The sequence below is a fragment of the Saccharopolyspora sp. NPDC049357 genome (assembly GCF_040677225.1).
In the GTDB taxonomy this organism is placed as follows: Bacteria; Actinomycetota; Actinomycetes; order Mycobacteriales; family Pseudonocardiaceae; genus Saccharopolyspora.
Map to the genome: position 1 here is coordinate 1 of NZ_JBFAQJ010000025.1, position 55,469 is coordinate 55,469.

Annotated in this window: 57 protein-coding genes and 1 pseudogene (1 of these 58 running past the window's edge); 39 read left to right on the top strand and 19 right to left on the bottom strand. The window is 70.7% G+C overall.

Translation table 11 applies throughout. The features are described 5' to 3' along the window. The first annotated feature begins 330 nt into the window (after positions 1-330). The 7 genes from AB0J91_RS20540 to AB0J91_RS20570 all read left to right on the top strand — a co-directional run bounded on the left by AB0J91_RS20540 (position 331) and on the right by AB0J91_RS20570 (position 7,979). Positions 331-1,413 (top strand): histidine kinase, encoded by a 1,083-nt coding sequence (locus AB0J91_RS20540; protein ID WP_363871163.1) that lies wholly within the window; start codon positions 331-333, stop codon positions 1,411-1,413. Then, positions 1,410-2,189 (top strand): LytTR family DNA-binding domain-containing protein, encoded by a 780-nt coding sequence (locus AB0J91_RS20545; protein ID WP_363788146.1) that lies wholly within the window; start codon positions 1,410-1,412, stop codon positions 2,187-2,189. Before AB0J91_RS20540 ends, AB0J91_RS20545 begins: the two co-directional genes overlap by 4 nt. Then, positions 2,186-2,536: a hypothetical protein gene (locus AB0J91_RS20550; RefSeq protein WP_363788147.1), complete on the top strand. Its 351-nt coding sequence runs from the start codon at positions 2,186-2,188 to the stop codon at positions 2,534-2,536. Before AB0J91_RS20545 ends, AB0J91_RS20550 begins: the two co-directional genes overlap by 4 nt. Before the next feature lie 3 nt (positions 2,537-2,539). Further along, entirely contained in the window at positions 2,540-4,213 is a 1,674-nt protein-coding gene (locus tag AB0J91_RS20555) for a cation acetate symporter (RefSeq protein ID WP_363788148.1), read from the top strand. A 171-nt stretch (positions 4,214-4,384) separates the two neighbouring features. Next, entirely contained in the window at positions 4,385-4,726 is a 342-nt protein-coding gene (locus tag AB0J91_RS20560; RefSeq protein ID WP_363788149.1) for a DUF485 domain-containing protein, read from the top strand. 20 nt (positions 4,727-4,746) lie between these two features. Next, the gene (locus AB0J91_RS20565; RefSeq protein WP_363788150.1) at positions 4,747-6,354 is read left to right on the top strand and encodes a cation acetate symporter; all 1,608 of its coding nucleotides are present in this window, start codon (positions 4,747-4,749) and stop codon (positions 6,352-6,354) included. Positions 6,355-6,854: 500 nt separating this feature from the next. Further along, complete coding sequence (locus AB0J91_RS20570) at positions 6,855-7,979, top strand: S1 family peptidase (protein WP_363871166.1); 1,125 nt, start codon at positions 6,855-6,857, stop codon at positions 7,977-7,979. A gap of 73 nt (positions 7,980-8,052) precedes the next feature. On the opposite strand, the gene AB0J91_RS20575 is transcribed toward AB0J91_RS20570, so the two are convergent. Both AB0J91_RS20575 and AB0J91_RS20580 read right to left on the bottom strand, forming a co-directional pair. Further along, the gene (locus tag AB0J91_RS20575) at positions 8,053-8,931 is read right to left on the bottom strand and encodes a diacylglycerol kinase (RefSeq protein ID WP_363871168.1); all 879 of its coding nucleotides are present in this window, start codon (positions 8,929-8,931) and stop codon (positions 8,053-8,055) included. Next, the gene (locus tag AB0J91_RS20580; protein WP_363871171.1) at positions 8,928-10,529 is read right to left on the bottom strand and encodes an FAD-binding oxidoreductase; all 1,602 of its coding nucleotides are present in this window, start codon (positions 10,527-10,529) and stop codon (positions 8,928-8,930) included. The genes AB0J91_RS20575 and AB0J91_RS20580 overlap by 4 nt, the downstream gene beginning before the upstream one ends. A gap of 17 nt (positions 10,530-10,546) precedes the next feature. On the opposite strand from AB0J91_RS20580, the gene AB0J91_RS20585 reads away from it, so the two are divergent. Beyond that, positions 10,547-11,113 (top strand): TetR/AcrR family transcriptional regulator, encoded by a 567-nt coding sequence (locus AB0J91_RS20585; RefSeq protein WP_363871173.1) that lies wholly within the window; start codon positions 10,547-10,549, stop codon positions 11,111-11,113. Positions 11,114-11,117: 4 nt separating this feature from the next. Continuing rightward, entirely contained in the window at positions 11,118-12,623 is a 1,506-nt protein-coding gene (locus tag AB0J91_RS20590) for a glycerol-3-phosphate dehydrogenase/oxidase (protein ID WP_363871176.1), read from the top strand. Positions 12,624-12,680: 57 nt separating this feature from the next. Here AB0J91_RS20590 and AB0J91_RS20595 read toward each other — a convergent pair whose 3' ends face one another. Together AB0J91_RS20595 and AB0J91_RS20600 are read right to left on the bottom strand one after the other, a co-directional pair. Further along, on the bottom strand, positions 12,681-13,694 hold the full coding sequence (locus AB0J91_RS20595; RefSeq protein ID WP_363871178.1) for a Gfo/Idh/MocA family oxidoreductase: 1,014 nt from the start codon (positions 13,692-13,694) through the stop codon (positions 12,681-12,683). Further along, complete coding sequence (locus tag AB0J91_RS20600) at positions 13,691-14,518, bottom strand: sugar phosphate isomerase/epimerase family protein (protein WP_363871181.1); 828 nt, start codon at positions 14,516-14,518, stop codon at positions 13,691-13,693. The genes AB0J91_RS20595 and AB0J91_RS20600 overlap by 4 nt, the downstream gene beginning before the upstream one ends. 212 nt (positions 14,519-14,730) lie before the next feature. On the opposite strand from AB0J91_RS20600, the gene AB0J91_RS20605 reads away from it, so the two are divergent. The 6 genes from AB0J91_RS20605 (at position 14,731) to AB0J91_RS20630 (ending at position 22,548) form a co-directional block, all read left to right on the top strand. Next, positions 14,731-15,903, top strand: a complete 1,173-nt coding sequence (locus AB0J91_RS20605) for a Gfo/Idh/MocA family oxidoreductase (protein ID WP_363871184.1) — start codon at positions 14,731-14,733, stop codon at positions 15,901-15,903. 251 nt (positions 15,904-16,154) lie between these two features. Further along, on the top strand, positions 16,155-17,510 hold the full coding sequence (locus AB0J91_RS20610) for an MFS transporter (RefSeq protein WP_363871187.1): 1,356 nt from the start codon (positions 16,155-16,157) through the stop codon (positions 17,508-17,510). Between the two features lie 37 nt (positions 17,511-17,547). Continuing rightward, the gene (locus tag AB0J91_RS20615) at positions 17,548-18,405 is read left to right on the top strand and encodes a sugar phosphate isomerase/epimerase (protein ID WP_363871190.1); all 858 of its coding nucleotides are present in this window, start codon (positions 17,548-17,550) and stop codon (positions 18,403-18,405) included. A 322-nt stretch (positions 18,406-18,727) separates the two neighbouring features. After that, positions 18,728-19,504, top strand: a complete 777-nt coding sequence (locus AB0J91_RS20620) for an SDR family oxidoreductase (RefSeq protein ID WP_363871193.1) — start codon at positions 18,728-18,730, stop codon at positions 19,502-19,504. 29 nt (positions 19,505-19,533) lie between these two features. Further along, positions 19,534-20,991, top strand: coding sequence for an FAD-binding oxidoreductase (locus AB0J91_RS20625; protein WP_363871197.1), 1,458 nt, complete (start codon positions 19,534-19,536; stop codon positions 20,989-20,991). Between the two features lie 129 nt (positions 20,992-21,120). Continuing rightward, positions 21,121-22,548, top strand: a complete 1,428-nt coding sequence (locus tag AB0J91_RS20630) for an FGGY family carbohydrate kinase (protein ID WP_363871200.1) — start codon at positions 21,121-21,123, stop codon at positions 22,546-22,548. 1 nt (position 22,549) lies between these two features. Here the strand turns inward: AB0J91_RS20630 and AB0J91_RS20635 are convergent, their stop codons facing one another. Next, positions 22,550-23,104: a glycerol-3-phosphate responsive antiterminator gene (locus AB0J91_RS20635; protein WP_363871203.1), complete on the bottom strand. Its 555-nt coding sequence runs from the start codon at positions 23,102-23,104 to the stop codon at positions 22,550-22,552. An 84-nt stretch (positions 23,105-23,188) separates the two neighbouring features. Next, complete coding sequence (locus AB0J91_RS20640) at positions 23,189-23,833, bottom strand: TetR/AcrR family transcriptional regulator (protein ID WP_363871206.1); 645 nt, start codon at positions 23,831-23,833, stop codon at positions 23,189-23,191. Between the two features lie 192 nt (positions 23,834-24,025). Between AB0J91_RS20640 and AB0J91_RS20645 the strand changes: the two genes are divergently transcribed. After that, positions 24,026-24,307 (top strand): DUF6343 family protein, encoded by a 282-nt coding sequence (locus AB0J91_RS20645; protein WP_363871209.1) that lies wholly within the window; start codon positions 24,026-24,028, stop codon positions 24,305-24,307. Positions 24,308-24,543: 236 nt separating this feature from the next. Here the strand turns inward: AB0J91_RS20645 and AB0J91_RS20650 are convergent, their stop codons facing one another. The 4 genes and pseudogenes from AB0J91_RS20650 to AB0J91_RS20665 form a co-directional block, all read right to left on the bottom strand. After that, a complete protein-coding gene (locus AB0J91_RS20650; protein ID WP_363871212.1) occupies positions 24,544-24,696 on the bottom strand; it encodes a hypothetical protein in 153 nt (50 codons plus the stop codon). A 230-nt stretch (positions 24,697-24,926) separates the two neighbouring features. Beyond that, entirely contained in the window at positions 24,927-25,253 is a 327-nt protein-coding gene (locus AB0J91_RS20655; protein ID WP_363871415.1) for a hypothetical protein, read from the bottom strand. Positions 25,254-25,280: 27 nt separating this feature from the next. Then, positions 25,281-25,726: pseudogene (locus AB0J91_RS20660) on the bottom strand (adenylyltransferase/cytidyltransferase family protein); the annotation flags it as partial. Positions 25,727-25,888: 162 nt separating this feature from the next. Further along, complete coding sequence (locus tag AB0J91_RS20665; protein WP_363871215.1) at positions 25,889-26,626, bottom strand: DUF1990 family protein; 738 nt, start codon at positions 26,624-26,626, stop codon at positions 25,889-25,891. Positions 26,627-26,717: 91 nt separating this feature from the next. Here AB0J91_RS20665 and AB0J91_RS20670 point away from each other — a divergent pair, with 91 nt between their 5' ends. The 11 genes from AB0J91_RS20670 to AB0J91_RS20720 all read left to right on the top strand — a co-directional run bounded on the left by AB0J91_RS20670 (position 26,718) and on the right by AB0J91_RS20720 (position 35,821). Continuing rightward, positions 26,718-26,930 (top strand): hypothetical protein, encoded by a 213-nt coding sequence (locus tag AB0J91_RS20670; RefSeq protein ID WP_363871218.1) that lies wholly within the window; start codon positions 26,718-26,720, stop codon positions 26,928-26,930. Positions 26,931-27,001: 71 nt separating this feature from the next. Then, positions 27,002-27,673, top strand: a complete 672-nt coding sequence (locus AB0J91_RS20675) for a DUF1990 family protein (protein ID WP_363871220.1) — start codon at positions 27,002-27,004, stop codon at positions 27,671-27,673. Between the two features lie 114 nt (positions 27,674-27,787). After that, positions 27,788-28,675: a universal stress protein gene (locus tag AB0J91_RS20680; protein ID WP_363871223.1), complete on the top strand. Its 888-nt coding sequence runs from the start codon at positions 27,788-27,790 to the stop codon at positions 28,673-28,675. An 87-nt stretch (positions 28,676-28,762) separates the two neighbouring features. Further along, a complete protein-coding gene (locus tag AB0J91_RS20685; protein ID WP_363871225.1) occupies positions 28,763-28,939 on the top strand; it encodes a hypothetical protein in 177 nt (58 codons plus the stop codon). Between the two features lie 624 nt (positions 28,940-29,563). Then, positions 29,564-30,763 (top strand): MFS transporter, encoded by a 1,200-nt coding sequence (locus tag AB0J91_RS20690; protein WP_363871410.1) that lies wholly within the window; start codon positions 29,564-29,566, stop codon positions 30,761-30,763. Between the two features lie 500 nt (positions 30,764-31,263). Further along, on the top strand, positions 31,264-31,566 hold the full coding sequence (locus AB0J91_RS20695; RefSeq protein ID WP_363871228.1) for an urease subunit gamma: 303 nt from the start codon (positions 31,264-31,266) through the stop codon (positions 31,564-31,566). Next, entirely contained in the window at positions 31,563-31,940 is a 378-nt protein-coding gene (locus AB0J91_RS20700; protein ID WP_363871231.1) for an urease subunit beta, read from the top strand. The genes AB0J91_RS20695 and AB0J91_RS20700 overlap by 4 nt, the downstream gene beginning before the upstream one ends. Next, positions 31,937-33,646, top strand: a complete 1,710-nt coding sequence (locus AB0J91_RS20705) for an urease subunit alpha (RefSeq protein ID WP_363871234.1) — start codon at positions 31,937-31,939, stop codon at positions 33,644-33,646. Before AB0J91_RS20700 ends, AB0J91_RS20705 begins: the two co-directional genes overlap by 4 nt. 10 nt (positions 33,647-33,656) lie before the next feature. Then, positions 33,657-34,325, top strand: a complete 669-nt coding sequence (locus AB0J91_RS20710; protein WP_363871236.1) for an urease accessory UreF family protein — start codon at positions 33,657-33,659, stop codon at positions 34,323-34,325. Further along, positions 34,318-35,016: an urease accessory protein UreG gene (ureG, locus tag AB0J91_RS20715; RefSeq protein ID WP_363871239.1), complete on the top strand. Its 699-nt coding sequence runs from the start codon at positions 34,318-34,320 to the stop codon at positions 35,014-35,016. The genes AB0J91_RS20710 and ureG overlap by 8 nt, the downstream gene beginning before the upstream one ends. Positions 35,017-35,023: 7 nt before the next feature. Further along, the gene (locus tag AB0J91_RS20720; RefSeq protein ID WP_363871242.1) at positions 35,024-35,821 is read left to right on the top strand and encodes an urease accessory protein UreD; all 798 of its coding nucleotides are present in this window, start codon (positions 35,024-35,026) and stop codon (positions 35,819-35,821) included. Positions 35,822-35,886: 65 nt separating this feature from the next. Here AB0J91_RS20720 and AB0J91_RS20725 read toward each other — a convergent pair whose 3' ends face one another. Together AB0J91_RS20725 and AB0J91_RS20730 are read right to left on the bottom strand one after the other, a co-directional pair. Beyond that, positions 35,887-36,630, bottom strand: coding sequence for an IclR family transcriptional regulator (locus AB0J91_RS20725; RefSeq protein ID WP_363871245.1), 744 nt, complete (start codon positions 36,628-36,630; stop codon positions 35,887-35,889). 56 nt (positions 36,631-36,686) lie between these two features. Then, complete coding sequence (locus tag AB0J91_RS20730; RefSeq protein WP_363871248.1) at positions 36,687-38,033, bottom strand: MFS transporter; 1,347 nt, start codon at positions 38,031-38,033, stop codon at positions 36,687-36,689. Positions 38,034-38,252: 219 nt separating this feature from the next. Between AB0J91_RS20730 and AB0J91_RS20735 the strand changes: the two genes are divergently transcribed. Together AB0J91_RS20735 and AB0J91_RS20740 are read left to right on the top strand one after the other, a co-directional pair. Next, the gene (locus tag AB0J91_RS20735; protein ID WP_363871250.1) at positions 38,253-39,419 is read left to right on the top strand and encodes an acyl-CoA dehydrogenase family protein; all 1,167 of its coding nucleotides are present in this window, start codon (positions 38,253-38,255) and stop codon (positions 39,417-39,419) included. Positions 39,420-39,497: 78 nt separating this feature from the next. Continuing rightward, a complete protein-coding gene (locus AB0J91_RS20740) occupies positions 39,498-40,700 on the top strand; it encodes a CaiB/BaiF CoA-transferase family protein (RefSeq protein WP_363871253.1) in 1,203 nt (400 codons plus the stop codon). A gap of 6 nt (positions 40,701-40,706) precedes the next feature. Here AB0J91_RS20740 and AB0J91_RS20745 read toward each other — a convergent pair whose 3' ends face one another. Continuing rightward, positions 40,707-41,486: an IclR family transcriptional regulator gene (locus AB0J91_RS20745; protein WP_363871256.1), complete on the bottom strand. Its 780-nt coding sequence runs from the start codon at positions 41,484-41,486 to the stop codon at positions 40,707-40,709. Positions 41,487-41,642: 156 nt separating this feature from the next. On the opposite strand from AB0J91_RS20745, the gene AB0J91_RS20750 reads away from it, so the two are divergent. The 8 genes from AB0J91_RS20750 (at position 41,643) to AB0J91_RS20785 (ending at position 48,131) form a co-directional block, all read left to right on the top strand. Continuing rightward, positions 41,643-42,356: a CoA transferase subunit A gene (locus AB0J91_RS20750; RefSeq protein WP_363871259.1), complete on the top strand. Its 714-nt coding sequence runs from the start codon at positions 41,643-41,645 to the stop codon at positions 42,354-42,356. Between the two features lie 9 nt (positions 42,357-42,365). After that, positions 42,366-43,013, top strand: coding sequence for a CoA transferase subunit B (locus AB0J91_RS20755; protein ID WP_363871262.1), 648 nt, complete (start codon positions 42,366-42,368; stop codon positions 43,011-43,013). 159 nt (positions 43,014-43,172) lie between these two features. Beyond that, positions 43,173-44,141, top strand: coding sequence for a phytoene/squalene synthase family protein (locus tag AB0J91_RS20760; protein WP_363871265.1), 969 nt, complete (start codon positions 43,173-43,175; stop codon positions 44,139-44,141). Further along, the gene (locus tag AB0J91_RS20765) at positions 44,138-44,485 is read left to right on the top strand and encodes a lycopene cyclase domain-containing protein (RefSeq protein ID WP_363871268.1); all 348 of its coding nucleotides are present in this window, start codon (positions 44,138-44,140) and stop codon (positions 44,483-44,485) included. The genes AB0J91_RS20760 and AB0J91_RS20765 overlap by 4 nt, the downstream gene beginning before the upstream one ends. Further along, the gene (locus AB0J91_RS20770) at positions 44,482-44,814 is read left to right on the top strand and encodes a lycopene cyclase domain-containing protein (protein ID WP_363871271.1); all 333 of its coding nucleotides are present in this window, start codon (positions 44,482-44,484) and stop codon (positions 44,812-44,814) included. The genes AB0J91_RS20765 and AB0J91_RS20770 overlap by 4 nt, the downstream gene beginning before the upstream one ends. Next, a complete protein-coding gene (locus AB0J91_RS20775; RefSeq protein WP_363871273.1) occupies positions 44,811-45,554 on the top strand; it encodes a class I SAM-dependent methyltransferase in 744 nt (247 codons plus the stop codon). The genes AB0J91_RS20770 and AB0J91_RS20775 overlap by 4 nt, the downstream gene beginning before the upstream one ends. After that, positions 45,547-47,112: an FAD-dependent oxidoreductase gene (locus AB0J91_RS20780; RefSeq protein ID WP_363871276.1), complete on the top strand. Its 1,566-nt coding sequence runs from the start codon at positions 45,547-45,549 to the stop codon at positions 47,110-47,112. The genes AB0J91_RS20775 and AB0J91_RS20780 overlap by 8 nt, the downstream gene beginning before the upstream one ends. Before the next feature lie 2 nt (positions 47,113-47,114). After that, on the top strand, positions 47,115-48,131 hold the full coding sequence (locus AB0J91_RS20785) for a DUF5914 domain-containing protein (RefSeq protein WP_363871413.1): 1,017 nt from the start codon (positions 47,115-47,117) through the stop codon (positions 48,129-48,131). A 16-nt stretch (positions 48,132-48,147) separates the two neighbouring features. On the opposite strand, the gene AB0J91_RS20790 is transcribed toward AB0J91_RS20785, so the two are convergent. Together AB0J91_RS20790 and AB0J91_RS20795 are read right to left on the bottom strand one after the other, a co-directional pair. Further along, positions 48,148-48,792, bottom strand: coding sequence for a PhoU domain-containing protein (locus tag AB0J91_RS20790; RefSeq protein WP_363871279.1), 645 nt, complete (start codon positions 48,790-48,792; stop codon positions 48,148-48,150). 100 nt (positions 48,793-48,892) lie between these two features. After that, on the bottom strand, positions 48,893-50,251 hold the full coding sequence (locus AB0J91_RS20795; RefSeq protein ID WP_363871282.1) for a deoxyribodipyrimidine photo-lyase: 1,359 nt from the start codon (positions 50,249-50,251) through the stop codon (positions 48,893-48,895). A gap of 134 nt (positions 50,252-50,385) precedes the next feature. On the opposite strand from AB0J91_RS20795, the gene AB0J91_RS20800 reads away from it, so the two are divergent. Next, positions 50,386-51,861, top strand: a complete 1,476-nt coding sequence (locus AB0J91_RS20800; RefSeq protein WP_363871284.1) for an SDR family oxidoreductase — start codon at positions 50,386-50,388, stop codon at positions 51,859-51,861. Between the two features lie 18 nt (positions 51,862-51,879). Here the strand turns inward: AB0J91_RS20800 and AB0J91_RS20805 are convergent, their stop codons facing one another. Continuing rightward, positions 51,880-52,350 (bottom strand): DUF3040 domain-containing protein, encoded by a 471-nt coding sequence (locus AB0J91_RS20805; protein WP_363871287.1) that lies wholly within the window; start codon positions 52,348-52,350, stop codon positions 51,880-51,882. Here AB0J91_RS20805 and AB0J91_RS20810 point away from each other — a divergent pair. Then, on the top strand, positions 52,349-53,296 hold the full coding sequence (locus AB0J91_RS20810) for an aldo/keto reductase (RefSeq protein WP_363871290.1): 948 nt from the start codon (positions 52,349-52,351) through the stop codon (positions 53,294-53,296). The genes AB0J91_RS20805 and AB0J91_RS20810 overlap by 2 nt on opposite strands. 26 nt (positions 53,297-53,322) lie before the next feature. Here AB0J91_RS20810 and AB0J91_RS20815 read toward each other — a convergent pair whose 3' ends face one another. The 3 genes from AB0J91_RS20815 to catA form a co-directional block, all read right to left on the bottom strand. Beyond that, complete coding sequence (locus AB0J91_RS20815) at positions 53,323-54,582, bottom strand: benzoate/H(+) symporter BenE family transporter (protein ID WP_363871293.1); 1,260 nt, start codon at positions 54,580-54,582, stop codon at positions 53,323-53,325. 173 nt (positions 54,583-54,755) lie between these two features. Then, positions 54,756-55,037 (bottom strand): muconolactone Delta-isomerase, encoded by a 282-nt coding sequence (gene catC, locus AB0J91_RS20820; protein WP_363871296.1) that lies wholly within the window; start codon positions 55,035-55,037, stop codon positions 54,756-54,758. Positions 55,038-55,059: 22 nt separating this feature from the next. Next, positions 55,060-55,469 carry the final stretch of a catechol 1,2-dioxygenase gene (gene catA / locus AB0J91_RS20825; protein ID WP_363871299.1) on the bottom strand. Its footprint extends 436 nt past the window's final position, so only the last 410 of its 846 coding nucleotides appear in the window; its start codon lies off the right edge, out of view; its stop codon occupies positions 55,060-55,062.

The following is a 55,469-nucleotide window of genomic DNA, read 5'->3' on the forward strand; positions in this document are numbered from 1 at the left end:
GATGCCTGCTCGGCCCAGAACGCCTCGCGGTCCGCATCGGCCTGGCCGTAGAGCGCCGACGTGGCGTTGGCCTGCGCCGCGAAATCCTCGGACGGTGCGAATCGGTCGTGGGCTTCGTTGCTCACGGACACTCCCTGATGCTCGGTGCGGGGTACTGGGCCCGCAACGTAAGCAACTCCCGTGATCTGTGGCACCACCTGCGCGACCGATCGTCGTGCTGACGCGTCCGAACGCCCCCGCTGCGCGACGAGCGGCGGATGAGCGGTCTCGCTCACGTCAGCCGAACGGATTAGCATCCCAGCATCCATCAATGGCGATTTGGGGTTTTCGATGCCGGCACCGACCAACCGCACGCCCTCGGGCGCGTGGTCGCTGCGGCGCCCGGCATCCGAATCGGTGCTGCGCACCGCGCGCCGCCTGGCCGTGAACCTGCGCGCCGGTCCCGCCGGTCCCGGCGTGCCCAGCGCGCTGCGCGACCTCCGCCGGCTCCTCGACGTCGACGCGGTCGGGATCAGCGACCTGTCCGGGTCGCTGCAGTGGTCCGGCCGGTCGAAGGCCGAGCCGGACGCGGTGACCTCGGTGGCCGACGTGCTGCACACCGAAACCCGCAGCGGCCGCCCGCCGCTGGTGGCGATGCCACTGCTGGTGCAGGACGAGCTCGCCGGGGTGCTGGTCATCGACGGCGAGGTCCGGATGTCGGCGGTGCGCGAAGCCACCGCCTGGGTCGAGGACGCGCTGGAGCACGGCAGGCTGGAGCACTCGGCGGAGCTGGCCGCGCAATCGGAGCTGCGCGCGCTGCGGGCCGAGATCTCCCCGCACTTCATGTACAACGCGATGACCGTGATCGGCTCGCTGGTGCGCTCAGACCCGGAGCGCTCCCACGAGCTGATGCTCGACTTCGCCGAGTTCATCCGCTACGGGCTGGCCCGGCACCGCGACTACACCACCGTCTCCGACGAGTTCCACGCCATCGAGACCTACCTCGCCCTGCAGCGCGCGGTGCTGGGGGAGCGGCTGCGGGTGCAGATCCGCGTCGCGCCCGAGGTGCTGGCCGTGGCGATCCCGTACCTGGTGCTGCAGCCGCTGGTGGAGAACGCCGTGCGGCACGGCATGGAACCCAGGTTCACCCCGGATTCGGAAGGTGTCGGCACCGTGCAGGTGCGCGGCGAAGCCGAGGGGAACGATCTGGTCATCAGCGTCGAGGACGACGGGGTCGGCATGGATCCCGCCCACGCCGAGGCGATCCTCGCCGGGCACGGGCCGGCGGACTCGGTCGGGCTGGCCAACGTCGACCGGCGGCTGCGCAGCGTCTACGGGGCCTGGTACGGGCTGGTCGTGGAAACCGCCGAGGGAGCGGGTACCCGAGTGGTGGTCCGCGTCCCGCGATTCCATCCGGGAGTGGTGCCGAGTTGAGCGAAGGACTGCGCGCGCTGGCCGTGGACGACCTCCCGCCCGCGCTCGACGAGCTGTGCAGGCTGCTGCGGGAAGCCCCCGAGGTCGCCGAGGTCGTGTCGGCCTCGGACTCGCTCAGCGCGCTGCGCACGCTGCAGAGCGACCGGTTCGACGTGGTGTTCCTGGACATCTCCATGCCAGGGCTGGACGGCATGGAGCTGGCGTCGCTGCTGGCGAAGATGAGCGAACCGCCGGTGATCGTGTTCGTCACCGCCTACGAGCAGCACGCCGTGCAGGCCTACGACATCGGAGCCGTTGACTACCTGCTCAAACCCGTTCGGGCGGAACGGCTCTCGGCTGCGCTGGACCGGGTGGCGCGGCTGCTGGCCACCGAGGACGTCGCGGAACCCGTTCCGGCGCAGCCGGACGCGATGGTGGCGCTGCCGGTCGAGACGGCGGGGCGGACCCGCTACGTGCGGCGCAGCGAGGTGCTGTTCGTCGAGGCGCACGGCGACTACGTGCGGCTGAACACCCGCAGCGGCGTGCACGTGGTGCGCATGCCCCTCTCCCGGCTCGAGGAGTACTGGGAGGGAGCCGGTTTCGTGCGGGTGCACCGCAGCTTCCTGCTGTCGCTGGGTGCTGTGCGGGAGCTGCGCAGCGACTCCGCCGGGGCGCTCAACGCCCACACCGACGCCGGGGACGTCCCGGTCAGCCGCAGGCACGCCCGCGATCTGCGGGAGCGGTTGCTGGACAACGCCCGGCAGGCCGAGATCGCCGACCCGCGGGGGCGGGGATGAGCGGTGGTCCGAAGCGGGTGGCGGTGACCAGCCCGCAGACCCGGGTGGCGCACGCTCGCCGCGTGATGCGGCGGCGCTGGCGGGCGCCGCGCCTCGAACCCGGGGAGGCGTTGCGGGCCAGGTCCCTGCACCGCGCGCAGCGCAGGCTCGGCGCGGTGACGCTGCTCCTGCTGTTCGCGCTGGTCTTCGGGTTGCCGCTGGTGTTCGCCGCGGTTCCGGCGCTCGACGAGGTGCGCGTCCTCGGCGTCCCCGTCTCCTGGGGTTTGCTGGTGCTGCTGCCGTTCCCGGCGATGGCGGTGCTGGCGCGCTGGCAGCTGCGCGCGGCCGAGCGCGTCGAGGAGCGCTGAGCCGTGTTCGCCCTGCTGACCGTGGCGGTCATCGTGCTCCTCACGCTGCTGATCGGGCTGCGCGGGGTGGCGGCGATGCGCACCACCTCGGACTTCCTGGTCGCGTCCCGGCAGGTGTCGCCGCTGGTCAACGCGGCGGCGGTGTCGGGGGAGTACCTCTCGGCGGCGTCCTTCCTCGGCGTGGCCGGGCTGATGCTGTCCAACGGCGTGGGAGCGCTGTGGTACCCGGTGGGGTTCACCGCCGGGTACGTGGCGATGCTGGTGCTGGTCGCCGCCCCGATGCGCCGGTCCGGAGCCCTCACGGTTCCCGACTTCGCCGAGGCCCGCTTCGCCTCGCCGGAGCTGCGGCGGCTGGCCGCGGTGGTGGTGCTGATCATCGGCGGGTTGTACCTGGTCCCGCAGTTCCGCACCGCGGGCCTGGTGCTCAGCGTCGTCAGCGGGACGCCGTACTGGGTGGGCGTGGTCATCGCCGGAACCGCGGTGTCGGTGACCCTCGCGCTGGGCGGCATGCGGGCGGCGACCTACGTGCAGGCCTTCCAGTTCTGCCTGAAACTGCTGCTGTTCGTGATCCCCGCGGTGTGGCTGGTGCTGCAGGTCGGCCCTGCGGTGCGGCACGACGCGCTGCACCCGGTGCAGTTCACCCACTTCGCCGAGGACACCCCCGTGACGTTCCGCGTCGCCGTGGACCTCGACATCACCGAACCGGTGACCGCGCGCGACGCCGAGGGACGGCCGGTGCCGCTGCCGCCGGGTGCTCACGAGATCGAAGCGGGGCGGACGCTGACGTTCCCCGCCGGTGCGGCGGTCCCCGAGATCGACGGCGTGGACGTGCCGGGCGGGCCGGACTGGCGGCGGCCGCTGCTGGACCTGGAGAACGCCGGCCACCCGCTGCTGGGGACCTGGGCGGTGCTGGTGGCCACCATGTTCGGCACGATGGGGTTGCCGCACGTCATCGTGCGGTTCCACACCAGCCCCGACGGGCGCGCGGCACGCCGGGCCGCCGCGATCACCGTGCTGCTGCTGGGCAGCTTCTACCTGTTCCCGGGCATCTACGGCGCGCTCGGCCGGGTGCTCGTGCCGCAGCTGTACCTCTCCGGCGTCACCGACTCGGTGGTGGTCGGGTTGCCCGCGCAGGTCGACACCGGCTGGGTCGGGACGGTGTTCACCTCGCTGCTCACGGGCGGGGCGTTCGCGGCGTTCCTCGCGACCTCGCTGGGCCTGCTGCTGGTGGTCTCCGGCGCGATCTCCCACGACCTCACCCCGGGCGGTCTGGGTCAGCTGCGCTGGACCGTGCTGGGTGCGGCGGCGGTGGTCGTCCTGCTCGCGCTGCAGGCCGCCCACCTGTCCGCCGGCGTGCTCGTGACCTGGGGGTTCACCGTTGCCGCCGCCACGTTCTGCCCGCTGCTGGTGCTGGGCATCTGGTGGCCGCGGCTGACCAGGACCGGAGCGCTGTGGGGCGTGCTGGTCGGGCTGACCGCCACGTCGGGAGCCATCGGCGCGACCCTGTTCGGCCCGCAGCTCGACGGCGTGCCCGCGATCCTGCTCGCCCAGCCCGCTCCCTGGGCGGTTCCGCTGTCCTTCGCCACCATGATCGCGATCTCGTTGCGCGGGAAGACCCCGACGTGGGCCGAGACCGCCATGCTGCGCCTGCACCTGGACGAACCGTCGCGCACCTGAACGCGATGTTCACGCGCAGGTAACGAGCAGGAGAAGGGCGCGACCGCTCGTCCCGGTCGGCGGGCCGTTCGTCGACCGTTCGTCTCGTGCGGCCGTCATCGGTCTCGGACGGCTCCCGCTGCGGCTCGGAGCTTCCTTAACGTGGCGCTCCTCACACGTTAGGGAGGATCCGTGAGCACCACCGACTCGGCCAATCCGCCGCCCACCGGAGATGTGTGGCACGAGGCCCACGCCAGCGAGGACTTCGCCACGCTGCGCCGGCGGCTGCGGGCGTTCGTCTTCCCGGTCTCCGCGCTGTTCCTCGTCTGGTACCTGGTCTACGTGCTGCTGGCCGACTACGCCCACGCATTCATGTCGATCAAGCTCGTCGGCAACATCAACGTCGGGCTGGTGCTGGGCCTGCTGCAGTTCGTGTCCACCTTCGTCATCACCACGCTCTACGTGCGCTACGCCAACCGGAGCCTGGACCCGGTGGCCGAACGCATCCGCGTCAAGGTCGAAGACACAGCCTGAAACCCCAAGGAGTAGCAGGGATGTACCACCTCGCGCAGGGGTTGCAAGGAAGCAACCCGCTGCTCAACATCGGAATCTTCGCGGCCTTCGTCGTGGTGACGCTGGTCGTCGTGCTGCGCGCCAGCCGGAACACCAGCACCGCCGCGGACTACTACGCGGGCGGTCGCGCGTTCTCCGGGCCGCAGAACGGGATCGCGATCGCCGGTGACTACCTGTCGGCGGCGTCTTTCCTCGGCATCGTCGGCGCGATCGCGCTCTACGGCTACGACGGATTCCTGTACTCGATCGGCTTCCTGGTCGCATGGCTGGTGGCGTTGCTGCTGGTGGCTGAACTGCTGCGCAACACCGGCAAGTACACGATGGGCGACGTGCTGGCGTTCCGCATGCGCCAGCGCCCGGTGCGCGCCGCGGCGGCGACCTCGACGTTGATGGTCAGCTTCTTCTACCTGCTGGCGCAGATGGCGGGCGCGGGCGTGCTCGTCTCGCTGCTGCTGGGCGTGTCCAGCGGGAGCGGGCAGGCGCTGGTGATCGCGATCGTCGGCGTCATCATGATCGTCTACGTGCTGGTCGGCGGCATGAAGGGCACCACCTGGGTGCAGATCATCAAGGCGGTGCTGCTCATCAGCGGCGCGGCCGTGATGACGGTGTGGACGCTGGCGCTGCACGGCTTCGACTTCTCCGGCCTGCTGCAGGCGGCGGTCGACCGGGCGTCCTCGGGTGAGAAGCTGCTCAACCCCGGTGCCAAGTACGGGAAGTCGGACACCAGCAAGCTGGACTTCCTGTCGCTGGGCATCGCCCTGGTGCTCGGCACCGCGGGTCTGCCGCACGTGCTGATGCGCTTCTACACGGTGCCGACCGCCAAGGAAGCGCGGCGCTCGGTGGTGTGGGCGATCTGGCTGATCGGTCTGTTCTACCTGTTCTCGCTGGTGCTGGGCTACGGCGCGGCGGCCATCGTGGGCCCGGAGGCGATCAAGAACGCGCCGGGTTCGTCGAACGCCGCGGCACCGCTGCTCGCTCAGGCGCTGGGCGGCCCGCTGCTGCTCGGGTTCATCGCCGCGGTCGCCTTCGCCACGATCCTGGCCGTGGTGGCGGGCCTGACCATCACCGCGTCGGCGTCGTTCGCACACGACATCTACGCCAACGTGATCAAGCGCGGGAAGGTCGAGGACAAGGACGCCGAGGTCCGCGTCGCGCGGATCACCGCGGTGGTCATCGGCGCGGTCGCCATCGTCGGCGGCATCCTGGCCCGCAACCAGAACGTCGCGTTCCTGGTGGCGCTGGCCTTCGCCGTGGCCGCCTCGGCGAACCTGCCGACGATCCTGTACTCGCTGTTCTGGAAGCGTTTCAACACCTCCGGGGCGCTGTGGAGCATCTACGGCGGTCTGGTCACCACCGTGGTGCTGATCGTGTTCTCCCCAGCGGTGTCCGGGACCGAGGAGTCGATGCTGCCGAACGTGGACTTCCACTGGTTCCCGCTGCAGAACCCGGGTCTGGTCTCGATCCCGGCGGCGTTCTTCTTCGGGTGGTTGGGCACGGTCCTGTCCAAGGAGCACCTGGAGGACAAGTACGCCGAGATGGAGGTTCGCTCGTTGACCGGCGCGGGCGCTGAGAAGGCGTCCGCACACTGATCGTCGTGCTTCACGGCGGTCCCCGGTGGGCCGGGGCGCGATCCCCTCTCGCGCCCCGGCCCACCGCGCGTTCCGGGTGCTCGCCGAATTGCGCCGGTCGCGAGATGCGAAATGGCGAAGCGGATCATTTTATTCCGATTATCTGGGAGTTGATCCCCTCCTCTCGCGCCGAGATCGAATCGGGGTCGCCCATCCGACTCTCCCGCGCGGGCGCCGTTCGCGGCTCGCGGTTGCTGCGAACGGCTCCACGGCGCCTGCTTTGGGCGAATTTCGGCGAGATCCGCAAGGTTTTGGCGAGAACTGCTCGTTCCCGCGACGAATAGTTGATTGCGGATGAAACCGGGTTAATCTTCTTTCGTCCGATGATTTTTCTGGCCTCACTGGCATTTTTATCGGCTCACTCCTTGATCGGTGATCTGACCGATCGCCTTGATCGACTCCATTGCAGCGGATCCCGCGCGCCCAGATCGGGCCGGTGATCCCTGAGCGAAAGGCGTCCGATGAAACCCAGAACCGCAGCACGAATCACCGGAGCGGCGCTCGTCGCCGCTGGAACGGTCGCAGCGCTGACCGCACCCGCGACCATCGCCGAACCCTCCGACGCGCCGGTGTCGCCGGAGCTGGTCTCCGCCATGCAACGCGATCTCGGCCTCACCGCTGACCAGGCCAGGGTGCGGCTGGACCAGGAAACCGTCGCGGCACGAGCCGACAGCGCGCTGCGCGGCGCGCTCGCGGGCAGTTACGGCGGCTCCTACTTCGACGCGAACCTGGGCAAGCTCGTCGTCGGGACCACCGACGCGGCCCGGTCCGACGAGGTGCGCGCGGCCGGTGCCGAACCCCGGCAGGTCGCCGCGAGCGAGCGGCAGCTCGACGAGATCGTCGAAGCCCTCGACCGCCGCGGCGCGCAGGCACCCGCGGCGGTGACCGGCTGGTACGCCGACGTGCGGGAGAACGCGGTGGTGGTGACCACCCAGCCCGGAGCCTCGGAGCAGGCAACCGGTTTCGTGCGCGACGCGCAGGTGTCGCAGGAGACGGTGCGGGTGCTGGAGTCCCCCGCGCAGCCGGAGACCTACGCCGATGTCGTCGGCGGCTACGCCTACTACACCGCCGCAGGTGCGCGGTGCTCGATGGGCTTCGCCGTCCAAGGTGGATTCGTCACCGCGGGCCACTGCGGGGCGCCGGGTGAGGGCACCACCCAGCCGACCGGCTACTTCGCGGGGTCGTCCTTCCCCGGCAACGACTACGCCTTCGTCAACACCGGCACCGACGACACCGGACATCCCCTCGTCTACGACTACAGCGGCGGGTACGTCCGGGTCTCCGGGTCCGCGGAAGCACCGCTGGGTTCGTCGATCTGCCGTTCCGGGTCCACCACGGGCTGGCACTGCGGCACCGTGCTGGCCAAGAACCAGTCGGTGCGCTACCAGGAAGGCACCGTCAGCGGGCTCACCCGGACCAACGTCTGCGCCGAACCCGGCGACTCCGGCGGCTCGTTCATCTCCGGCAACCAGGCCCAGGGGATGACCTCCGGAGGCTGGGGCGACTGCCGCACCGGCGGCGAGACCTACTACCAGCCGGTCCGAGAAGTCCTCTCCGCCTACGGTCTGACCCTGCTGACCCAGTAGGCGACGACGCGGTTGCTGCGACCCGGCCGAGTCCCGGGTCGCAGCAACGCGTTCCGCCGAGGGATCCCCTCGTCTAGGACGGCACGAGGGCTTTGGCGGCGAGCGGGACGCATTCGCACGTCACTGGCAGCTCCGCGAACCGCTCGCCGTCGGCATAACCGGTGATTCCCGGGGCCGACAGGTGCACTCGGCGGGCCCGGTAGGTGGTCACCTGCGGGTGCTGGACGTGCGTTCCGGGGTAGATCGTGGGAAGCAGGCGCACGATCTGGCCGCGCCGTGCCGGTCCGATGACGGTGATGTCGAACAGGCCGTCGTCGGGCACCGCGTCGGGGCAGATCCGCATGCCGCCGCCGTAGGTTTGGCCGTTGCCGACCGCGACCAGGATCGCCTGCGTCGTCAGCTTCCGGCCGTCGAGTTCCAGGACGTAGTCCAGCGGACGCAGTGCGACCAGCTCGATGAGCGTCGCGAGGTTGTAGCGCAGCTTGCCGCGCGGCCACGTGAGCCGGTTGGTGCGCTCGGTGACCAGGGCGTCGAAGCCGCCGGCGAACGCCGTGCCGAACCAGCGGTCGCCGACGCGTCCGAGGTCGATCGGGCGCACGGCGCCGTCGAGCACCACTTGCGCGGCGGCGACCGGGTCGTGGCGCGGGATCCCCAGCATCCGGGCGTGGTCGTTGCCCGTTCCGGCCGGGATGACGCCGAAGGGCGTGTCCGTCCCGGCGACCGCTTGCAGCGCGGTGTTGACGACTCCGTCGCCGCCGCAGGCGACCAGCGCCCCCGTTCCCGCCGCGACGGCTCGGCGAGCGAGCGCGAGCGAATCCGCCTCGTCCCGGCCCACCAGGACCGTCGCCGACGCGCCGGAGGCCCGCAGGTGCCGCAGCGCGCGCAGCGCGGCGGCAGCGGTGCGGCCCTGCCCGGAGCGCGGGTTGACCAGCAGGGCGATGTCGGTGATCACGGGATCAGCTTGCCCGGGTTGAGCACGCCGAACGGGTCCACAGTGGACTTGACGGCGCGCAGCACCTGCACGCCGAGCTCGCCGATCTCGTCCGTCAGCCACTCCAGGTGGTCCATGCCCACGGCGTGGTGGTGGGTGATGGTGGCTCCGGACCGGCTGATGGCGTCGCCCGCCGCGCGCTTGGCCCGTCGCCACTGCGCCACGGGGTCCTCGCCGCGCCCGCAGGCCACCGTGAAGTACAGCGACGCGCCGGTCGGGTAGAGGTGCGAGATGTGGCACATGACCAGGGGAGGGGTGCCCTGCGCCTGCAGCGATTCGGTGAGCGCCCCGCGCACGGCGTCGCAGGTCGCGGTCAGCTGGGACCAGGTGCACGCGGTTTCCAGGGTTTCCACCACGGTGTTGACGTCGAGCAGCGCGTCGCGCAGGTACGGGCCGTGGTAGCGGCCGTGGTCCCACTGCTCGGCGGGATCGGCGCCCAGCGAGGAGCCGCCCGCTTCGGTCAGCAGTTCCGCCACCCGCTCGCGGGCGGCGATCCGGGAGCCTTCGTAGCGCGTGATCATCAGGCATCCGCCGGCCTGCTCCCCGCTGCCGACGTCGTGCGCGGTGGCGAGGTTGATCATCGTCTCGGCCTCGTCGGAGAGCCGGGCGACGGTGGGCAGCGCGCCTTCCTGGGCGAGCAGCCGCAGCGCCGTCGCGCCGGTGGTGAAGTCCGGGAACGACCAGGCCTCGGATTCCACCTCCCCGGGCTTCGGGTGCACCCGGACGGTCACCTCGGTGATGATCCCCAGCGCGCCCTCCGAGCCGAGGAAGAGCTGCCGCAGATCCGGCCCCGCCGCGGACGCGGGAGCCCGGCCGAGGTCGAGCTCGCCGTTCGGGGTCGCGACGCGCAGCCGCACCACCATGCCGTCGAACCGGCCGTACCCGGCCGACGCCTGGCCCGAGGAACGCGTCGCCGCGAAGCCGCCGATGCTGGCGTGCTCGAAGCTCTGCGGGAAGTGACCCAGGGTGAAGCCGTGCTCGGACAGCAGGGCCTCGGCCTCCGGGCCGCGCAGGCCCGCCTGCAAGGTCGCGGTCTGCGACTCGGCGTCGACCTCCAGCAGGCCGTCCAGCAGTCGCAGGTCCAGGGCGATGACCGAGCCGAAGCCGCCGCGTTCGGGCTCCACGCCGCCGACGACGCTGGTCCCACCCCCGAACGGGACCACCGCCACCCGGTGCTCGGCGCACTGCGCCAGCACCGCGCACACCTGCTCGTGGGAGCCGGGCAGCACCACGGCGTCGGGCGCGAATTCTGCCTCGCCGGCCCGGCGGCGCAGCAGGTCCGGGGTGCTCTTGCCGCCCGAGTGCAGCAGCCGGGTGTGGTCGTCGGTGCGCACGCCGTCGTCACCGACGATCGCGGCCAACGCCGAGCGGGCCTCGGCGGGCAGTCGCGATTGCCCGACGCGCACCTCGGAGCGGCTCACCGAGGGGGTGTCCCGGCGTTCCACGCCGAGGCCTTGCTCGATCAGGGCGCGCACCTGCTCGGACACGGGGTTGGCCCCCTCGGCGGTGCCCCAGGCGTTCCACTCCTGCTCCGGGGTGCGGTGCTCAAGCTCAGTCATGCGTTACAGTTTTACACATGACGTCAAGCCGTAACGACGATGCCATCCTCGACGCCGCGAAGCAGTGCGTGCTCTCGGTCGGCATGCGGCGCACCACGCTGGCGGAGATCGCCCGCCGAGCGGGGGTGAGCCGCCCGACGGTCTACCGGCGCTGGCCGGACGTGCGAACGCTGTCCGCTGACCTGCTCACCCGCGAGCTCGTCGCCCTGCTCCCGGTCGGCACCTGGGAGGGGGCGCGCGAGCACGGGGTCGACGGGATCGTGCGCACCGTTTCGGCCGTGCGGCAGCACCCGCTGTTCCTCAAGATCCTCGAAACCGACCCGGAGCTGCTGACCACCTACGTGTTCGACCGGCTCGGGGCCAGCCAGCAGCGCATCCTCGACGTCCTCGCCGCCGCCATCCGCAGCGGGCAGGCGGGCGGCACGATCCGCGCGGGAGACCCGGACGAGATCGCCGCGATGGTTCTGCTGCTGGCGCAGTCCGCGGTCCTGTCCGCCCGCATCGTCTCCGACGCGCTTCCCCCGGAACGCCTCGACGCGCAGCTGCGCGTCGTGCTCGACGCCTACCTCAGCCCCGAGGAGTGATCTGATGATCTCGCTCAACGCAGCCCGGCGCACCAGGGACCTGACCGAACTCGCCGACGGAGGCGAGGTCGACCTGCTCGTCGTCGGCGGCGGGGTGACCGGCGCGGGCGTCGCGCTGGACGCCGCCTCGCGCGGCCTGAGCGTGGTGCTGGCCGAGAAGCACGACCTGGCCTTCGGCACCAGCCGGTGGAGTTCGAAGCTGGTGCACGGCGGACTGCGCTACCTGGCCTCCGGCAACGTCGGGATCGCCTACGAGAGCGCCGTGGAACGCCGCGTCCTGATGGAGCGCACCGCGCCGCACCTGATCCGCCCGCTCCCGCAGCTGGTGCCCCTGGTCTCGGGAGTCGGGGCGAAGCAGGTGGCGCTGGTGGCCGCCGGGTTCTTCGCGGGCGACCTGCTGCGCCGCGGCTCCGGGACCGCCGGGTCGGTGCTGGCCCCGCCGCGCCGGGTCTCCCGCGTGGAGACGCGTCGGATGGTGCCGACCGTCCGGCAGGAAGGGCTGCGCGGCGGCCTGCTGTCCTGGGACGGTCAGCTCGTCGACGACGCGCGGCTGGTGGTCGGCCTCGCGCGAACCGCGGCGTCGCACGGGGCTCGCGTCCTCACGCGCTGCGCGGCCGAGCAGGTCACCGGCGACGGTGCCGTGCTGCGGGACCGGCTCACCGGCGAGACCGTCGACCTCCGGGCCCGGAAGGTGATCAACGCGGCCGGGGTGTGGGCCGGCGAGGTGGCGCCGGGACTGCGCCTGCGCCCGAGCCGGGGCACGCACCTGGTCGTCTCCGACGCGGTGTTCGGCGGTCTCGACGCGGGGCTCACCGTGCCGATTCCCGGCACCACCAACCGGTTCGTGTTCGCGCTGCCCGCCGGGCACGGCCGGGTCTACATCGGACTCACCGACGAGGAGCAGGAAGGCCCGATCCCCGACGTGCCGACCGCCTCGGCCGAGGAGATCTCCTTCCTGCTGAAGACGGTCAACTCCGTGCTGGCCCGGCCGATCCGCGAGGAGGACGTGCTCGGCACGTACTCCGGCCTGCGCCCCCTGCTGGACGCCGGTGACGGTCGGAGCTCGGACCTCTCGCGCGAGCACGCGGTGATCACCGGCGACAACGGCGTGATCAGCGTCGTGGGCGGGAAGCTGACGACCTACCGCAAGATGGCGCAGGACGCCGTGGACGCCACCGCGCTGACCACCCGGCCGTGCCGCACGCGCGAGCTGCCCCTCGTCGGCGCGGCGAGCTCCGCGCATCTGTCCACCGTGGACGCTCCGCGGCGCCTGATCTCCCGCTACGGAACGGAAGCGACGGCCGTGGTCGCCGAGGCGGGTGGCGACCACCGGCTCCTGGAACCGATCGACGGCGTGGACGTCACCCCGGCCGAACTCCGCTTCGCGGTGCGGCACGAGGGCGCTCTCGACGTCTCCGACCTGCTCGACCGGCGCACCCGGCTCGGCCTGGTCGCGGCGGACCGCGAGCTCGCCACCGACGCCGCGGAGGAGGCGCTGAGCCTGGGCTGACGGGGAGCCGGCGGGGGAGCCGCTGTTTCAACCCGCACCGCCACGCAAAGGCACACCCTAAACAGGGTGGGCGGCCACGTGCGCTGGTCCGGCGAGGTCGCTCTGGGCGTAGACCTCGGTGAGGACGCGCAACGCCTTCGTCGCTTCGCGCGGGCTGATCCAGAACGGTTCGTCCTCGCCGAGCCGGGCGTAGAAGTCGCGGATGAGCGCTTCGTGGGACACGCCCCAGTAGGAGCGGCCGTTCGACGACGACCGGCGTTCGGCCACCGTTCGCACTCGTCCGTCGGCGTGGGTGATGGTGAGGTCACCGCGGATCGAGAGGGCGCCGCGCTCGGCGGTGATGTCGATGGTGACGGGTGCGTGGACCACGTTGGCCAGCGAGCCGAACACCAGGCTGCGCGCTCCGCCGTCGTGGGTCAGGAGCAGCTCGGCGGTGTCCTCGACCTCGACGACGTGCTGGCGGGTCGAGGTGTGGCCCTGGACGCCGACGACGTCGCCGACGAGCCACTGCACCAGGTCGAGGGTGTGGATGGCCTGGTTGATGAGCAGCCCACCGCCGGCGGTGGCCCACCTGCCCCGCCACGGCTTGGCGCGGTAGTAGTCCGGGGTGCGGGTCCACATCACCGTCGCGGTCGCGCCGAGCACCGGGCCCAGCTCGCCGGAGTCGAGCAGCTCGCGGGCGGCCTGCGCGGTGGCGTTGTACCGGTTCTGGAAGCACACGCCGACGCGGCTGCGACCCCGCTCGGCGGCTTCGACGAGGCGCTCGGCTTCGTCGAGGGTGTGGGCGAGCGGCTTCTCGACGAGCACGTGCACCCCGGCGTCGAGCAGGTCCAGGGCCACGGGCGCGTGCTGGTGGTGCGGGGTGCAGACGTGGGCGACGTCGGGGCGCACCGCCTCCAGGAGGGCGCGGTGGTCGGCGAACCCGGCGACGCCGACGCGCTCGACGGTCGTGGCCAGCGCCGCGGGATCGGTGTCGCACACGGCGACGAGCTCGACGTCCTCCAACGCCTGGATCGCCTCGAGGTGCACGGTCGAGACGTCGCCGCACCCGATGACGGCCGCTGTGATCATCGGTGCTCGATCCCTTCCTCCTTCAGCAGGGCCGTGAACGCCTGCCACGCCTCGGTGAACAGCTCCGGACCGGAGAACCCGCCGAGGCTGTGCGTCTGGGACAGGTGCGGTTCGAGGGAGAAGAACCCGTCGAAGCCGTCCTCGCGCAGCGCCCGGACGGTCTCGGCGACCTCGCCGTCGCCGCGACCCGCGGCGCACACCTCGCCGTCGACGAGGTGCGCGTCCTTGATCTGGACGTACTCCAGGTAGGGGCGCAGCGCGGCGTAGCCCTCGGTGAAGGGCCGCACGCCCACCTGGACGAAGTTGGCGGCATCCCACGCCGCGCGCAAGTTCGGCGAACCGACCGATTCGAGGACGTCGACGCAGCGGCGGGGGATGTCGCCGTAGATCTCCTTCTCGTTCTCGTGCAGCAGGACGACGCCGCCCCGCTCCGCCACGTCGGCGAGGGCGCGCATGCGGCGCAGGACCTCGTCGCGGGCGTCGTCGGGATCGGTGCCCGGGCGCATGAAGAAGGAGAAGATCCGGATGTAGGGGGCGTCGAAGCGGTGCGCGACGTCGACGGCGTGGCGGGCGCGGGCGAGGTGGACCTCGAAGTCCTCGTCGAGGAAGATCTTGCCGATCGGCGATCCGATGCTCGACACCCGCAGGCCGTGGTTGTCGAGCAGGTCCTTCGCCCGCGTGAGCTGCTCGTCGTCGAGGTCGAGGACGTTGGTGCCCCACGCGCTGCGGAACTCCAGGTACGACAATCCGAGCTCGCCGAGCAGCGAAGCCTGCTCTTGCAGGTCGGGCGAGATCTCGTCGGAGAATCCCGAGAGCGTCCACATGCGGGGTGCTCCTCACTGAGCCGGGTGGAGAGGTCTACCACCCACCATGATGGGTGATCGACCGCGCTCCTACGTGTTGCCGGTTGTTGCCACGCCCGGCCGGAAACAGCTGGCAACCCGTGGCCGAACCGGGGGCGAGCGCGCAGAGTCACGAGTGCGCCTCGTCGGCACGAGGCGCGGCCACTCGCTCGCGAGACGAAGGAGAAACGCCCATGTCCAGGAAGGTCCGGCTCGGGATCATCGGTTTCGGCGCCCAGGGCTCGGCGTACGCGAAGTTCATCGAGGACGGCCTGGTCCCCAACGTCGAGATCGGCGCCATCGCCGACGTCGAGGCCGTCAGACGGGAGGCCGCAGCCGCTGAGCACGGCGTGCCCGTGCACGAGGACCACGAGTCGCTGCTGGCCGGGGGAGAGGTGGACGCCGTCGTGACGACGGTGCCGCACTACCTGCACCCGCAGATCGGGATCGACGCGCTGCGGGCGGGTGTCCACGCGCTGGTCGAGAAACCCGCCGGGGTCTACACCAAGCAGGTCGAGGAGCTCAACGAGTGCGCGGCCCAGCACCCCGAGCTGACGTTCGCGATCATGTTCAACCAGCGCAACAATCCGCTCTACCAGCGCATCAAGCAGATCGTGGACGCCGGTGAGATCGGCGCGATCCGGCGGACGAACTGGATCATCACCACCTGGTGGCGCCCGCAGGGCTACTACGAGCAGTCGGCGTGGCGCGCCACCTGGGGCGGTGAGGGCGGCGGCGTCCTGGTCAACCAGGCCCCGCACCAGCTCGACCTGTGGCAGTGGATCTGCGGCGTCCCGAAGTCGGTGTACGCCAAGGTCGCCTACGGCTTCCGCCGGGACATCGCCGTGGAGGACGAGGTCACCGCCGTGGTCGACTACGGCGGCGGCGCCACCGGCACCTTCGTCACCGCCGTCCACGACCTCGCCGGTACAGACCGGCTGGAGATCCTGGGCGACCGGGGCAAGATCGTCGTCGACGGTTCGAAGACCGCCACGGTCACTCGCCTGGTCGACGACGAGCGCGCGCTGTCCGACCGCATGGGCATGGACGACGTGCGCAAGCTCTTCAAGGGCGAGGTGGACCCGACCACCTACTACTCGCAGGAGGTCATCGAGTTCGAATCCGCTTGGGGCGCACAGCACTCGGGCGTGCTGGAGAACTTCGCGGCGAACGTCCTCGACGGCACACCGCTGCTCGCGCCGGGCAGCGAGGGTGTCAACGGGGTGCGTCTGGCCAACGCGATCCACCTGTCGAGCTGGCTCGGACAGGAGGTTCCGCTCGACTTCGACGAGGACGTCTACCTGGCCGAGCTCAACAAGCGCATCCGCTCGGAGGGCAAGTTCCCCGAACGCCCGGCAGGCGCCTGACTCCGATCCGGCAGGACGCCCTGGCCCCGCCTCCCGCAGGCGGAGCCAGGGCGTCCTGTTGCGCGCTGAGATGGCAGGTCAGGAGGGGGTTCCGCTGCAACTACTGGCAACCGCTTCTGTCAGCGTGTGACGTCTGCCGCAATGGTGAGCACCTCGGGCTGGGCGGCGGGTGAGCACCGACCGTCACCGCCGCTCAGCCTCTCGCACCTGCGGTCGCCCAACGACGAGCGCCCGGCGAAAGGACACACCCGATGAGCGTGAACCACGCGGAAGGTTCCGACTCCTCCGGCAGATCGAACACCGGCAACCTCACCGCAGCTCCGGAGGAGCCCGGTGCGGCACCCGCGAAGGGCCGCGGCAAGGCGATCGGCTCCCTCGCGGCGGCCAATGCCATCGACAACTCCGAGAACAGCCTGATCAACACGTTCTTCCCGCTGATCCGCGATGCCTTCGGGCTCGGCCTCGGCGCCCTGGGCATCATGGCGAGCCTGTCGCGGTTCGCCCGCATGATCGCCGGACCGCTGTGGGCCATGGCCGCCGACCGGTTCGGCCGCAAGAAGGTGCTGTTCATCGTCACCGGGCTCTGGGGCGCGTGGACCGCGGCGGCCGGCCTCGCGCCGAACTTCACGACGCTGCTGATCCTCTACGGCATCGGGGTCCTCGGCACCGTGGCCTCGGAACCGATCACCAACGGTCTGCTCAGCGATCTCTTCGACGACGAGCAGCGCGGCCGGGCGTTCGGCATGGTCCGCTCGCTCGGGTCGCTGATCGGCATGGGGCTCGGACCGGCCATCGCCCTGCTCGCCAACGATCCCAACGGTTGGCGTTACGGCATGTTCGCCATGGGCGGGCTGAGCGTGCTGTCCGGTTTCGCCATCCTGATCTTCGTCCGGGAGCCGGAGCGCCGAACCGCCATCTCCGAAGATCCCGACGTGGGCCGGTTCCGCGTCGCCGACGCCGTGAAGCTGTTCAAGATTCCCACGATCGCACTGCTCGGGGGAATGCTCCCGCTGGTGACCAGCCTCGTGCTGTTCACCTACTTCGTGACCTTCATGGTCGACGCCCGCGGTTGGGGCGTGCCCTCGGCCGCGCTGCTGTACTCGGTGCTCTCCGGCGGCATGGCGCTGTCGTCCTTGCTCGGCGGATTCCTCGGGGACTGGTTCGTCCGGCGCTTCGGCCACAAGGGACGGATCATGCTGATGCAGATCTACCTGGTCGCCGTGTCCGGGATGTCGGTGGTGGCACTGCAGATCGACTGGGGCAAGGGCATCGCCGTCTACGTCGTGATGTTCCTGTTCGGCCTGATCATGCTCATCGGCTTCTCCGCCTGCGTGCTGCCGATGGTCTCCGCGGTCGCCCCCAAGCAGCTGTCCGCGACGGCCTTCGCCGTGCTGTTCTCCCTGATCCAGGGCGGACTCGCGGCGCTGCTGACGCTGGCCATGGGATTCCTCGGCGAAACGCTGGGCCTGACCCAGGTCATGTTCTACCTCGTGACCGTTCCGTACCTGCTCAACGCGGTGTACTGGTTCGCCTTCTACAAGACCTATCCGAAGGACGTCGCCAGGCAGGCCGAGCGCACGGCCGCCGTCGAAGCAGGAACCTTCTGACCGGATCTCGCAAACCCCGACAACGATGGGAGAACGCATGGCAGTCCTCGGCGTCCAGATGATGATGGTCAAGCAGCAGGTCGCGGAGCAGGGCATGTTCCCGGTCCTGCGGCAGCTGCGCGCCCTCGGCTACGACGCGGTCGAGGTCTCGCAGATCCCGATGGACGAGTCCAACACCGCCGACCTCGAAAAGGGCGTCACCGAACTGGGGCTCGACGTCGGAGCGCTGTCCGTCGCGCTCAAGCGCAACGCGTTCGCCACCGGCGACGGCCTCGACACCGACTTCGACAAGATCATCGCCGACTGCGCGCGCCTGAACACCCGCTACGTGCGGATCGGGATGATGCCCTACGAGGCGATGGCGTCCAAGGACGCCTGCGAGGCGTGGGCGGGCGAGTGCGAGGAGCAGGCTCGGCGACTGGCCGACGAGGGGATCACGCTGCTCTACCACAACCACCACGTCGACCTCGCCCAGTTCGACGGTGAGCGGATCTTCGACCTCGTCCGCAGGGTGGCGACAACGGTGGCCTTCGAGGTCGACCTGTTCTGGGTGCAGCGCGGGGGCATGGCCCCGCTGGACATGCTCCGGGAGTACTCGGGCGTGTGCAAGACGGTTCACGTCAAGGACTTCCGGGTGCTGCCGCTGCCGGCGGAGTCGGTGGAACTCATCACCTCGGGAGATCCCGAGGACCGCGCGAGGTTCATGACCCTGTTCAACACCAACGTGCAGTTCGCGGAGGTCGGCCAGGGCAACATGAACTGGCCGGACCTGCTGCCCGCGGCCGAGCGCGCGGGAGCGGAGTACTTCTTCGTCGAACAGGACGACCAGTACGGCCGCGACCCGATGGACTGCCTGCGCGACTCCCGCGAGTACCTCCGCAGCATCGGCTACTGACCGCTGCCGGTCGTCTCCCCGCGTGAGGGCTCGTGTTCCGCCTCACGCGGGGACTTGACACTCTTCGAGCGGCCTGGCTAACGTTCCCGCCCGACGGGCAGGCCCCGTCGCACAACCGAACATTCGCTCGCGGCTCGCCGCGAGTGGTTACTAGAGACGCAGAGAGCAGTAACCCGTGCACGCACCGGGGGACTGTTCTCTTTTTTCATGCCCGGAAACGGTCTTCCGCCGATCCCGAGCGCTCCCGCGCTGACCACGACGAGGTGGCCACGATGAGAACACCTGCCGCGTGAACACCGCCAACGCTGAAGAAGGGCGATCCATGGACATCCGCGACTTCTCGCTCGACGCGTTCTCCCTCGCGGGCAAGAACGCCGTCATCACGGGCGGCAACACAGGCCTGGGGCAGGCGTTCACCCTGGCCCTGGCCAAGGCGGGCGCCGACGTGTTCGTCCCCAGCCTGCTCGACGACGACGGCACCACCCGCGAGCTCGTCGAGGCCGAGGGCCGGCGGATGGAGTTCCTGGACGTCGACATCACCGAGGACGGGGCACCTCGCCGGGTGATCGAGGACTGCGTCTCCCGGCTCGGCTCGGTGGACGTGCTCGTCAACTCCGCCGGGATCTGCCGGATGGCGTCGGTGGAGGGCTTCGGCCGCGAGCAGTGGGACCCGATGCTCGACATCAACCTCACCGCGCCGTTCGAGCTGGGCCGGGAGGCGGCCAGGTTCATGACCGAGCAGCGCTCCGGCAAGATCATCAACATCGCGTCGCTGTTCTCGTTCCTCGGCGGCCAGTGGTCCCCGGCCTACGCCGCGACCAAGCACGCCATCGTCGGCTTCACCAAGGCCTACTGCGACGAGCTCGCCCAGCGCGGCATCCAGGTCAACGCCATCGCCCCCGGCTACTTCGCGACCGCGATCACCGAGCGCACCCGGGCCGACGCGGAAGCCAACCAGCGCGTCCTGGACCACATCCCGGCCGGGCGCTGGGGCGAGGTCGCAGACCTGATGGGCGCCACCGTCTTCCTGGCCTCCCGCGCTTCCGACTACGTCAACGGGCACGTGCTCACCGTCGACGGCGGCTACCTCACCCGCTGACCCAACCCGAAACCCGCACGGAGGAAACCTTGACCGAATCAACGGCATTCGAGAACGACGAGATCGTCGCGCGGCTGCGCGAGATCGTGGGCGACGAACGGGTGGTGACCGACGAGCAGGTGCTGCGCGAGGCCAGCGTGGACCGGTTCAAGAAGTACACCGCGGTCCACGGCATCTTCGACGGCCCGCTTCCCCGCGCGGTCGTGCGCGCCGCCGACACCCGGCAGGTCGCCGAGGTGCTGGCCTTCGCCGACGAGCACCGGATCAACGTGGTGCCGCGCACCGGCCGCACCGGCACCGAAGGCGGGCTGGAGACCAGCGTCGAGGGCACCATCGTGCTCGACGGCTCCGAGATGGCCTCCATCGTGCGCATCGACGAGGAGAACATGCAGGCCACCGCCCAGTGCGGAGTCCCGCTGCAGGCGCTGGAGGACGCGCTGCGCGAGCAGGGCCTGACCACCGGGCACTCGCCGCAGTCCAAGCCGCTGGCGCAGATGGGCGGACTGGTGGCGACCCGCTCGATCGGCCAGTTCTCGACCCTCTACGGCGGCATCGAGGACATGGTGGTCGGTCTGGAAGCGGTGTTCCCGGACGGCACCATCAGCCGGATCAAGAACGTCCCGCGCCGCGCGGCCGGGCCGGACATCCGGCACGTCGTGATCGGCAACGAGGGCGCGCTGTGCTTCGTCACCGAGGTCACCGTGAAGGTGTTCAAGCACCAGCCGGAGAACAACCGCTTCCACGGCTACCTGATCGACGACGTGCACACCGGTGTGTCGATCCTGCGCGAGGTGATCACCGAGGGCTTCCGGCCGTCGGTGGCGCGGGTGTACTCCGAAGAGGACGCCGCGCAGCACTTCTCGCACTTCGCCGACGGCAAGTGCGTGCTGGTGTTCGTCTCCGAAGGGCCGAAGGGCATCGTGGAGGCCACCAGCGCCGAGATCGAGCGCGTCGTCTCCCGGCACCCGCACACCGCCGTCGACCCGGCGCTCGTCCAGGCCTGGTTCGACAACCTCAACTGGGGTCGCGCCAAGATCAAGGCCGAGCAGGACACCATGCTCGCCGAGCAGCGCCTGGGCTACACCACCGAGGTCTCGGCCGACTGGTCCAGCATCGGTGCGATCTACGACGCGGTGATGCACCGGATCCGCACCGAATACCCGCACGCCGCGGACCTGACGATGCTGGGCGGGCACTCCTCGCACAGCTACCAGACCGGCACGAACATGTACTTCGTCTACGACTACGCGATCAACTGCGAACCCCGCGAGGAGATCGAGAAGTACCACAAGCCGCTCAACGCCATCATCGTCGAGGAGGCCCTGCGGCACGGCGGTTCGATGGTGCACCACCACGGCATCGGCAAGTACCGCGCGCAGTGGACCGAGCAGGAGCACGGCAGCGCGTACCAGATGCTGGTTCGGCTCAAGGAAGCGTTCGACCCCCGGGGGATCATGAACCGCGGGACGATCTTCCCGGCGGACTGAGCAGGTGGGGCGGTCGCAACGGCGCGGCCCACCCCACGCGGTCCGTTCTGCTCAGGGGCGGGAGGAGACCCCGAAGGGGAGAGCGCAGTGGCTCCGCCACTTCGGACGTGGATCCAGCTGGGAGAGGCGATGACGGGGTATCTGATCGGCATCGACAACGGGTCGCAGAGCACGAAGGTGACGATCTTCGACGAGCGCGGTAACCCCGTCAGCCAGGGGCGGCAGGCCTTGCGCCCCAACCACACCCCGCGTCCCGGGGTGGTCGAGCACCCCGACGACGACCTGTGGTCCTCGGTGGGTGCCGCGTGCCGCGAGGCGATGGCCGGTTTCCCGGGCGATCCGGCCGAGATCGCGGGTGTCGGGCTGTGCACCATCCGCTTCTGCCGCGTGCTGCTGCGGGCCGACGGAACCCTCGCGCAGCCGGTGCTGAGCTGGATGGACGAGCGGGTCTCCCGGCCCTACGCCCACACCGACGAGTCGGTCGCCCGCGTCACGACCTCCTCGGGCTACATCACCCACCGGATGACCGGGGAGTTCCGGGACACCGCGGCGAACTACCAGGGCATGTGGCCGATCGACACCGACACCTGGCAGTGGTCGGAGGACCCGGAGGTGCGGGAATCCGCGGGCATCCCGGCCGAGATGCTCTTCGAGCTGGCGATGCCCGGGGAGACGCTGGGCGGGGTCACCGCAGCGGCCGCCGAGCACACCGGGCTGCCTGTCGGGCTGCCTGTCGTGGCCACCGCCAACGACAAGGCAGTCGAGGCGCTGGGGTGCGGGTTGCGCGGTCCGGGAGACCTGCTGATCTCGCTGGGCACCTACATCGCGAGCATGACGGTCGGCGAGCGGAACATCCAGGGCGCCACGAGTTTCTGGACCAACTTCGGCAGCGTCGCGCACGAGTACCTCTACGAGAGCGACGGCATCCGGCGCGGCATGTGGACCGCGAGCTGGCTGCGGGACCTGTTCGGCGAGGAGGTCGTCCAGGGCGCGCAGCGAGCGGGTCTGAGCCCCGAGGAGTACCTCAACGCGGGCGCGGCGCAGGTGCCCGCGGGCTGCGACGGGCTGATGGCGGTGCTGGACTGGCTGGCGCCGACCGACGCGCCGCACCGCAAGGGCGCGTTCCTCGGCTTCGACGGGAGGCAGGGGAGGTTCCACCTCTACCGCTCGGTGCTGGAGGCGATCGCGCTGACGATGTACGACCGGGCGGGCGCGATGGCCGACGAGCTGGGCACCGGCTTCGAGCGGGTGATCGTCTCCGGTGGCGGAGCGGGTGCCGACGTGATGATGGGCATCATCGCCGACGTCTTCGGCGTTCCGGCGGTCCGCACGGTGGTCAACGACGGAGCCGGGCTGGGTGCCGCGATCTGCGCGGGGGTCGGTCTCGGCCGGTTCACCGGGGTGGACGAGGCGGTGGCGGCGATGGTCTCGGTCGGCGAGGAGTTCCGGCCTGACGTGGCGAACCACGAGCTCCACGCGCGACAGCACGAGGTCTACCGGGACATCACCCGGCACACCGACGAGGTGTTCCGCCGGTCGGCCCGGATCTTCGGCTGACTCACATCGCCCAGACGTCGGTGTTCGAGGAGGCGATGGCCGCCGCCCCCGCTCCGAGGGCGGCGACCACGTCGTCCTTGTCGCACACCAGGCCTCCGGCGATGATCGGCACGTCGATGTCCGCCCGCAGCCAGGTGATCACGCGGGGCACGCAGCCGGGCAGGATCTCGACGTAGTCGGGCTTGGAGATCGCGATCTGCCTGCCGAGGTTGTGGTAGGAGAACGAGTCGACCAGGAAGAACCGGTGCACGCCCAGAAGTCCGCGCGCGCGAGCGGCTTTGACCAGCGCGGCCTTGGAGCTGAGGATCCCGTCGGCGCCGGTCTTCTCCCGCACGTACTCGACGACGATCTCCTTGGCGACGAAGCCCTCGACGAGATCGACGTTGACCAGGACCGTCTTGCCGGCGTTCTTGAGCCGTTCCACCAGCGACGGCACGGTGAGCACCGAGCCGTAGAGCAGGAACGCGACCGGGCACTCCGACCGGAGCGCGGCGTCCAGCCCGGCATCGTCCTTGACGCTGGCGATGACCGGGTTGTCGAGCAGAAGATCTTCCATGATGACGCCATGCTCTCACAACGCGCACCGCGCATGACCTGCGGTGTTGCGGAGTTCTGCGGAGGCTTCGGGGGCTCGGCCGCCTCAGGCGTCGAGCTGACGCCGGGCGCCTTCGAACAGGGCGGAGCAGGTCTCGACGAGGACGGTCGGCGGTTCCTCCTGCCCGCGGTGGAGCCAGTCGACGAGCAGGTGGTTGACCGCGCCGACGAGTCCGACGGCGGCCAGCCGCTGCCGGTCGGTCGGGGCGGCCTGGTCGTCGATGCGCAGCCACACGGCGGTGGTGAGCTCGGCGAACTCCCGCAGGACCGCGTGCCTGCGGTTCTCCAGCTCCGCCGAGACCCCCACGACCTCCAGCAGGACGACGCGGGCGCGGCGCGTGTCGACCGTGAGGTGCTCCACGAACGCCGAGAGCCCGCGCCACGTCACCGCGTCGGCTTCGCGCTCGTCATCGAGCGCGGCGACGGTGGTCGCGCGCAGCCGGTCGACCAGCTCGTCGTAGAGCGCCACCAGGCAGGCGTGCCGGTCGCGGAAGGACTCGTAGAAGTAGCGCTCGGTCAGCCCGGCCTGTCGGCAGAGCTGCTTGACGGAGGTCGCCGAGTAGCCCTGGGAGGCGAACAGCTCCAGCGCGGCGTCCAGGAGCGCCTCGCGGCGTTGCCGGGTGCGCTCGGAGGCGTCGAGCCCGGAGTAGCGGCGCCCCGGTCGCTGCTGGTGCCCGGCGTTCTGCGTCATCGCACGTTCCTCGGGGTCGGCTTGTGCGGAATCTTACCCACCGCGCAACTGACACTGGCGCATGTCAGATCGGGAACGCGGAGGTCACCATCACCAAGCCCACCGGAGCCGGAGGCGGTGGACTCGCGCTCGCAGCGCTCCGGCGGCGAGGCGGGAATGTTCATCGGGAGGCGTGCTGGGTAGTCCTCGCGCATGGAGCGGAGACGTGAGCGGCGCGACTACGAGCGGGGGCTGCCCGGCTACCACGATCCCGGGGTGCGCTACCTGGGGGCGCCGGCCGCGCGAAGCGCCTTGACGCTGCGGCTGTGGCTGGCCGGGTTCGGCCTCATCTTCTGCACCGCAGCGGCGGTCGGGCTGTTCGTGCTCGTTCCGCCGCTGGCGTGGTTCGCCTGGGTCCTGGTCGTGCTCGCGGTCGCCGCGTTGATCGACTTCACCTGGGTGCTGCACCGGAAACGTCGCGGCGAACCCGGGTAGGAGCTGTTTCCGTAGTTGCGTTGCTTGGCGGTGCCAGTAGCAGAACCTGCGCGGCGCTGTGGGCTCCGTGCGCCACTCCTGATGTATTCCGCTTACCCAGGGGGTGGACATCGGCGTCGCGGCGTACTCGCCACAGCGCCGCTCAGAACCTGCGGCGGTGCTGGTTGAGTCCCACACCTGAAGCAGCGGCTCCGCCGCGTTCTTGAACAGCACCTGGCGACGCCGTTCGGACTTCATCAGGGGCGGGAGGAGTCCACTTGGTGGTCGGCGGTGTCGGCGAACTCCCACCACGCGAGCGGTAGCCAGTCGCCGCTCACGAAGGCGTCGACGGCGGAGCCGCGGCCGTGGGTGACCACCGTGGTGCCAACGGGGTATGTGACGCCGGACATGCCGGTGACGGGAACGAGCAGCTTTCCAACGCGCCTTGCCACGTCTCCTCCGGATATTTCGGGGTGAGGTTTATCGCAACGCCCTGATCAGGGCAAAGCGTTCTCATTGATTGCGAAATTCTAGCCACCGCGTCAAGTGCCCCGAATTCATCTGAGACGACCAGCTCATTCTCGAGCAGTTGTTGATGTGCGTCTTCGAGCGTCTTTTCTGATCATTCATGCGCGGCGAGTCAGGTGCCGCGCTGTTCCAGGAATTGAACCCGGACGGTTCCGCCGAGCGCGCCGGGAATACCGGGGCATTGAAGTCGCGGGGTCTCGGAATCGGGCCGGGGAGAGCTGGTGACCACGAGTTGGACGGGGTGGCCGGAGGCCAGCCCCGCGTAGCGCCCCGGGCGCGGGAGCGCGGTGCCCTCCGAGATGGCCACCTCGTGGTCGCTGGTGAGCACGCCCTCCACTTCGTGCGGACGGCCGAGCGCGCGGCTGGCCGCGAGGACGTCGCCGCGCCGCAGGCAGCCGCGGACGTGGGTCGAGGAGCACTCCGCCCCGTCGGTGGGCATCAGGTGCACGCCGCGGGTGCTGAAGCCGTGGCGTGCACCGAGGTGCCGCAGCGTGTCGACGTCACCGGCGCCGCGATGCCCGAAGGTGAAGTTGGCGCCGACCACCACGCTGCTGGCGTGCAGTTCTCGACGAACTCCGCGGGGCTCATCCGGGCCAGCTCCGGGGTGAAGGGCAGGACGCACACGCGGTCGACGCCGAGTTCGCGAGCGATGTCGGCTCTGCGCTCGATGCTGCTCAGCGCTGAGGTGTCGCGCGGCAGCCCGAGCACGCGGGCCGGATGGGGATCGAAGGTGACCAGGACCGTGGGCAGGCCGCTCTCGGCCGCGGCGCGCAGCGTGTTCTCGATCAGCCAGGCGTGCCCGCGGTGCACGCCGTCGAACACGCCGATGGTGACCGCGCAGGAAGGCCAGTCAGCGGGAACATCGCTGAGCCCGCGCCACACGGTGCGCTGCCGGAGAGTGTCGCGGACCACGGCTACCCCCAACGGATTTCGGGATGTGCGCTGGTGGAACCGCGGTCGACCCCGTGCCGGCCGCGGTTCTCCGCAGACGCTAAGCAGTCGTCGACCACCCCGCGATCCGCAAGACGCACCCGCTGTCCGGAAACCGCAGCCCCCTTCGAAGCGCGGGCCTTGTCATCCGCGCGTCGTCGAGTGGGCGGTGCTCGCGGGGAAGTGGTGGATGAGTTCGCGGGTGTGGATGCGGACGCCGTCGCGCGGGCGCCCGCCGGCCATCTTGGCGACCTGGAGGCAGAAGCGCACCCACATGTTCAGCTGGATCTCCTTGGCCAGCCGCAGGCGGGTGTAGAGCAGGTGGACGAGTCGGCTGCCGGGCCGCGCCCACGTTTCGATCTCGAAGACGATCGCGTTTCCCACCGGCGCGGCGCTGAATTCGATCTGGCCTGCTTCGAGGTGTCCGCGCAAGGTGGCGAAGCGGAACGAGGTGTCCGCACGATCGATGACGCGAACCGGACCGTTCCACGGCCCCGGCATGCGCACGACGCAGTCCTCCCCGAGCTGCAGCGGTCTCCGCTGGGTCTCTGGTCGGTCGAACGTCGCGACCTCGCTGGGCAGAGCGCGGTTGAAGTCGGCCATCACCATCGCCATCAGCTCCGGCGCGTCCAGGCCGGCATCCTCGATGGCCACGCTGAAGTGCCGGTGGAACAGCGGCCCCGCTCCATCGCAGAGCTGCTGGCAGCGCTCGTCGAGGTGATCCTCGGGCACGTCCAGGGGCAGGTCCGACTCGTCGCCGGGTTCCTCGCGCCGGTGCAGGGGCGTGGTCAGCCAGAGGTAGCGCCAGGAGACCAGCGCCAGCCCGAACGCGGAGCGGACCACGATCGGCACGATGCGCGTGGACAAGAGGTCGGCGGTCACCTCGTTCCTTTCGCGTGGACGTCCGCAGACGGGCATGGTGAAGGTGTGCCCCTCCGGGTGGCAGGCGAAACCCAGGCTTTCGGGAGGATCGATGTTCGTGCGGTCGCTACACCGGATCGGACTGCGCAGCGCGCAGCTGCACCTGGCGTCGATGGGCGGGGTCGTGCTGTGCCTCTGCCTGTGGATTCGGGCCAAGACCGTGGACCAGCAGGAGCGCGGCAACGCCGAACGCCGCGCCCTGTTCACCGGGTTGTGGCCTCCGACCTTGTGGCTGATCGGTGACTCGTTGCGCGAGTTCGAGTGACGGTGCGAATTCCTCGTCCCACGAGCGCCGAGCAGCGCGCTCGCGTGCTGGCGGGCTTGCGGAGCAGGAGCGTGAACTTCACCGAGGAGGAACCGCATTCGCCCGGAGGCGAGTGGAACTTCGACACCCACCGGCGTTTCCTCGCCCGCGAACCGCCGGGGCCTCCGGAACCGGGCGGTGCGTGGGACATCGCTCGCGCGCTCGTGCGCGACTACGAGTTCTCCGATCCCGACCGCGTCCGCGCCGCCTACGACGGCCGCGAGGAGTTGCTGGGACGGAACATGCTGCTGGAGGGGCGGTTCTACGGCTTGCGCTTCGACATGGGCGTTCGGGTCACCGTGGTGATCGACGAAACGCGCGAGGACGACCGCAGGGTGTGGGGCTGGGGGTACGAGACGCTCGAAGGACATCTCGAACGCGGTCGAATGACCTACGAGGTAGTCAAGGACATGAGTTCGGGGGCGGTGGAGTTCGTGATCACCGGGTTCTCCCAGAACGCCCCCACGCTCGATCCGGTGCTCCGGCTCGGGTGGCGGCTGTTCGGCCGAGCCACCCAACTGGAGTTCTACCGGCGCTGCGGCACGCGGATGTACGAGCTCGTCCAGGCCCGCCTCGCCGACGGCCGGACAGTCGCCGAACGACGTCACGACGCACTGCTGCTCGCGCCCTCGGACGCACGGACGGGGCCGTTCGAACGCATCGCGCTGCGCATCGACCACCCGAGCTCGGGGCACCAGCGGTAGGACGCCCCGGCCACGACGGTGTTCACCTCGTGGTGGCTCTGCCCGGTTGGCCGCGAGGCCGAGCGGGTATTCGAGGCCCGCAGTCGCGCTGCGGTTCGATCGGAGGAGGTTCGCATGGCCGAGGAAGCTCGCTCAGCGGTGGTGGCAGGTTTCGACGGGACGGAGGCGTCTCGCGAAGCGGTCCGCTGGGCCGCGCGGGAGGCCTCCAGCAGGCGTTCGCCGCTGCTGCTGGTGCACGTCCTGGCGCGGCCCTTCCAGCACTCCATCCCGATGCGCATCCCCGACGAGGAAGAGGTCATGGGCAAGCTGGGGGACGCGGTGCGTCGGGAGCTGGATTCCCTGGAGGATTCGTGCAGGGCGATCGACCCCCAGATCGAGGTGCGCAAGAGCATCCCGATCGGCGATGCGGCGGAGATCCTGATCGAGTTCGCCGGCGAAGCGGAGCTGGTCGTGCTGGGCGGGCCGCTGGTGGGGGCCGGCACGGATCGCTTGGGGGTCACCGCGGCGGAGGTGATCGCCCGCCGCGCCGCGGCCCCGATCGTCGTGGTTCGCGGCGAGACCGACTCGGGGGCGGATGCTCCGGTGGTCGTCGGGGTCGACGGTTCCGCCGTGAGCACCCGGGCGATCGGCTTCGCCTACGAGTCGGCCGCCCGGCGCAACCGCCCGCTGGTGGCCGTGCACTCGTGGGGCGAATCGGCGTTCAACCCGTTCGACATCGTCGACGAGTGGGACACCGACCGCAGCGAGTTCCGGGACAGGGCCAACGAGGTGCTCGCCGAATCGACGGCCGGGTGGGCTGAGCAGTACCCGGACGTGCGGGTCCGCCACGTGGTCGGCGCGGACCAGCCCGCGCACCTCCTCCTCGGCGAAGCCGACGGAGCGCACCTGCTGGTGGTGGGCAGCCACGGGAGGGGACCGGTGCGCCGCGCCTTCCTCGGATCGGTCAGTCACGCGGTGCTCAACCAGGCGAACTGCCCTGTGGCGGTGCTCCCCGCGGAATGAGCACCTGCCCGGTGGTCCGTTTTCCCGCGTCGTCGGCCGGGTAGGGCTTGGTGGGCTGCGGGTTCTCGACCGGAAGGAGTGGGCACCATGCAGCGAGGCTCGGACAAGCACGGACCGATGAAGGACGACGAGCTGGAGAAGGAGATGGAGGGGCACCTCCGCAGCGGCGGCAGTCAGCGAGCCGACGAGGCGCTCGAGGCCGAACCGCCCGCGGACGACGACCCGAACACCGACGTCCGCCCCGACCCTTCCACGGACAGCTGAGCCCTTCCTGCTCAGCATCGTGCTGATCGCGTTCGGCCTGCGGTTGACGGTCTCCGAAACGCCGTTGTTCCTGGAACTGGGGAACGGCGCAAGATGACGCTGATCGAGGTGTGATCGAGCTGGGGTGGACCGGACCGGAGTGCTCAACGTCAAGGCGGCCGGGGCGACGCTGACCATCGTGGCGATCTGGTTCGCGGCGGCCTGTCCGACCGGTTCGGCCGCAAGCCGGTGATGTTCGCGCGCATGCTCGCCGGCGCGGTGCTGGCGCACTCGATCATCTGGGGCTTCGCGATCGGGCTCTTCCTGGCCAACGGCATCGTTCAGGGCGTGATCTTCGGGCCGGTTGTGGCTGGTGGCGCTTGGTGTGGGCCCTGTCCTTCCTGGTCTCCGCCAACGGCGTGCTGATGACCCGCGAGGGACGTGCGGTCCGTCCGGCGCCGTCGCAGCTGTGGACGTCCGTGAGGGGTGCCGGGTGTTGGCCTCAGCTGGAAAGCTGCGGGTTGTTGCCGTCACGGCGTCGGAAGGTCAACTCGCTCGGCGCTCGACGCGCATCCCGTCCCGGTTCCGGAAAGGCATGACGTGTCGAACGCCGCTGTTCACCCCGCTCACCGCCGCGTCGTGGGTGTGCTCGTCGCCGCCCAGGTCCTCAGCGGAGCCGGGCTCGCCGCCGGCATCACCGTCGGAGCCCTGCTGGCCCAGGACCTGCTCGGCAGCACCGGCCTGTCCGGTATTCCCAGCGCTCTGTTCACCATCGGTTCCGCCGCCGCGGCCGTCCTCGTCGGGCGCATCTCGCAGCGGTGGGGGCGGCGCTCGGGGTTATCGCTGGGCTACGGCGTTGGGGCCGTCGGCAGCCTCGGTGTTGTCGTGGCAGCCGCTCTCGGCAGCGTGCCCCTGCTGTTCATCGCGCTGTTCGTCTACGGCGCCGGTACCGCCGCCAATCTCCAGGCCCGCTACGCAGGAGCCGATCTCGCGCCCGAGCAGCGCCGGGGCCGGGCCGTGAGCACCGTGCTGATGGCCACCACGCTCGGCGCCGTCGCCGGACCGAACCTGGCCGCGATCACCGGCGATCTGGCTGACGTGCTCGACATCCCGAGGTTGGCCGGGCCGTTCCTGCTCGCAGCGGCCGCCTACGCCGCTGCGGGGCTCGTGCTCTGTGTGATGTTGCGGCCGGACCCGCTGCTCACCGCGCGCGAGCTCGCCGCCGACGCTCCGCAGGACGCGGCCGACACCGGTGCGCGGCACCGCGTTGCCGGGGGTGGCGGTCGACTCGTGCTGGGTGCGTCGGTCATGGTCCTCACCCAGCTCGTGATGGTCGGCATCATGACGATGACCCCCATCCACATGCAGCACCACGGCCACGGCGTGGGTGCCGCCGGGCTGGTCATCGCTGTGCACGTGGCCGGCATGTACCTGCCCTCGCCGATCAGCGGTCTGCTCGCCGACCGGTTCGGTCGCCTGCCCGTGGCGACCGCCGCGGCCGTCACCCTCCTGGCGGCCGGTCTGCTCGCCGCGCTCTCCCCGCCCCACTCGGTCTTCCTGCTGGCGCTCGCCCTCGGTCTGCTCGGTCTCGGCTGGAACTTCGGCCTCGTCAGCGGCACGGCGATCATCACCGACACCGTTCCGCTCGCGACTCGCGCCAAGACCCAGGGGACGGTGGACGTCGCCATCGCCCTCTCCGGTGCGGGCGGCGGCATGGCTTCCGGTCTCGTCGTCGCAGGCAGCGGCTACGCCACGCTCACGCTCCTGGGCGGAGTCCTCGCGCTCGCGATCATCCCGGCCGTGGCCTGGACCGCGCGACCCCGTTCGCCCCAGGCCGTCGGGTGAAGCACGCGCCTTCCGCACCGGCACCCAGGCTGTCCAGGCGCCGCCCGACCTGGACGAACACCGCGAACCTGCACGTGGCGGTGCGGCTGCGCAACGTCCTCACCGGACGTGGGCGGGGCTGACCCGCGTGGTTTTCGAGGAGGAGTTGCTTCCCCCGGGGTTCAGGTGCGCACTTTTTCAACCCGGCGGGGCGGAAATTGGAAGTTTGTTCGGATCTTCGTGTTTCGCGGATGTGGCGCGCGTGTTTCCGAAATCGGTCTCCGATGAAGTTTCCCGAAACTGCGTTGTGTGGCGAGAGTCGCCAAATTATCCTGACCGGACGAAATCCGTCACGGGTCGCTTTTCCGGCGCGAAAGGCGTTCGGGCGCAGTGATAGTGGGGTCATGAACAGCGGTTTCGCCGTTTTTGACGCGCGGTTTCGCGATGTCCGAGCGCGTTGTGCGCATGATCGGCGTGTGCCTTACAGTCGGTCGCGAACTGCGGTGATGCGAGGTGCTTCCATGAATCTCACTCCGTCTGACACGGAGAAGCTGTTGTTGAGCGTCGCCGGAATGATCGCCCGCGATCGACGGGAACGCGGCGTCCTGCTCAACCATCCAGAAGCGGTCGCCCTGCTGTCCTGCTGGGCGATCGAGCGCGCCCGGGAGGGTTTCACCGTGGACGCGCTCATGAACGAGGGGAGGCGCGTGCTCACGCGAGACGAAGTGATGGAGGGCGTCCCCGAGATGCTCCCGGACGTGCAGGTCGAAGCGACCTTCCCCGATGGGCGCAAGCTCGTCACGATCACGGAGCCGATCTCGTGATCCCAGGAGAGGTCCGCGTTCGCGAGACGCCCGTCGAGCTCAACGCCGGGCGCGAGCGGCGCACGCTGCTGGTGGTCAACGACGGTGACCGGCCCATCCAGATCGGGGCGCACTTGCACTTCCCGGACGCCAACCCGGCGCTGACCTTCGACCGCGACGCCGCCCGCGGCTTCCGCCTGGACGTCCCCGCGGGGACTTCGGTGCGCTTCGAGCCCGGCGTGAGCAGGCTCGTGGAGCTGGTGGCGCTGGGCGGGACCGGGCGCGTGGCCGGCCTGCAGATCCGCGATCGGGAGGTCACCGGCGAAGCGGTCAACGACGAATCGGCCACCGCCGAGCGCGGTGGCGAGCAGCAGCACTTCGAGGAGGGGCAGTGAGCCAGATCGGTCGTCGCGAGTACGCGAACCTGTACGGGCCGACCACGGGTGATCAGGTCCGGCTCGGCGACACCGACCTGTGGATCGAGATCGAGCAGGACTTCTGCGTCGGCGGCGACGAGGCGGTGTTCGGCGGTGGGAAGAGCATCCGCGAGTCCGGCGCGCAGGGCACGACCACGCGTGCGGAGGGCGCTCTCGACCTGGTCATCACCAACGTGATCGTGCTCGATCACTGGGGCGTCGTCCGCGGTGACGTCGGCATCCGCGACGGACGCATCGTCGCGGTGGGCAAGTCCGGGAACCCGGACGTGATGGACGGCGTGCACCCGGATCTGAAGATCGGACCGACCACCGACGTCATCGCGGGGGAGCGCAGGATCCTCACCGCCGGGGCGGTCGACACCCACGTGCACCTGCTCACCGAGATCGAGCTGGCCGAAGCGCTGGCCACCGGCACCACGACCGTGGTGGGCGGCGGCACCGGACCGACCGAGGGGACGAAGGCCACGACCGTCACCCCGGGAGCCTGGTCGCTGGCCATGATGCACCGGGCCCTCGACCACCTCCCGCTCAACGTCATCCTCTTCGGCAAGGGCAGCACCGTCAGCGCCGAGGGGCTCGCCGAGCAGGCCCTGGCCGGTGCGGGCGGGTACAAGGTGCACGAGGACTGGGGCGCTACCCCAGCGGCCATCGACGCGGCGCTGCGCGCCGCCGACGAGTACGGCCTGCAGGTCGCCCTGCACTCGGACAGCCTCAACGAGACCGGCTACGTGCAGCACACCCTCGACGCGATCGACGGCCGCGGCATCCACGCGTTCCACTCCGAAGGCGCCGGTGGCGGGCACGCGCCCGACATCATCGTCGTCGCGGGGGAGCCGAACGTGCTGCCGGCCTCGACGAACCCGACCCTGCCGCACACGATCAACACCGCCACCGAGCACCTGGACATGCTCCTGGTGTGCCACCACCTCAACCCGCAGGTGCCCGAGGACCTCGCGTTCGCCGAGTCGCGCATCCGCCCGACGACGATGGCCGCCGAGGACATCCTGCAGGACATCGGCGCGATGTCGATCACCTCGTCCGACGCGCAGGCGATGGGACGCATCGGCGAGGTGGTGTGCCGCACGTGGCAGGTCGCGCACGTGATGAAGAACCAGCGCGGACCGCTGGGCTCGTCGCTGCCCGCCGACAACGAACGCGCCCGCCGCTACGTCGCCAAGTACACGATCTGCCCAGCCGTCGCGCACGGCATCGACCACGAGGTCGGTTCGATCGAACCGGGCAAGCTGGCCGACCTCGTGCTGTGGGACCCGGCCTTCTTCGGCATCCGCCCGCTCACCGTCATCAAGGGCGGCGCCGCCGTGTGGGGCGCGCTCGGAGATCCCAACGCCACGATCCCGACACCGCAGCCGGTCATGATGCGCCCGGCGCTGCCCCAGGGACCGGCGTCCGCGCCGCACCTGTCGGTGAGCTTCGTGGCGCAGGCGGCGCTCGACGACGGTCTGGCCGACAAGCTCGGCCTGCGGCGCAGGCTCGCCGCGGTGCGCGAGACCCGCGGCGTCACCAAGCACGACCTGCCGAACAACACGGCGCTGCCGCGGATCGAGGTCGACCCGGAGACCTTCGGCATCAGCATCGACGGTGAGCGCGTCCGCCCGAACCCCGCCGAGACCCTCCCGCTCGCCCAGCGCTACTCGTTGTTCTGAGGAGTGGGTGATGGACCCGGATCTGGGAGCGATGCTCCTGGCAGACGCGCGGCTCCCCACCGGCGGGCACGCGCACTCCGCCGGTCTGGAACCGGCGCTGGCGGCCGGTCTCGACCGCGCGGAGGTCCCCGAGTACATCCGCGCTCGGCTGCGCTCGGTGGCGCTGGTCGACGCCGCGGCCGCCGTCCTGACGCTGCGGGCGGCCGGGGAGCAGCACGTCCGGCTCGACGAGATCCACGACGCGCTGCTGGCGCGCACGCCGACCGAGCCGGTGCGCGCGGCCTCCGCCCTGCTCGGACGGGGGCTGGTCCGGCTCGCCGAGCGGTTGTGGCCCGAGCATCCTGCCGTGGCCGCTCTCGGCGCGATCGGCCCGGGGCCGCAGCGCCCCGTGGCCCTCGGCGTCGTCGCGGCCGTCATGGGGTTGGACGAGTCGCGCGTCGCGCGGGCGTGCCTGTACGAGGACGCCCAGACGGTCGCGGCGGCGGCGCTCAAGCTGCTGCCCGTCGATCCCGTCGACACCACGCGCTGGATGTGGGAGTCGGCGGCGGTCGTCCGCGAATCCGCGGAGATCGCCGTCGCGGTCACCTGCCCGGCCGAGATGCCCGCCGTGACCGCACCGCTGGCAGAGCACTGGGCTCTGCAGCACGAGAACAGCACGAGGAGGATTTTCGTTGCCTGAGCACGAACACCGCGACACCAGCGCCGCGTCCCGTCCGCTGCGGCTGGGGATCGCCGGGCCGGTCGGCACCGGCAAGAGCACCCTGATCGCCACGCTGTGCCGGCAGCTCGCCGACGAGCTGGAGCTCGCGGTGGTCACCAACGACATCTACACCGACGAGGACGCCCGGATGCTGCGCGCCGCAGGCGTTCTGCCGGTGGAGCGGATTCGCGCCGTGGAGACCGGAGCGTGCCCGCACACGGCGATCCGCGACGACGTCACCGCCAACCTCATCGCCGTGGAAGACCTGGAACGCGCCTTCAAGCCGCTGGACGTGGTCCTCGTCGAGAGCGGCGGCGACAACCTCACGGCGACCTTCAGCCCCGCGCTGGTCGACGCCCAGATCTTCTGCATCGACGTGGCCGGTGGCGGCGACGTCGCGCGCAAGGGAGGTCCCGGCATCGAGCGAGCCGACCTCCTCGTGATCAACAAGACCGACCTCGCCCCGCACGTGGACGTCGACGTCGCCCAGATGATCATCGACGCCGAGTCGGTGCGCTCCGGACTGCCCACGCTCGCGCTGTCCCGCACGGATCCGACGGCCGTCGGTGACCTGTGCAAGTGGGTGCACCACCTCGTGGCCGAGCACCGCCGGGGTGCGCACACCGCCGCGGATCCGGGCCCGATGGCCCCGCACGTCCACCACGGGTGACCGCGCGATGGCAACGGTGTCCGTCGAACTCGTCGACGGGGTCGCGCGGGCCGCGGTTCTGCGGGCCGGGGACTACCTGCGCCCCCGCCTGCTCGGCATCGACGGACCGCGCGTGCGCATCGCGCTCGTCGGCGTGTGCGCCACCCTGCTCGCCGGAGACGACCTGCGAGTGGAGATCGCGGTCGGCAGCGGTGCGCACCTCGAACTCGTCGAACCCTCGGGCATGGTCGCCTACGACGCGCGGGGCGGTCACCAGCGCTGGGCGTCCGACGTGCACGTCGAATCCGGGGGTTCGCTCGTCTGGGCCGCGGCACCGTTCGTGGTCGCCGGCGGCGCCGACGTCGACCGGCGCACCGGCATCGTCCTGGACGACGGCGCGGTCGCTCTCCTGTCCGAAACCCTGGTGCTCGGGCGCAGCGGCGAAGAGGGCGGCGGGCTGCGCTCGGAGCTGCGGTGCGCCTTGGCGGGGCGGGACCTCCTGGTCGAAGAGCTCGACCTGCGCTCGCCGGAGCTGAGGAAGGCGCCGGGAATCCTCGGTGACTGCCGGGTGCTCGCCACCGCCGCGCTGCTCGGAGCTCGCCCGGACGAGCGGGTTTCCCCACCGGAAACGCCCCTCGCGGGTCCCGGATCCATCGCCCGCTCGCTCGCCCCGCACGCGCACAGCGCCGAGGAGGCCCTACGGGGCACGTGTGAGCGCTGGCGGCGCTTCCTGGCCTCCCGCACCGCTCCTGAGCCCGACGAGGGCGAGTCGCGCGAAAGTCCGGGCCGGGCCGGTAGTTCCAGCGGGGTTTCAGATCTGGTGTGATCGGCGTCGCGGCCGTCCATGATGGACACCTGACGGGAAACCGCGAGGCCGGCAGTCCGCGTAGCTCAGCGGCCGGCGAGGCGTTCGGTGACTTCGTGGGCCGCGGCCTTCGTGGCTTCGGCGATGTCGGCGACGACCTCGCCGAGGCGGGAGGTCGGGCCCGCCAGGGCGATGGCCGCCACGACGCGGCCCTTGCCGAAGATCGGTGCTCCGACCCCGGTGATGTCGGGGAGCGTTTCACCGCGATTGATCGCCACCCCGGCCTGCGCGACCTCGTCGAGCTCGTGGCGGACCTGGTCTTCCCGGGGCATGTCGGCGAGGTGGCCGGTCAGGTAGTTCTCCCGGAACCGCTCGGTGCCGAAGGCCAGCAGGCACTTGCCGGAGCTGGTCGGGTGCAGCGGGCGCCGGATGCGCAGCGGGGCGGAGTAGCGGATGGGTTGCGTGGACTCGATGGCATCGGTGTAGACGAGGGAGCTCCCGACCGGGGAGGCCAGCATGACGGTCTCGTTGAACTGGCGGTGCAGCTCCTCCATGGCGGGGCGGGCGGCTTCGGCGATCGTGGGCGGCGCCGCCGCGAGCAGGGCGTTGATCGCCGGGCCGATGGTGTACGCGCCACCCTGCTCGCGCAGGTAGCCGTCGGCGACCAGGCCCTTGACCAGGCCGTGCAGCGAGGACCGGGGTGCGTCCAGCTCGGTGGCGAGCTCGGACAGCCGCACCCCGGACCGGCGCGATGCGGCGAGTTCGAGGATGGTGGTGATCCGCGAAACGGTCCGGTGCGCTTTGGCTGCTCCCGATTCGGCAAGTGGCACTGCGTTCCCCATCGTGTTGACCGACCTCGTCCGGTGTCGAACTTACCGCCGGTGGTTCAGCACCGGCCGCCCACGGCTCCGGCGGGCTGCGCCTCGTCGGCCTCGACCGCCTTGATCTGGTCGAACAGCGCGCCCACGGCGATGAGTGCGGCCCCACCGACGAACATCAGCGACACCGCCCAGGTGGCGTGCCCCGGCGTGGCCGTGACCAGGGCGAGCGCGGCCACCGGTGCGAGCCCTCCGGAGAACGCGCCGCCGACCTCCCGGCCGGTTCCCAGCCCGGAGACCCGGGTCCGGGTCGGGAACTGCTGCGAGAGGAACGCGCCCTGGGCGCTGAGCATGGCGGGCACCACGACGCCGGTGGCGAGGATGAGCGCGGTCCAGATCGCCACGTGCTGCCCGGTGTCCAGCAGCCAGAAGAACGGGAAGGCCAGTGCCGCGGTGGCGGCCGCGCCCACCAGGATGACCGTCTTGGCGCCGACGACGTCGCAGATTCGGCCGGCGATCGGCACCGTGATGATGGCGCAGGCGCTGGCCAGCGTGATGCCGAAAGCGCCGACGTTGGCGGGCACGTCGCGGAACGTGGTGAGGTAGGACAGCGAGAACGTCTTGAAGATGTAGCTGACCCCGTTGTAGCCCAGGGTGACCGCCATGACCACGGCGAGACCGCGCCAGTTGGACTGCAGCAGCGAGCGCAGCGGCCTGGCCTTCGCGCCGACCTTCGCCGTGCGGGCCGCCTTCTCGAACTCCGGGGTTTCCGGCATCTGGCGGCGCACCCAGAAACCGAGTCCTGCCAGGGCGAAGGTGGCCACGAACGGAATTCGCCATCCCCAGTCGTAGAGGAATTCGTCGCTGAAGCTGGTCAGCACGGTGACGGTGAGCGAGGACCCGAACAGTCCGATGTTGACACCCAGCGCGGGCAGCGATCCTTTCCGTCCGCGGGTTTTCGCGTCGGCGTGCTCGTAGGCCACCGCCGTCGCGCTGCCCAGCTCGGCCCCGGCGCCCAGCCCCTGGAGCAGGCGCAGCAGCACCAGCAGGATCGGCGCGACCAGGCCTACCGAGGAATAGGTCGGCAGCAGGCCGATGAGTCCGGATGAGATGCCCATCAGCAGGAAAGTGGCCGACAGCACGGTCTTCCGGCCGAACTTGTCGCCGATCAGGCCGAAGACGATGCCGCCGAAGGGTCGGGCGAGGAAGCCGACCGCGAAGGTGGCCATCGACGCCAAGGTCGCCGTGGTCGGGTTGCTCGCGGGGAAGAACAGCTTGCCGAAGACCAGCGCGGCCATCGAGGCGTAGAGGTAGAAGTCGAACCACTCCAGTGCCGAGCCGATCACCACCGCGGGCCCGACGGCCTTGCGGGAGGACGGATCTGGCGGTGCCGAGGCGGCGTTGTTCAGCGTCATTGCTCGAATCCTCTTCGACGGTGGTGGTCGCGGAGATCGCGTGAGAAGCCGCAGAAAGGGCGTTCGCAAATACCAACGAGGTGTCGCAATCGGGAACATATGGAGTGAAGCGAGTCACTGTCAAGCAGTTGACACCAGAGCCGCCGCGCACGAGTCTGTTTCCCATATCAGTCGTGATGTTCGCAAATACGAACATCTGGGTCGGGAGAGGACCAGGGAATGCACTTCGAACTGTCCGCGGATCAGGCGAACCTCAGGGCGGGGGCGCGCGAACTGGCTCGCAGCTTCTCCGACGACTACTGGGCCGACTGCGACGCGGACAACCGGTTCCCGTGGGAGTTCTACAACGCCTTCGCCGAGGGCGGCTGGCTCGGCATCGCCATCCCCGAGCAGTACGGCGGTGGCGGGCTCGGAGTCCTCGAAGCCGCGCTGCTGCTGGAGGAGGTGGCGGCCTCCGGTGCCGGCATGAACGGGTGCAGCACCATGCACCTGACCATCTTCGGGCTGAACACGATCGTCAAGCACGGCAGCGAGCAGCTGCGCGAGGAGGTCCTGCCCGCGGCCGCGGACGGCTCGCTGCACGTCTGCTTCGGGGTCACCGAACCCGACGCGGGCACCGACACCACCCGCATCTCGACCTTCGCCGAGCGCGTCGACGGCGGCTACCGGATCAACGGCCGCAAGGTGTGGATCACCAAGGCGGGCGACTCGCAGAAGATGGTGCTCATCGCGCGGACCACGCGGCGCGAGGACATGGCCCGGTCGACCGACGGCATGTCGTTGTTCCTCATCGACATCGACCCCGAGCGCGTGCACCTGAGCCCGATCCCCAAGCTCGGCCGCAACGCGGTCTCCTCCTACGAGGTGGTCATCGACGACCTGTTCGTGCCCGAGAGCGCGCGGATCGGAGCCGAAGGCGACGGTTTCCGGTACCTCCTGGACGGTCTCAACCCGGAGCGGATCCTGCTGGCCCACGAGGCGCTGGGCATCGGCCGCGCGGCGCTGGACAAGGCCGTGCGCTACGCCAAGGAGCGCGTCGTCTTCGACCGCCCGATCGGCCAGAACCAGGGGATCGCGTTCCCGCTCGCCGAGGCGGCGACCCGGCTCGACGCCGCCGAGCTGATGGCGCGGAACGCCGCGTGGCGTTACGACCAGGGGTTGTCGTGCGGGAAGGAGGCGAACATGGCGAAGTGGTTGTGCGCCGACGCGGGTTTCCACGCCGCCGACCAGGCGATCCAGACCCACGGCGGCATGGGCTACGCCCGCGAGTACCACGTGGAGCGCTACTTCCGGGAGTCGCGGATCCTCCGGCTCGCCCCGGTCAGCCAGGAGATGGTCATGAACTACGTGTCCCACCACGTCCTCGGCCTGCCCAAGTCCTACTGAGCGCGCGGCGGAGCGAACCGTCCCGCCAACCGGCGAAGCACGAACCGTCGAAGGACCAGACGAACAGGACCACCACCGATGACCACACCTGAACCCACCGGCAGCTTGCGCGGCATCCGCGTCCTCGACCTGTCCCGGATCCTCGCCGGCCCGCTGTGCGCGCAGATGCTCGCCGACCACGGAGCCGAGGTGATCAAGGTCGAGCCACCGGCCGGCGACGACACCCGCACCTGGGGGCCACCGTTCGTCACCGACTCGATGAGCGCCTACCACGCCGGGATCAACCGCAACAAGGCCAACATCTGCCTGGACCTCACCGAGCCGGAGGGGCAGCGGCTGCTCGGCGAACTGCTCGCCGGAGCCGACGTCGTGGTGGAGAACTTCAAGGCGGGCACGCTGGCCAAGTGGGGCTTCTCCGACGAGGAGATCGGCACGCGCTTCCCCCGGCTGGTGCACTGCCGCATCACCGGTTTCGGCACCGACGGGCCGATGGGGTCCGCTCCCGGCTACGACGCGATCCTGCAGGCCTACGGCGGGTTGATGAGCATCAACGGCGAGCAGACCGGTCCACCGCTGCGGGTCGGCGTGCCGATCGTCGACGTGGTGACCGGCATCTACGCCTTCTCCGGCATCCTGCTGGCGCTGCACGACCGGCGCACCAGCGGACGCGGCCAGCTGGTGGACTGCGCCCTCCTGGACACCGCCGTGTCCCTGCTGCACCCGCACTCCTCGGCGTGGCTGGCCTCGGGACAGACCCCGCAGCGCACCGGATCGGCGCACCCCTCGATCGCCCCGTACGACACCTTCGAGGCCGCGGACGGGCTGATCTTCATCAGCGGCGGGAACGACCGCCAGTTCCGGACCCTGGTGGACGTGCTGGCGATCCCGGCCCTCGCCGAGGACTCCAGGTTCACCACCAACGCAGACCGGGTGCGTAACATCGCCGCGCTGCGCGAGCTGCTGGCCGAGCGGATCAGCACCAGGAAGCGCCACGAGCTGAGCGAGGCGCTGGTGGGCCGGGGAGTTCCGGCGACCCCGGTGCACCACGTCGGAGAAGCGCTGACCGACCCGCAGGTCAGGCACCGGAACATGGTCGTCGAGCACGACGACTACCGCGGCATCGGGCTTCCCATCAAGCTCGGCAGGACTCCCGGCAACGTCCGATCGGCGCCGCGCGAGCAGGGCGCCGACACCCGGCGCATCCTCGCCTCCCTCGGTTGCAGCGACGAGCAGATCACCGCCCTCATCGAAGCCGACATCGCCCTCGGCGACGAGACCTAGGAGCGCTCACCGGCCTCGCCCGTTGCCGGTCAGGTGCCGGGTGAGGACGTGGGCTTCGTGGAGCAGGAGGGCGCCGAGCTCCGGTTGGCGGGCCGGTTTGAACCGGGACTCGATGCCGGTGAGGGTCAGGGCCCAGGCGGGCTTGCCGGTGTGGTCGAACACGGCGGCGGCCATGCCCCAGCTGCCCTCGACGACCAAGCCGGGGTTCACGGCGTAGCCGCGTCGGCGGGTGCGGTCGATGCGGGTGCGGATCGCCTCGGGGGAGTGGTCCTGGCCCCAGCGGGCGGTCAGGTCGGTGCCTCCGAGGTAGGAGTCGATGTCGGCGTCGTCCTGGAAGGCGAGCAGCACCAGGCCCGCGGAGACGACCCCGAGCGGGAAGCGCGCGCCTTCGTAGAGCACGAACGAGCGGATCGGGAAGTCGCCGTCCTCGCGCAGCAGGCACACCGTCTCCTGGCTGCGCAGCGCCGAGAAGAACGCGCTCTCACCGGTCTTGGCGGCCAGCCGGTGCACGCTGTCGCGCGCGTGGTGGGTGACGTCGTACCGGCTCCCCGCGGTTTGGCCGAGCAGGTAGAGCTCGGGTCCGAGGAACCAGTTACCGGTGTGCAGGTCGCGGTCGACGAATCCTTCCTCGGCCAGCGAGCTGAGCAGCCGGTGCGCGGTCGGCCGCGGGAGCCCGGCGTCGCGTGCGAGGTCGGTCGTCGTCGTGCCCGCCGCGTTCGTGGTGGACAGCGCGCGGAGCACGGCGCCGATCTTGCCGACCAGGTGGGCGTTCGGGCCGTCGCTCATGGAGCCATCGTAGCGTCCGCTCAGTGGACGCGATGCGGCCGAGCCGGTCACCGAGCGAGCGGATCGCGATCGAAGAAACCCCGAACGTTGCGGTAACGGCCTCGCAGGCTCTTTACTCCCCGACGTCCGTCAAGTGGACGTGGGAGAGGTGATGAGGTGTCGAAGCTGCGTTCCGACGCGGAGGAGGCGCTGCGCGGTGTGCTCACCGACGGCATGACGCTCGCCGTCGGTGGGTTCGGCCTGTGCGGTGTTCCGAACGATCTGATCGAGGTCGTGCGCGACAGCGGCGTCAGGGATCTGACGGTGGTGTCGAACAACATGGGCGTGGACGGCAAGGGCCTCGGGCTGCTGCTGGAGAACGAGCAGGTGTCCAGGGTGATCGCGTCGTACGTGGGTGAGAACAAGCGGTTCGCCCAGCAGTACCTGGACGGGACGCTGGAGGTGGAGTTCGCGCCGCAGGGAACGCTGTCGGAGCGGTTGCGAGCCGGTGGCGCGGGCATCGCCGCGTTCTACACCCGCGCGGGCGTGGGCACCCCGGTCGCGGAGGGCAAGCCGGTGGCGGAGTTCGACGGGACGACCTACGTCCAGGAGCGGGCGATCGTCGCCGACGTCGCGCTGGTGCACGCCCACACCGCCGACCCGGCGGGCAACCTCGTCTACCGCGCCAGCGCCCGCAACTTCAACCCGGTCGTGGCCACGTGCGGGCGGGTGGCGGTGGTCGAGGTCGAGCACCTCGCCGAGGAGCACCTGGACCCCGAGCGGATCGTGACTCCCGGCATCCACGTGGACCGCCTGGTGCGGGCCAAGCCGCGGGTCAAGGACATCGAGAAGCGCACCGTGCGCCCCCGAACCACCGCCTCGACGAACTAGGAGCAGCACATGAGCTGGACCCGTGACGAGATGGCCGCCATCGCTGCCGCCGAGCTGCGCGACGGCGACTACGTCAACCTCGGGATCGGCATCCCGACCCTGGTCGCCAACCACGTCCCGGACGGCGTGCAGGTGACCCTGCAGAGCGAGAACGGCATCCTCGGCGTGGGCCCGTTCCCGTGGGAGGGCGAGGAGGACGCCGATCTCATCAACGCCGGCAAGCAGACCGTCACGGTCAACCCGGGCGCCAGCTACTTCGACTCGGCCGCATCGTTCGGCATGATGCGCGGCGGGCACATCGACATCGCGGTGCTGGGCGCGCTGCAGGTCAGCAGCACCGGCGACCTGGCGAACTGGACGATCCCGGGTTCCCTGGTCAAGGGCATGGGCGGTGCGATGGACTTGGTCGTGGGCGCTCGTCGCATCGTCGTGCTCACCGACCACGTGGCCAAGGACGGCACACCGAAGCTCGTCGAGCGCTGCACCCTGCCGCTCACCGGCGCCGGCGTGGTCGACCGGATCGTCACCGACCTGGCGGTGCTCGACGTGACCCCGGACGGCCTGCACCTGGTGTCGGTGGCACCGGGAGTCACCCCGGACGAGGTGCGGACCAAGACGGGGGCTCCCGTCCACCAACCGGTTCCCGCGGGCACCTGACCGGCGACGGCGGCCGGATCAGGTGTCGGTGCCCTCGCCGCCGAGATCCCCCGGCCGCCGGGCCATCGTCGCGCGGAATGGCGATCAGTTGGCCGCCGGGCTGCAATGGGGCGGATGCACCAGACGAGCGGGCCGGCCGCGCGGGCGAGGGGAGGTGCCGTGCCACGAGCTGAGCTGGACGCCGCGCACATCACCGACCCCGCCCTGCGCCGCTCCTACGAGCTCTGCCGCGGCCTCCACGCCCGCCACGGGAGGACCTACTTCCTGGCCACCCGCCTCCTGACGGCCGCGCAACGACCCTCGGTGCACGCCCTCTACGGCTTCGCCCGCTGGGCCGACGACATCGTCGACGAGCCGCGCGAGCACGAGAGGCCCGAGCGGTGCGCGGAACGGCTCAGCGGGCTGGGCGCCGCACTGATCTCGGGCATCCGGAGCGGGAGCTGCTCCGATCCGCTGCTGGCCGCCGTGGTCGACACCGCCGTGCGGCACGAGCTGTCGAGCGATCTCTTCGAGGACTTCTTGAGGTCGATGCGCATGGACCTCTCGGTGCGCGACTACCCGAACCGCGCCGCGCTGGGCCGCTACATGCGCGGTTCCGCCGAGGTGATCGGACTGCAGGTGCTGCCGGTGCTGGGCGCTGTCGTTCCGCTCGACGAAGCCGCGCCGCACGCGGCGGCGCTCGGCCGGGCGTTCCAGCTGACGAACTTCCTGCGCGACGTCGCCGAAGACCTCGAACGCGGTCGCGTCTACCTCCCGGCCGACGAGCTCGCCGCGCACGGAGTGGACCGGGACCTGCTCCTGTGGTGCCACCGGCACCGCCGCACGGATCCGAGGGTGCGTGCGGCGCTCGTCGAACAACACGCGCTCACCCGCGAGATCTACCGGTTCGCCCGGGTCGGGATCAGGATGCTGGACCCGGTGTCGCGGCCGTGCGTGGAGACCGCGTACGCCCTGTACTCGCGGATCCTCGAGCGCATCGAAGCCGACGACTTCGCGGTGTTCGCGCGCCGTGCGGTGGTGGGCAAGGCCTACCGCGCGCGCATCGCCGGTGCCGCGCTGCTCCGGGCCGTCCGGGCGCGCGAGCGCGGTGCGCACCGGCCCGCACCCACGAGAGGTGCTCGGTCGTGATTGCCGACCAGTGGCACTACCTGCTGGTGATGGCAGGATGCCTCCTGCTGGTGCTCCCGCTGGAGTGCCTCGGCGCACGCGTGCTGCGCGAACCGGGGAGGATCGCCGCTTCCGTGCTGCCCGTGGCGTTGATCTTCCTGGTGTGGGACGCGGTGGCCGTCTGGGCCGAGGTGTGGAGCTTCAACCCGCGCTACACGCTCGGGGTCTCGCTGGCCGGGATCGTGCTGGAGGAGTTCCTCTTCTTCCTCGTCATCCCGCTGTGCGCGTTGCTGACCTACCAGTCCGTCGAGGCGCTGACGCGGCGCGTCCGACGCGCCCGCGGCGACGTGGGGGCGCACCGGTGACCGGGCTCGGGTACACCGTCCCGGCGCTGCTGTCGGTGGGCGTCGTGATCCTCCTGGAGTGCGCCGTGCTGCGCACCGGGCTGTTCGCCAAACCGGCCTACTGGATCTCCCTGGTCATCGTGCTGGCGTTCCAGGTCCCCGTCGACGGTTGGCTGACCAAGCTCGACGCGCCGATCGTCGTCTACGATCCCGCGCACGTCAGCGGCATCAGGTTCCCGTGGGACATCCCGGTCGAGGACTTCCTCTTCGGCTTCTCCCTGGTCACGGCGGTGCTGCTGGGGTGGGAGCGGCAGCGCCACCGACGTGGTCGAACGGGGGCCGCGCGATGAGGCGCAGGCAGACCGCGCTCCGAGCCGGTGCCGTCCCGGCGGCCTTCGACGGCGCAGCCGCGTCCTACGACGCCCTCGTGGCGGCCGACCCCGGCTACCACCGCCACCTCCGCGCTTCCGCCCTCCGCATGGGACTGCCCGGCAACGGTGCCGGGCTGCGGGTGCTCGACGCGGGGTGCGGCACAGGTGCGTCCACGGAGGCGGTGCTCAACGCCGCTCCGCTGGCGCAGGTCGTCGCGGTCGACGCGTCCGAGCAGATGCTGCGCCGCGCTCGGCTGAAGACCTGGCCGTCTTCGGTGCGCTTCGCGCACTGCCGGGTCGAAGACCTGCCCAGCGCGGGCGAAGACGGCCCGTTCGACGCCGTCTTCGCCGCCTACCTGGTCCGCAACCTGGACGATCCCGACGGGCAGCTGCGCGCGTTCCGGAGGTTGCTGCGCCCCGGCGGCAGGCTCGTCGTGCACGAGTTCTCGGTGCGCGATTCGGTGCGGGCGCGCGCGGTCTGGAACCTGGTGTGCTGGACGATCATCATCCCCGCCGGCACCGCGGCGAGCGGGAGTTCCGCGCTGTACCGGTACCTGTGGCGCAGCGTCCGGTCGTTCGACGGGGTCGAGCGCTTCCAGCGGCGACTGCTGGACTGCGGTTTCACCGACGTCGAGACCCGGACGATGTCGGGGTGGCAGCGGCGCGTGGTGCACACCTTCCTCGCCAGGACACCGTCCGGGAACACCACCGATGCGTGACCAGGGCTGCGCGGACCCGCGGGCGGTGCGGCACCGGGCACCGCCAGGAGCAGCGGACGCGGGCGCGCTCGGGCGCCGCCCCCGCGCCGTGGTCGTCGGGGGTGGGATCGCCGGGCTGTGCGCGGCGACCGGCCTGGTCGAGCGGGGCGTGGCGGTCGAGCTCGTCGAGCGCAACACCTACCTCGGCGGTCGCGTCGGTGGCTGGACCGAGCGGCTGCCCGACGGCGAGGAAGTCGCGATGAGCCGCGGTTTCCACGCCTTCTTCCGCCAGTACTACAACCTGCGGAAGTTGTTGCGCAGATCCGACCCCGGCCTGGAACGCCTCGTCGCCCTGCCCGACTACCCGCTGGTCGACGCCGAAGGCCGGACCGACACCTTCCAGGGCCTGCCCCGCACGCCACCGTGGAACGCGCTGCTGTTCGCCTTGCGCAGCCCCACGTTCCGCCTCTCCGACCTCGCCAGGCTGGATCCGCGCGCCGCGGCGCCGTTGGCGGCCGTGTCGGTCCCGGAGATCTACGACCGGCTCGACCACGTCGACGCCGCGACGTTCCTCGACCGCATCCGCTTCCCCGACGCGGCCCGGCACCTGGCGCTGGAGGTGTTCTCCCGCAGCTTCTTCGCGAGCCCGGACCAGATGTCGGCGGCGGAGCTCGCCACCATGTTCCACATCTTCTTCCTCGGCTCCAGCGAAGGACTGCTGTTCGACGTCCCGGACGCGGGTTTCGAGCGGAGCCTGTGGGATCCGCTCCGCACGTACCTGAGCGCGCTCGGAGTCGAGTTCGACCTGGGCACCGCGGCGTCGGGAATCGAACGCGGCGCCGACGGCACCTACCGGGTGCACCGCGACCGAGGCGCACCGCTCGACGCCGACGGCGTGGTCATCGCCGCTGACGTGCGAGCGCTGCGGCAACTCCTGGACGACTCGCAGGACCTCGAGGTGCCCGGCTGGTCGGAGTCGGTGCGCGGGCTGCGAAGTGCTCCCTCGTTCTTCGTCCAGCGGCTCTGGCTGGACCGGCCCGTCGAGCCGCACCGGTCGGCGTTCCTGGCCACCAGCGGCCACGGCCCGCTCGACAACATCAGCGTGCTCGACCGCTACGACGGCGAAGCCCGCGGCTGGGCTGCCCGGCGCGGTGGTTCCGTGGTCGAGCTGCACGCCTACGCGGTGGCCGATCACCCCGGGGACTGCGCGCGAACGCGTCGGCTGGGAAGCGAGCTCGTGCGGCGGCTCCACGAGCTGTACCCCGAGACCGCGCGAGCCGGTGTCGTCGCGGAGTCGGTGCTGTGGCGCCAGGACTGCCCGCTGTTCGGCGTCGGCGATTTCCTCCGGCGACCTGGGGTGACGACTCCGCACGAAGGTCTCGTGCTCGCCGGGGACGGCATTCGGGTCGACCTGCCCGTGGCGCTCATGGAACGGGCCGCGACCACCGGTTGGCACGCCGCCAACCGGCTCCTCGCCCACTGGGGTCTTCGAGGGCACGAGCTGCGCTCGGTTCCCACCCGCGGTCGCAACGGCCCGCTGCGGCGGCTCGCCCAGCGAGAAGGGAGCACTCGGCGGTGAACATCCTCGATCAGTGGCCCGAGAGGTGGCCCCTGCAACCCTTTCCCAGGTCCGCGTGGGCCGAGCAGCACCCGACCTTCCCCGAGGCCGAGCCGCGCATCATCCGGGCCGCGCTGGCCAGGGCCGAACGCCGATCCGGCGGCAACTGGTACGTCTTCGCAGGCAGCCGCCAGGTTCGCGCCGACCGGCCGCTGGGTTTCCACGTCGCGGGCACCGAACTCGTGGCGTGGCGCGATCGATCGGGCGCGCTGCGGGTCGGGCCCGGTGCCTGCCCGCACCTCGGGGCTCCGCTGAGCGAGGCCGCAGTGCACTGCGGAGCTCTCGTGTGCCGGTGGCACGGTATGCGCCTGGGACACCGCGGACGCCCGGGGTGGAATCCCCTCCCCAGCCACGACGACGGCGTTCTCGCCTGGGTCCGGCTCGACACCGCAGGTGACGAGGAGCCGCTCGACGAGCCGGTGATCGCCGCCCGTCCGCTGGCCCGCGGCAGCATCGACGCGGTCATGACCGCGACCGGTGTCTGCGAACCGTCCGATGTGGTCGCCAACCGCCTCGATCCCTGGCACGGGGCGTGGTTCCACCCGTACTCGTTCACCCGGCTCCGCGTCCTGGAAACCCCGCCGCTCGACGGCGCGGAACCCGAGAAGGACCGCTACCTCGTCGAGGTCACCTTCCGCGTGGCGGGACGCCTCGGCGTTCCCGTCCTCGCCGAGTTCACCTGTCCTGAGGCGAGAACGGTGCTCATGCGCATCATCTCCGGGGAAGGCGCGGGCAGCGTCGTCGAAACGCACGCCACACCGGTGGGGAGCACGGCCGATGGCCGTCCGCTGACGAAGGTCGTCGAAGCCGTGGTCGCGTCCTCGGGCAGGACGGGCTTCCGGCTCGCCAGGAACGCGGCGACGGTGCTGCGGCCGGCCATGGCGCGGGCGGCGCGCAGGCTCTGGCGGGACGACCTCGCCTACGCCGAACGCCGGTACGCCGTCCGCACCGGCCTCCACGATCACCGAGGGCAGCCCTGAGGTGTCCGGGTCCGCTTCAGTCCGGCATGGCGCCGGTGGTGGCGAATTCGAGGCGGCGTGCCACGGACACGGCCTGATCCGCGAAGCGCTCGTAGAACCGGGCGAGCAGCGCGAGGTGGATCGCCGAGGCCACGCCGTGGGGCCAGCTCTCGCTGCGCACCGCGGCGTCCAGCCGGCTGCTCAGAGCGTCGACCTCGTCGTCGGTGCCGCTCAACCAGGCGGAGTCCGCGGGGCCTGAACCCCGGATCAGCTCCTGGAGGGAACGGGCCATGGTCACGGTCACCTCGCCGAGGGCGCCCACGGTGTCGGCGACCTCGTCGTGGACGAGCGGGTCCGGGTGGCTGTAGCGGACCAGGCCCGCGACGTGGGCGGCGAGATCACCCATCCGCTCGACCTTCACCCCGCAGTAGAGGACGGCCAGGACGGTGCGCAGATCACCTGCGACGGGTGATTGCAGCGCGAGCAGCCGCTGGGCGTGGTCCTCGCAGGTGTTGCGCGCGGCATCGAGCTCGGCATCGGCGGTGAGGACCTGCTCGGCCAGCGACACGTCAGCCGTGGTGGCAGCCTGTGTGGCGAGACGCATGGCCTCGGCCGCTTGGCCGACCATCGCGGCCAGCTGCTCGCCGAGCGCCACGAGTTCGCCGTGGAACGCTTCACGCATCTGATCTACCCTAACCGGACGTACCGGGTCGTGCGTGCCCGGGAACGGCCCAGTCCGACCAGGCGGGTGCGCGGCCCAGGTCAGCGGCGATCCGCGACCCTCAGTCGGCCTTGCGGGCCTCCAGGAAGCGGCGGCGCCCGAGGTCCAGGTCCACGATCGGCTCCGGGTAGGACAGCGCGCGTCGTTGGTCGGCGGGCAGCTTCCACGGCGTGTGCACCGCCGGGCCGTCGATGTCGCGCAGTTCCGGCACGTACCGCCGCACGTAGTCCCCGCGCGGGTCGTAGCGCTCGGCCTGGCGCAGCGGGTTGAGCACCCGGTTGGGCCGGGTGTCTGTGCCCGTCCCGGCCACCCACTGCCAGTTCATCTGGTTGTTCGCCACGTCCCCGTCCACCAGGTGCCAGAGGAAGTGCCGGGCACCGGCCCGCCAGTCGTGGTGCAGGGTCTTGGTCAGGAAGCTGGCGGTGATCATCCGGGCGCGGTTGTGCATCCAGCCCTCCCGCAGCAGCTGGCGCATGCCCGCGTCGACGATCGGATATCCGGTGCGCCCCTCCGCCCAGGCGCGCAGCTCCTCCGGCGCGTCGCGCCAGTCGTCGCCGCGCGGGCGGTAGTCCTCGGTCGAGGTGCGCGGGTTCGCGGCCAGCACCTGGTGGTGGAAGTCCCGCCACGCCACCTGCCGGACGAACTCCTGCGCCCCCTGCGTGCGGGTGCCGACCCGGTGCACCACCTCGGTCGGCGAGAGCGTGCCGAAGTGCAGGTGGGGCGACAACCGCGAGGTGCGATCGCCGGCGAGGTCGTCGTGCCCGGACGCGTAGTCGTCGACCAGCTCGTCAGCCCATTCCGACAGCAGGCTCCGGCCGTTGCGCTCACCGCCTCGGACCAGGTCCACGGCCGGGTCGCCGTCGCTGATCTCAGCGGCCTCCGGAACTTTCCCCGGGTCGAGGTCGGGCATGCGCAGCCGGTCCGGTGGGGGCAGCGGTGACCGCTTCCCGGTCTCCTGCCAGCGCCGGAGGTAGGGGCTGAACACCGCGAAGTGCGCGCCGCCGCCGGACGGGGTGACCGCACCGGGCGCCACGGCGGTGATCGACGCCTCGTGCAGGTGCACCCTCGCGTCGAGCTCGTCGACCAGCGCGTCCTGCCTGCGCTGCGCGTGACCGCTGACGTCGGCGGCCAGGTGGACGTCGGTGACGTCGTGCTCGGCGACCAGTTCCGCCAGCTCCTGCAGCGGGTCGCCGCGCCGGACGACCAGCGCGGCACCCCGTTCGCGCAGGGCGTCGTCCAGGTCGGCCAGGCTGCGGGCGAGGAAATCGGCGCGGTTGGGCCCGGGGAAGCCCGTTCCGGTGATCGCGGGGTCGAGGACGAACAACGGGATGACCCGGTCCGCGCCGGTCGCCGCGGCGTGCAGCACCGGGTTGTCGTGCACCCGCAGGTCACGGGTGAACAGGGCGACGGCGACGGTCATCGGAAGGCACCTCACGGGTCTCGGTCGTGCGAGCTCACCAGCATGCCCGAATCGTTCGGGCAAGACCCGCCTGCGGGCCGCGGCGCGTCGCGGACGGCTCTGCGGAACGCCTCGGTTCGGGGAACCATCGCGGTATGCGGTGCGTGGTCATGGGTGCGACGGGTTACATCGGCGGGCGGTTGGTGCCCGAGCTGCTCGCCGCCGGGCACCGGGTGCGGGTGTTCGCCCGCACCCCGGAGAAGCTCGACGACATGCGGTGGCGCGACCAGGTGGAGGTGGTGCAGGGCGACGTCTCCGATCCCGGGAGCGTCGCGCGGGCGCTGTCGGAGCAGCAGGTCGTCTACTACCTGGTGCACTCGCTGACCAGCCGGGACTTCGTCGCGCTGGATCGCGCTGCGGCGCGCACCGTCGCCGAGGCCGCGCGGGAGGCGGGCGTCGGGCGGATCGTCTACCTGGGCGGGATCGTGCCGGGCGAGGAGGAGCTCTCGCCGCACCTGGCGTCGCGGACCGAGGTGGGCCGGGTGTTCGCGGACTCCGGTGTGCCGACGATCGTGCTGCGGGCGGCGGTGATCATCGGCTCGGGGTCGGCGAGCTTCGAGATGTTGCGGTACCTGTCGGATCGGCTGCCGGCGATGGTCACGCCCCGCTGGGTGCACAACCGGATCCAGCCGATCGCGGTGCGCGACGTGCTGCACTACCTCGTGCGCGCCGCCGAGATTCCCGCCGAGACCAGTGGTGCCTTCGACATCGGTGGTCCGGATGTGCTGACCTACCTGGACATGATGCACCGGTACGCGAAGGTCGCCGACCTGCCGCGGCGGGTGGTGCTCCCGGTGCCGGTGCTGACGCCCTGGCTGTCGGCGCAGTGGGTCAACCTGGTCACGCCGGTGCCCAAGGCGATCGCCGTCCCGCTGATCGAATCGCTGGTGCACGAGGTCGTCTGCCGCGACCACGCGGTGGCGAACCACATCCCGGACCCCGAGGGCGGCTTGACCACCTACGAACGCGCGGTGGAGCTCGCGCTGGCGCGCATGCGCAGCGCCGAGGTGCCGACGCGGTGGTCGGACGCCACCGGACCGACCGCGCCGTCGGATCCGCTGCCCAGCGACCCGGAGTGGACCGGTGGCAGCGTGCGCGAGGACGTGCGCGAGCAGCGCACGACCGCGTCGGTGGAGGCGTTGTGGGAGGTCATCGAGTCGATCGGCGGTGAGAACGGCTGGTACTCGTTCCCGCTGGCATGGTCGGTGCGCGGTTGGGTCGACCGGCTGGTCGGTGGGGTGGGCCTGCGGCGAGGCCGCCGGGACCCGCACCGGTTGCACGCCGGGGAGGCGCTGGACTGGTGGCGGGTCGAACAGGTCGACCGGCCCGGACTGCTGCGGTTGCGGGCCGAGATGAAGGTGCCCGGTCGTGCCTGGCTGGAGCTCGCCGTGGAACCCGCGGACGACGGCGGTGCGCTCTACCGGCAGCGCGCGGTGTTCGAACCGCACGGGTTGACGGGACAGCTGTACTGGGCGGTGATCTCCCCGTTCCACGGTCTCGTGTTCGGCGGGATGGTCCGCAACATCACGAGCGCCGCCGACCTCCGCCGCCCACCTCGAACGCCGCGCTGAACCACCGGCTCGGTGCGGTCACCCGGTTCGGACGGACCACCGGCTGAACACGATCAGCGCTGCCGCCAGGGCTGCGGTGGTGAAGAAGGCCGTGCCCTCGCCGAGCGCGAGGCACAGCAGGGACAGACCCGCGGTCGTGAACCCCAGCATTCTGCGCGTGGTCCCCCAGTCGCGGAACCGGGTCCGGGGGTGGGTCAACTCGCCGGCCAGCGCGGGATCGTCGTTGCGCAGCTGCCGTTCCATCTCTCCGAGGATGCGGATTTCATGTCGGCGAAGCATGAGGTCCCTCCGGCGGTCGGCAGGTCTGTTGTGGCCACCATGGCGACCCCGCAGCCCGCACGGGTAGGGCCGATAGACCCTCCATCCGGAGCTCGGGACGGGAACAGGTGAGCGGCCTGGCCGAACCGCGGTGCGTTCGTGAAGAATGCCGGTGCTGCCTCGGGTGCGTCCGGGCTCTCGCTGACGTCTACTGATTGGGAAACGACCCATGCGGACTGTTCCGTTCGGAACGACCGGTGCTCATGTCCCCAACGTCATCTCCGGGATGATGCGGATCGCGGACAAGACCGATGAGCAGATCCGCGAGCTCTACACCACGGCCCGCGAGGCCGGGATCGACTTCTTCGACCACGCGGACCTCTACGGCTTCCGGCACCCGGGAGGCGGCACGCACCACTGCGAGCGGAGGTTCAACGAGGCGCTGGGGCTCTCGGCTGCGGAGCGCGAGCAGATCACGCTGCAGACCAAGGCGAGCATCGTGGACGACGAGTGGCACTACGACTCGTCGTACGAGCACATCGTGTCGTCCGTGGAGGAGTCGCTGCGGGCGCTGGGCACCGAACACGTCGACGTGCTGCTGCTGCACCGCCCGGACGCTCTGGTCGAGCCGGAGGAGGTGGCGCGGGCCTTCGACGAGCTGGAATCGGCCGGGAAGGTGCGGAGTTTCGGCGTCTCGAACTACACGCCGCGGCAGATCGACCTGCTGAAGACGGCGGTGCGGCAGCCTATCGTGGCCAACCAGGTGCAGTTGTCGGTGACGCACTCGACGATCGTGGCGCAGGGCCTGGCCGCCAACATGGCCGTCGACGACGCGCTCACCCGCGACGGCGGTGGTCTGGTGGACTACTGCCGCATCAACGGGATCACCGTCCAGGCGTGGTCGCCGTTCCAGAAGGGCGCCCAGGGCGGAGTCTTCCTGGGAGACGAGGAGTTCCCGGAGCTCAACGCGCTGCTCGGCAAGCTCGCCGCCAAGTACGGCGTCACGCCCATCGCGATCGCCACGGCCTGGATCACCCGCCACCCGGCCGGCATGCAGGTGGTCCTCGGCACCACCACCCCGCAGCGCGTCACCGATGCCGCAGCGGGCTCGGACGTCCGGCTCACCCGAGGCGAGTGGTACGGGCTCCTCCAAGCAGCGGGCCACCGCGTGCCGTGAACGGCGCCCTGACGGGCGGGCGTCGGTCAGGCACTGCGTGGGCTGAAGTCTCGTCGTTCGAGGGCGAGGGCGACGAGGCCTCCTGCGAGCAGGCCCCAGAACGCGGAGTTGATGTTCAGCGGGTTCACGCCTGAGACGGTGACGAGGAAGGCCAGCAGGGCGCCGAGGGTGAAGTTCGTGCTGAACGCCGCGACGAAGGCGCCTTGCAGCGCGCGCAGCATGGCCAGACCTCCCAGCACGGCGATGAACGCCGGGGGTGTGGCCAGCATGAAGCTGACGAAGGCCGGGGCGAACAGTCCGACGACGATCGCGCCGAGCCCGCACACGATGCCCGCCGTGTACTGGCGGGAGCGTTCGGTCGAGGCGACCAGGAGTGCGTTGGTCGGGCCGGTCAGGCAGGTCGAGACCGCGCCGACCGCGGCGGCCGGTAACGACCAGAGCCCGCACAGGACCGCCGCCACGTTCGTCGGCGGGTTGTGACCTGCTTGCTTGAGAACCGCTGCGCCCTGCCCGTTCTGGACCACCAGGACCGTGATCGCCAGCGGCACGACGAGCTCGGTGATCGCCCGCCAGGAGAACTCCGGGGCCTGCAACACCGGCTGGGCGAGCCATCCCGCGCTGTCGAGGGCGAACCGGCCGGACGCGGCGACGGCGAGCGCACCGGCGGCCAGCGCGCCGAGGATCGGCGGCACCAGCCGTCCCGCGCTGGGAAATGCGCTCAGCAGCGCGAAAACGGCGATCATGGGCAGGGCGACGCTCATGTCCGACCCGGTCGCGGTGACCAGGTCGAGCCCGAACCGCAGGAACACCCCGGCGACCATGGCCATCACGATCGGCATCGGCAACGCCGCCATGATCGTGCGCACCCAGCCCGTGAGACCGATCGCGAGGATCAGCAGCGCGGTCACGACGAACGCGCCCAGCACCTCCGGCCAGCTCAGGTGGTTCATCGACGCGCCGACCACCACGGTGCCCGGGATCGTCCAGAAGAACGCCAGCGGTTGCCGGTAGACCCAGGACGCGATCGCGGTGAGGATGCCGTTGAGGAAGAACACCCCGAACACCCACGACGCCAGTTGCGCCGAGCTGAGACCGCCGTGGGCGCCCGCTGAGAGGATCACGGCGATCGGGCCGGTGGCCGAGAAGACGAGGCCGACCAGCCCGCCCGCGACCGACCCTCCGCTGAGGTCCCGCAGCACTTGGCGTGCTCCGGCGGGGGAGGGGCGTTCGAATCGTTCGCGGCGAACCGGCTTCTCCGCGTCGATGTCGTCGATCGTGCTCGTCACGAATCCCCCTCGGGCAGTGGAGATGCCGGGCGTCCACAAGGGACACCCGGCATCGGTGGAGTCCTGCTGAGCTGTTGAGGTGTGCGGCGGTGTTTCAGGTGTGGGGAACAGCTAGCACCGCCGCGGTTTCCGCTACCCGCACCGCCACGCACGGCGATGGCTCAAGTGGAATCTCAGTCGGCGATCTTGTTCGGGTGCACCGCCAAGGGCGTGACCTCGATGTCCATGTACGGGAACAGCGGGAGGCCGGACAGCACCGCGTGCAGCTCGTCGTGGTCGGCGACGTCGACGATCGAGACGTTCGCGAACTCCCCGGCGATCCGCCACAGGTGCGGCCACCTGCCTTCGCGTTGTTGCTTCTGGCTGTACTCCTTCTCGCGCGCCAGGAGGTCGGCGCGCACGTCCGGATCGAGGTCCGGCGGGAGGTTCACGTCCATGCGGATGTGGTAGAGCACGAATCTGTCTCCTGTGGACTGATCAGGCGGGGTCCAGGACGAAGCCGTACTCGATGGCCTCACCACCGGCGATGGGCTTCGGGGCGAGCATCAGCTCCGGCTTGACGGCCGAGGCGATGTCGTCGTCGTTGTGCTCGTCGCCGGGGAAGTACAGCTGTGCCGTCAGCAGCTCGTGCCCCGGTGCCGACACCTTGACGTGCAGGTGTGCCGGGCGCCAGGCGTGCCAGCCTGCCGCGGAGATGAGCTTGCCGCAGGCCCCGTCGGTGGGGATCTGGTAGGGAGCCGGGCGCACGGTGCGGATCTCGAAGTTGCCGTCGGCGTCGGTGGTGAACGACGCGCGCAGGTTCCACTCCGGGATGTTCGGCGCGAACTGCGAGTAGTAGCCGTCGGCGTCGGCGTGCCACAGCTCCACCTTCGCCCCCGACAGCGCGG

Excerpts from the sequence above, each read along its gene's own strand:
- AB0J91_RS20540 (WP_363871163.1), top strand. The coding sequence starts at position 331 with ATGCCGGCACCGACCAACCGCACGCCCTCGGGCGCGTGGTCGCTGCGG.
- AB0J91_RS20730 (WP_363871248.1), bottom strand. The coding sequence starts at position 38,033 with ATGACGCTGAACAACGCCGCCTCGGCACCGCCAGATCCGTCCTCCCGC.
- AB0J91_RS20610 (WP_363871187.1), top strand. The coding sequence starts at position 16,155 with ATGAGCGTGAACCACGCGGAAGGTTCCGACTCCTCCGGCAGATCGAAC.
- AB0J91_RS20570 (WP_363871166.1), top strand. The coding sequence starts at position 6,855 with ATGAAACCCAGAACCGCAGCACGAATCACCGGAGCGGCGCTCGTCGCC.
- AB0J91_RS20635 (WP_363871203.1), bottom strand. The coding sequence starts at position 23,104 with ATGGAAGATCTTCTGCTCGACAACCCGGTCATCGCCAGCGTCAAGGAC.
- AB0J91_RS20795 (WP_363871282.1), bottom strand. The coding sequence starts at position 50,251 with ATGACCGTCGCCGTCGCCCTGTTCACCCGTGACCTGCGGGTGCACGAC.
- AB0J91_RS20775 (WP_363871273.1), top strand. The coding sequence starts at position 44,811 with ATGAGGCGCAGGCAGACCGCGCTCCGAGCCGGTGCCGTCCCGGCGGCC.
- AB0J91_RS20645 (WP_363871209.1), top strand. The coding sequence starts at position 24,026 with ATGGAGCGGAGACGTGAGCGGCGCGACTACGAGCGGGGGCTGCCCGGC.
- AB0J91_RS20745 (WP_363871256.1), bottom strand. The coding sequence starts at position 41,486 with ATGAGCGACGGCCCGAACGCCCACCTGGTCGGCAAGATCGGCGCCGTG.
- AB0J91_RS20600 (WP_363871181.1), bottom strand. The coding sequence starts at position 14,518 with ATGTGGACGCTCTCGGGATTCTCCGACGAGATCTCGCCCGACCTGCAA.
- AB0J91_RS20780 (WP_363871276.1), top strand. The coding sequence starts at position 45,547 with ATGCGTGACCAGGGCTGCGCGGACCCGCGGGCGGTGCGGCACCGGGCA.
- AB0J91_RS20800 (WP_363871284.1), top strand. The coding sequence starts at position 50,386 with ATGCGGTGCGTGGTCATGGGTGCGACGGGTTACATCGGCGGGCGGTTG.
- AB0J91_RS20810 (WP_363871290.1), top strand. The coding sequence starts at position 52,349 with ATGCGGACTGTTCCGTTCGGAACGACCGGTGCTCATGTCCCCAACGTC.
- AB0J91_RS20670 (WP_363871218.1), top strand. The coding sequence starts at position 26,718 with ATGTTCGTGCGGTCGCTACACCGGATCGGACTGCGCAGCGCGCAGCTG.
- AB0J91_RS20740 (WP_363871253.1), top strand. The coding sequence starts at position 39,498 with ATGACCACACCTGAACCCACCGGCAGCTTGCGCGGCATCCGCGTCCTC.
- AB0J91_RS20655 (WP_363871415.1), bottom strand. The coding sequence starts at position 25,253 with ATGCCCACCGACGGGGCGGAGTGCTCCTCGACCCACGTCCGCGGCTGC.
- AB0J91_RS20595 (WP_363871178.1), bottom strand. The coding sequence starts at position 13,694 with ATGATCACAGCGGCCGTCATCGGGTGCGGCGACGTCTCGACCGTGCAC.
- AB0J91_RS20680 (WP_363871223.1), top strand. The coding sequence starts at position 27,788 with ATGGCCGAGGAAGCTCGCTCAGCGGTGGTGGCAGGTTTCGACGGGACG.
- AB0J91_RS20685 (WP_363871225.1), top strand. The coding sequence starts at position 28,763 with ATGCAGCGAGGCTCGGACAAGCACGGACCGATGAAGGACGACGAGCTG.
- AB0J91_RS20620 (WP_363871193.1), top strand. The coding sequence starts at position 18,728 with ATGGACATCCGCGACTTCTCGCTCGACGCGTTCTCCCTCGCGGGCAAG.
- AB0J91_RS20755 (WP_363871262.1), top strand. The coding sequence starts at position 42,366 with ATGAGCTGGACCCGTGACGAGATGGCCGCCATCGCTGCCGCCGAGCTG.
- AB0J91_RS20590 (WP_363871176.1), top strand. The coding sequence starts at position 11,118 with ATGATCTCGCTCAACGCAGCCCGGCGCACCAGGGACCTGACCGAACTC.
- AB0J91_RS20630 (WP_363871200.1), top strand. The coding sequence starts at position 21,121 with ATGACGGGGTATCTGATCGGCATCGACAACGGGTCGCAGAGCACGAAG.
- AB0J91_RS20565 (WP_363788150.1), top strand. The coding sequence starts at position 4,747 with ATGTACCACCTCGCGCAGGGGTTGCAAGGAAGCAACCCGCTGCTCAAC.
- AB0J91_RS20580 (WP_363871171.1), bottom strand. The coding sequence starts at position 10,529 with ATGACTGAGCTTGAGCACCGCACCCCGGAGCAGGAGTGGAACGCCTGG.
- AB0J91_RS20640 (WP_363871206.1), bottom strand. The coding sequence starts at position 23,833 with ATGACGCAGAACGCCGGGCACCAGCAGCGACCGGGGCGCCGCTACTCC.
- AB0J91_RS20720 (WP_363871242.1), top strand. The coding sequence starts at position 35,024 with ATGGCAACGGTGTCCGTCGAACTCGTCGACGGGGTCGCGCGGGCCGCG.
- AB0J91_RS20650 (WP_363871212.1), bottom strand. The coding sequence starts at position 24,696 with ATGTCCGGCGTCACATACCCCGTTGGCACCACGGTGGTCACCCACGGC.
- AB0J91_RS20695 (WP_363871228.1), top strand. The coding sequence starts at position 31,264 with ATGAATCTCACTCCGTCTGACACGGAGAAGCTGTTGTTGAGCGTCGCC.
- AB0J91_RS20585 (WP_363871173.1), top strand. The coding sequence starts at position 10,547 with ATGACGTCAAGCCGTAACGACGATGCCATCCTCGACGCCGCGAAGCAG.
- AB0J91_RS20550 (WP_363788147.1), top strand. The coding sequence starts at position 2,186 with ATGAGCGGTGGTCCGAAGCGGGTGGCGGTGACCAGCCCGCAGACCCGG.
- AB0J91_RS20615 (WP_363871190.1), top strand. The coding sequence starts at position 17,548 with ATGGCAGTCCTCGGCGTCCAGATGATGATGGTCAAGCAGCAGGTCGCG.
- AB0J91_RS20805 (WP_363871287.1), bottom strand. The coding sequence starts at position 52,350 with ATGGGTCGTTTCCCAATCAGTAGACGTCAGCGAGAGCCCGGACGCACC.
- AB0J91_RS20605 (WP_363871184.1), top strand. The coding sequence starts at position 14,731 with ATGTCCAGGAAGGTCCGGCTCGGGATCATCGGTTTCGGCGCCCAGGGC.
- AB0J91_RS20790 (WP_363871279.1), bottom strand. The coding sequence starts at position 48,792 with ATGCGTGAAGCGTTCCACGGCGAACTCGTGGCGCTCGGCGAGCAGCTG.
- AB0J91_RS20735 (WP_363871250.1), top strand. The coding sequence starts at position 38,253 with ATGCACTTCGAACTGTCCGCGGATCAGGCGAACCTCAGGGCGGGGGCG.
- AB0J91_RS20710 (WP_363871236.1), top strand. The coding sequence starts at position 33,657 with ATGGACCCGGATCTGGGAGCGATGCTCCTGGCAGACGCGCGGCTCCCC.